Origin of the sequence: Streptomyces sp. WAC07094 (assembly GCF_036320405.1) — a bacterium.
In the GTDB taxonomy this organism is placed as follows: domain Bacteria; phylum Actinomycetota; class Actinomycetes; order Streptomycetales; family Streptomycetaceae; genus Streptomyces; species Streptomyces lannensis.
The window spans coordinates 6922422-6979645 of sequence record NZ_JAVMJZ010000001.1 but is presented as its reverse complement, the minus strand read 5'-3'; the positions used below and the strand labels follow the sequence as shown (position 1 = coordinate 6979645).

Genomic DNA, 57224 nt, shown 5'->3' with positions numbered 1-57224 from the left:
GATGGACATGAACAGGTTGTTGAAGACCTCGAGAAGAACGGGATCCGCCCGAGTGCCGAGATCGGAACTCTCCGTGATCGCCACACGTTCCATGACGAGATGCCCGTCGTCGGTCGCCGCGGCCCGCCAGCCTTCGTCGACGACGGTCGTCGCACTCGGCTCGGTGATGATCGCGGGGCCCGTGACGGTCTCGCCGGGGGGCAGGTGCTCCCGGCGGTGCAGAGGCACGTCGCGCCGGACACCGCCCGTATGGAGACGGACGGTCTCGGGCGCGGCGGTACCGCCTTCGTACGGGGCGAGGGCGGAGAGATCGGGGGGATCGGTGATGCCGGTGGCTTCCACGGAGAGGGCTTCGACGACGACCGGCCGGTCGAGCGTGAAGGAGTACGTGGCGCGATGGCGTTCTTCGAAGGCGTGCCGCATCGTGCCGGGGTCGGTCAGCTCGACCGTGAGCGTGGTGTCCGTCCCGTCGTAGCGCAGCTGGGCCCGGCGGACGACCCGGATGCGCTCCTCGGGGACGTCCTCGGCCAGGAGTTCGGCTCGGACGGCGCTCTCCAGGTCGCCGGCGGTCTTGAGGATCCCCGGCATCGAGGGGGCCTCCAGGGGCGCCTCGACGGACTGTTCGCGCATGGCCGTGGTGTCGGCGAGGCCGATGCCGAGAGCGGAGAGCACCCCGGCCATCGGCGGGACGAGCACGGTGCGGATGCCCAGGGAGTCCGCCACCCTGCACGCGTGCTGGCCGCCCGCTCCGCCGAAGGTGGTGAGCGCGTAGCGGGTGATGTCGTGGCCCTTCTGGACCGAGATCCGCTTCACCGCGTTGGCGATGTTGGCGACGGCGATCTGCAGGTACCCCTCGGCGACCTGTTCGGGCGTGCGGTCGTCGCCGGTCCGCTCGCGGATCTTCCGCGCCAGTGCGGCGAAGCGTTCGCGGACGATCCCCTCGTCCAGGGGCTGATCGCCGTCCGGGCCGAACACCCGGGGGAAGTGCGCGGCTTGGATACGGCCGAGCATGACGTTGGCGTCGGTCACCGTGAGCGGACCGCCGCCGCGGTAGCAGACCGGCCCCGGGTCCGCGCCCGCCGAGTCCGGCCCCACACGGTAGCGGGAGCCGTCGAAGTGCAGGATCGAGCCGCCGCCGGCGGCCACGGTGTGGATGTCCAGCATCGGCGCGCGCAGCCGTACGCCCGCGATCTGCGTGGTGAAGACCCGTTCGTACTCGCCCGCGAAGTGCGAGACGTCCGTGGAGGTGCCGCCCATGTCGAAGCCGATGACCCGGTCGAAGCCGGCGAGCTGCGACATACGCGCCATGCCCACGATCCCGCCCGCGGGACCGGAGAGGATCGCGTCCTTCCCGCGGAACTGCCCCGCCTCCGCGAGCCCGCCGTTGGACTGCATGAACATCAGCCGCACGCCCTCGAGTTCGTCGGCGACGTGTTGGACATAGCGGCGCAGGACGGGCGAGAGGTAGGCGTCGACGACGGCGGTGTCACCGCGCGGGACCAGCTTCATCAGGGGGCTGACCTCGCTGGAGAGCGAGATCTGCGGGTAGCCGATACGGTCGGCCAGCTCCCCGACGGCCTGCTCGTGGGCGGGATGCAGATGACTGTGCATGCAGACCACGGCCAGGGCGCGGATCCCGTCGTCGTAGGCCTCCTGGAGCGGTCCCGAGAGGGCGTCGAGGTCCGGGACGCGCAGGACGGTGCCGTCGGCCGCGATCCGCTCGTCGACCTCGACGACCCGGTCGTACAGCAGCTCGGGCAGTTCGATGGCGCGCGCGAAGATGTGCGGACGGTTCTGGTAGCCGATCCGCAGGGCGTCCCCGTAGCCCCGGGTGATGACGAGGAGGGTGCGTTCGCCCGTGCGTTCCAGAAGCGCGTTGGTGGCCACGGTGGTGCCCATGCGCACGGCGTCGACGGGCCCGTCGTCCTGGAGGAGTTCGCGTACGCCCGCCACGGCCGCGTCGGCGTACCGGTGGGGATTGTCCGACAGGAGCTTGTGGGTGAGCAGGCGGCCGTCGGGGCGCCGCGCGACGACGTCGGTGAAGGTACCGCCGCGGTCGACCCAGAACTGCCAGCCCGTGGTCACGTCCGTCTCTCCGATCCCACTGCCCGGAACCGTCGCCGCAGAGTGATCGGCACACCGCGGTCGGTCCTCGACGACCCGTCAGATCATAACGGGCCGGGCATCCACCGCAGGCCCCACACGACGCGAGCGGCCGTCGCCCCTCCCGTACGAATGCCTCCGCGCGCTCACCCGGAGCGCGCGGAAGCCGGGGTCACAGAGCCCGCAGACCGCTGATCACATCACGCAGGATGCTCTCGTCGACCAGTTCGGCGGGGGGCACGGGGCGCGTCACATGCACCAGGCCCTCGTCCGCCAGATCACCCACGAGGACCCGCACCACACCGACGGGAAGATTCAGTTCGGCGGCGATCTCGGCGACGGACTGGGGCGCGTCACGGCAGAATTCCACGATGTCCACGTGCTCGGGGGACAGCGCGGGATCCGCCTCGGGATCGTCCACATGCGGCTCCGTGACGACCACCGCGATCAGGTCGAGGCGGTGCTGGGCCGCATGGCTGGTGCGGCCGCGCGTCATGGCGTACGGACGGACCACCGGCCCGGCCTCGTCGTCGAACCAGCGACTGCTTCCCTGATCGTCTCCGCTCATGCCATCTCACTACCCGCCCGAGGGCAGATCGGTGCGCCGCGCGGAGCCCAGATGTACGCCGACTCGCTTGACGAGGAGTGTCATCTCGTACGCGACCTGGCCGATGTCGGAGTCGGCGTCCGACAGGACGGCGAGGCAGCTGCCGTCGCCGGCCGCCGTCACGAAGAGGAACGCGTCGTCGAGTTCGACGATGGTCTGCCGGACACCGCCTGCGTCGAAGTTGCGGCCGACACCCTTGGCGAGGCTGTGGATTCCCGAGGCGACAGCGGCCAGGTGCTCGCTGTCATCCCGGCTCAGCTCCTTGGAGACCCCTGTGGGCAGGCCGTCGCTCGAGAGCACGAGCGCCTTGCGGATGCTGGCGACACGCTCCACCAGGTCGTCGAGGAGCCAGTTCAGCTCTCCCGACGCCTTTTTGGCGGCGTTGGGCCCTGCGGCCTTCGGTGCGGTCATCGACCGTCTCCCTTTGTCGTTCCTCGTGCTGAGCCGTCCAGGGCGTCGTCGCCCGCGGCGTTCTCCTCGCGGCCACGCTGCCAGCCCCGCTGCAGCGAGGCGAAACGGCTGCGGACCTCATCGGCGTCGCGCTCGACGGGACCCGCTCCGCTCGCGGTGCGGGACGCGTCTGCCGAGGCGCGCCGGTCGGGGCCCTCCTTCAACTGCGGGGCCAGACTGGCCTGCCGGACACGGCGGGGCAGCGCGACCGGACCCGGAGGAGCCGCTTCCGTCTCGGCCTCCTGGTGCGCGGCCGCCTCCCGCGGGCCGGCCTCCTGCCGGGTGCGGCGGCGCTGGGGCAGGCCCGGGCTCCCCGAGCGATCACCGTGCGGGCGCCTGCTTCCTTCCGAAGGCTCCCGCACGTCCGAAGGACGCCCGGACTCCTGAGATCCCTCCGGCTCGTGGTCCGAGGGCCCGCTGTCCTTGCCGGTCCTTGCGCGCCGCGGGCCCTGCTCCGTCACCGGGCGGCCGTGCGAGCTGACGAGCTTGGGGGTTCCGCGCCGGGGAAGCGGTACCGGCGCGCCCGGCCGGTCCGCCTCGTCGGAGCGGGCCGGTTCGCGCCGGGTGTCGTGGGCCTGCTGGTGCTGTTCGCCCGGGGCCTGGGCGAGAGAGCGGCGGGAGCGGAAAAGGCCGCCGTCCCGGTCGTCCAGGCCGTCCGGGAAGTCGTCGAGTTCGTCCAGGTCGACGGGCGCCTCCAGCTCCACCGGGCCGTCCAGGATCGATCCCGGAAGGCCGGGGAGCTTGACCGGCACCGGGGAGAGCACCGGGGCACCGTCCTCCGCGGCCCCGGCCTCCTTCTCGGGCAGCGGCCGGTCGAGCCGGAAGCCGATTCCGTTGGTGTCGGGGATGTCCTCGGTCAGCAGGGTGTCGGGGATGAAGACGACGGCCGTGGTGCCGCCGTAGGGGGACGGCTGGAGGGAGACACGGACGTTCTGCCGCTGGGCGAGCCGGCTCACCACGAACAGGCCGAGCCGGTCGGTGTCGGAGAGTTCGAACTCGGGGGTCTCCGCGAGCCGGAGGTTGGCGTCCAGGAGCACTTCGGCCGTCATACCGAGGCCGCGGTCGTGGATCTCCAGGGTGAACCCGTTGGCGACCCGTTCACCGAGCACCTGGACGGCGGTGTGGGGCGGCGAGAACACGGTGGCGTTCTCCAGGAGTTCGGCCACCAGGTGGGTGAGGTCGGCGACCGCGGGACCGGTGACGGCGAAGCGGGGCAGCCGGCGCACCTCGATGCGCTCGTAGTCCTCGACCTCGGCGACGGCGGCACGCACGACGTCCATGAGCTGGATCGGCTTGCGCCACTGCCGGGAGGGGGCGGCTCCGGAGAGGATGACCAGACCCTCGGCGTGACGGCGCATACGCGTGGTCAGATGGTCGAGGCGGAACAGGTCGGCGAGTTCCTCGGTGTCGTCGGTCCTGCGCTCCATGGTGTCGAGCAGGGTGAGCTGCTTGTGCAGCAGCACCTGACTGCGACGGGCGAGGTTGACGAAGACCTCCGAGACGCCGGCCCGCAGTTCGGCCTGTTTCACGGCGGCCTCGACGGCGGCACGCTGCAGGGTGTTGAGTGCCTGGCCGACCTCGCCGATCTCGTTCCTGTCGTACTCCAGCCGCGGGGCCTCGGTCTCCACGTCCACCTGTTCGCCCGCGGACAGGCGGCGCATCACGCTGGGCAGCCGCACCCCGGACGCCTCGTGCGCCTCCAGGCGCAGCCGGCGCAGATCACGGATGAGGCCACGGCCGATGCGCACGGACAGGAACAGCGAGACCAGCACGGCGAGAAGCCCGAGGACGCCCGCGACCGCCGCCTTGGCGATGACCCTCATGGCGAGCGGGTCGACGCGGTCCTGGTAGCGGTCCCCGGCCTGCCGGCTCATCGTGTCGAGCCGGCCGAGGACCTGGCCCGCGGCCTCGTCCCAGCTCTTGGCGGTCACCCCGTGCGGGGCGCCGGAGGTGCCGTTGGCCACCGCCTGTTCGGCCACGCGCAGTGACGCGGTGTCGGCGTTCTTCCAGTAGCGCTGGAAGCGTCCGCTCTCCGACGCGGGCAGCAGCGACAGGCTGACGTCGTACATCACGGCGCGCTGGGCGACGAGGTCGGAGACCTCATGGATCTCCTCGCGGGTGACCCGGCCGGCGACGAGCGCGGACCCCAGGAGGGCGTCCTCGCGGGAGAGCAGCTCACGGGCCCGGGAGACATCGACGAGGGCACGGCCCTGCTTGTCCATCGTCACGTTGTCGAGGGACTGCAGATTGGCCAGGAGGGTGAAACACGGGTCGACGAGGCGGTTGTAGAGATCGAGGGCCTGGGAACGCTTGACCGTGCCGTCCTCGACGCTGCGGCGCAGCGACGCGATGCCGTCCAGGGCCTCCATGATCGAGGTGAGGCGCTCCGAGGAGCCCGCGTCCATGTCCTCGCGCAGGCCCATGCTCTTGCTGTTGCGCCGGAGTTCGGCCACCACCTTGTCCGTGGCCGAACGGCTGCGGCGCAGCGCGGTGAGGGCGTCCGAGGCGCGCGGGTCGGCGAGGTAGACGAGGGTCTGACGGCGCTCCTGCTGCAGGACGCGGACCGTGTCCTCGGTGGGGTAGCCGACCTTTTCGACGACGTTCGAGACGTCGAACAACGCCTGGGCCTCACGCCCCGTGAGCGCTGTGGCGAACGCCCAGATGGCGGTGAGTGACAGCAGCGGCACGAGAAGCAGCGCCACGATCTTCCGGCGGATGGACTTCCCGCGAAAGCGCATGGCCTCCCCCAGCTCGACCCCCAGGCCCGGGGGTACACGTGTACGTCAACAAACGGCGCGAGCCTACTACCGACACACCCGTATCTCGAAGGCCGGGCGGAGCGCACAACGCCCCCGGCACCTACGCGGCATGGGCAGTTGTCCCGTCATTACGGGAGATTGCCTCCCCGAAACGGGACGGCACAGTCCGGATCGGGGCGGGAACCCGGGGCCCTTGGCCGGATTCTTTCGCCCGCGGGGAATCTTCGCCGATCACCGATCGTCTCCACCTACGGGAAACGGGGGCGGTTTCGACCGCAGGCGCCGCATGCCGCACTCAGGTGGCGTAAAGCTGCGCAAGCCGGGCAACCAGTGGGGGGCCGGAGTCGTCTGACACTCCGGCGGAGGTCTGCGGGCGGTGGGGAGTGACGAGTTGATGGGCACGGCGGAGCGATGTGAGACACCGGGAACGGGCGCCGGGGCGTCCACGGCGGCGCGGGGGGCGGCTCAGGTACCGGATCACGGCATTCCGGCGGATGCGGACCCCGGCATATCGCAGGGGCGCGAGCCGGACGGCGGACGGGGCACCGCCATGGACGAGGAAGCGCGGTACGAAACCGGGTATCGCCGCCCCCTGTGGGTCGAGGAGCCCGCGCGCCGGCGTCGGCTGCCGGACCCCGTGCGCACCTCGGCGGTGCGGGCGGTGCTGATCATCTCGGTGACACTGATCGAGGCGGTGATCGCCTTCCTGTGCACGATGGCCGGCTCCTGGCTGGCCTTCCCCATGGTCCTCAGCAGCGTGGCCGGCACGGTGGTGGCGACCTGGGGCGTGCTCGACGTCTGGATCACGCGCCAGGTCTGGAACCAGCGCCATGGTGTGGTGTCGGCGCCCAGCAGCACGGCCCGTGCCATGCGCCGCGAACGCCGGGCGACCCGGCGTCAGGCGCGGACCGCGGAGCAGCGACAGGAGCGCATACGTCGGCAGGGCGGCACCGGGCGGCAGTTGTCGCATCCGTGACGGCGTGGGGGCGGCGCCCGCGACACGCGGTGCCGCGCCCCACGCCCCTTCCTACGGGACGTCCACGGCCGGTCGCTTGAACATCCGGGTCGCCGTGATCTCGCTGTGCACCGCCTCGTCGGCACTGGGCTGCTGCGGCAGCCCGGGCCGAAGATGCTCCTCCACCCGGATGTACTTCAGTCCGGCCCGCAGGTCTGCGTCATTGCGCAGCCGGATGACCAGCGGGAACTCGGCGAGTGCTGTCGTGTCGAACAGCCCGGTGGTGTAGAGGAGCTGGACGCCGAGCGCGTCCGAGACGGCGCGCTGGAGCTCCAGCAGATAGGTCGCGTTGGCGCGTCCGATGGGGTTGTCCAGGAACAGCGTGCCCGCGTGGCGGTGCCTGTCGCGGCCACGGTCGTTGCTGCGCAGTGCCGCCATGGTGCAGTACAGCGCGATGGCCGCGGTGAGCAGCTGTCCGCCCGAGAACACGTCGCCCATCTGCCCGACGGGGACACGTTCGGCACGCAGCACGGCGTCCGGCTTGAGGATCTCGACGGCGACTCCCCTCGGCTGGAGGGCCGCGCCGACCCCCCGCAGGAGCAGCGACATGCCGTCCCGCCTGAGGTCGGAGTTCTTCCTGACGGCCGCGCGGGTCGCCTCGTCGATGACTTCGCCGAGCCGTTCGGTGAGCGTCGCCTGGTCGGGCTCCTCGAAGCGGATGCGCAGGAACTCCTGCCCGGACCACTCGCCGAGTCCCTCGGGCAGCCGGGAGAGCCGCTGCGCCGAGCGGAGTGTGGCGAGCGCCGACTCCACGAGTCCCCGCAGCCGGTCCACGATCGAGTCGCGGTTGCGCTCCAGTTGGGCCAGCTCGTCGGTGAGCACACGCAGCCGGGGTGCGAAGGCGTCGGCCCACCGCTGTGCGTGCTCCGGCAGCGCCGACGCGGGCAGTTCCCGGATCTGCTGCCGGGCCGGGGTGCGGACCTGCTCGTAGCGGGTGGAGTTGGCATGCCGGACGAGCACGTCGGAGGCTTCGCGCACGGCCGACTCCGCCGAGGACAGGTCGGTGGCGCAACCGCGCAGCGACCGGCGGGACTCGGCGGCGGACCGGCGGGCCTCCTCGAGGCTGCCCGGGTAGGGCTCCGGCTCCTCCTGCTCCTCCTCGGCGGCGTGCTCCCGCAGCAGATCGCGGAGCATCGCCGCGATCTCGTCGAAGCCGCCCGCGGCGTCCTCGGCCGCGCGGTGGGCGTCCAGCAGTTCGGCATGGGCCTCGCGGGCCCCGCCGAGTGCCTCCACGCGGGAGGCGAGTTCCGATGTGGCCGTGCGCAGCAGGGACTGTGCGTGCTCGGTGTCCCGCGGGGCCATCTCCTCAGGCAGCTCGGTATGGGCCTCGCCGTTCTCGGGAGCGTGCCGCTCGGCCTCGCCGCGCAGCCGGCCGAGCTGCTCGCTCGCCGTCGACATCCGCGTCTCCAGCAGCTGCACCAGCTCCTCGGCGCGCGCGGCGGCGGCCTGCCGGGACGGGCCGTCCGAGCCGTCCGGAGACTGGAGGAGCTGTTCCGCGCGCGAACGGACCTTGTTGCTGAGCCGGTCCAGTTCGGCGAGTGCGGCGGAGTCGTCGCTCTCGGCGCGCGCCTGTTCGGCCCGCAGGTCGGCACCGACGCCGACCTTTTCGTACACCTGGGAGGCGGCGCGGTAGGCCTCGCGGAGCGCGGGCAGGGACGCCTTCGGCGCCTCGGAGTCGTCCGCCGGTACGTCGTCGGGGGCGCCCGCGATCTCCGCGCGCTCGGCCCGCAGTGCACGCGCGGTGCGGCGGGCGTCGTCGGCGGCGCGCTGGGCGGCCCTGCGGTCCTCGTCGGCGGCCCGGGCGCGCTCCAGGCGGGACTGGGCACGAGCCTCCGATTCGACGGCCTCGTCGGCCAGTTCCCGCAGCGCTGCCTGCCACCCCGCCCGCTCCCGCAGCCGGAAGGCGAGGCCGGCCAGCGCATCGGCGGCGCGCCGCGCCCGCTGCGCGGACTCCTGGCGCTCCTCGCGCACCTGGGCGGCCTCGGCCGCCACCTCGTCGGCCTCGGCACGGACGGTGCGCGCCTCGGTCAGCTCGGCCTCGGCCTCCTCGGCGAAGGCTCGCGTGTCCCGGGCGGCCGCGGCGAGTTCGGTCAGGCGACCCGCGGGGCAGCCGGTGCGCCAGGACGCCAGTCTGGCGGTCAGCTCGCGGTCCTTGCCGAGCCGGGCCGCGAGGGCCCGGATCTCCTCGTCCCGCTCGGTGGCCCGGGCACGCAGCGCCTGCCGCTCCTCGTCGGCCGCGTGCTCGTCGTGCATGGCCGGATTCGGCGGCACGAGGAAGACTCCGCCGTCGCCCCCGCCCTCGTCGAGGGCGGGGGTCGGGGCGAGCAGCGCGGCCGCGGTGCCGACGGCGACGGCGGAACGCGGCAGCAGAGCCGCGTCGCTCAGCGCGTCACGGGCCCGGGCGTGGGTGTCCGGGTCGGTGATGATCACTCCGTCGACCAGTTCTGGACGGGCGGCAAGCACGCGCGCGTGGTCGGCGGGGTCGACCGCCTGCGCGAGGTAGCGCCAGCCCGGGAGCGCCGGGATGCCGTGTTCGCCGAGGAACTCGACGGTCGCCAGCACGTCCGGGCCCGGAGGCAACAGCCCGCCGTCACCGAGGGCACCGAGGATGCGCGCGTCGTCCGCCGCGGCGGTGCGCAGCTCGAAGAGCTGACGCTCGGCGGAGGTGACGGTGTCGTCGAGCAGCTCGCTCAGTTCGTCGGCGAAGCGGTCCAGTTCCTCGGCGGTGAGGGACCCGCCCTCCGCGGCGCTGTCCTCCGCGCCCGTCTCCTCGTCGCGGCGCGGCCGGGGGACCCGGGCCCCGCCGGTGCCGGACAGGCTCAGCAGTTCCGACAGCCGCTCCTCCGCCGCCAGCGCCCGGGCGGTGCTCTGCTCGGCCTCGTACGCCCGCTCGGCGGCCGTGGCCGCGTCGGCGGACCGGGCGGCCGTCAGTTCCGCACGCGATTCCGCGGACGCCGCCTCACGGGCGTGCTCGGACGCCCTGCGGGACGCCTCACGCGCGGTGTCCCAGGCGGCGACCGCCGCCTTCTCCGCGTCGCTCGCGGCGAGCGCGGCGCGTGCCGGGTCGGCGTCGGGGGCGCTGTCGTCCAGCCAGCCCGCGCGCACGGCCTCGGCGGTCTCCTGCTCGACCTCGGCGAGCCGCTGGCGCAGATGTCCCACCTCGCTGCGCGCACGCTGTGCCTCCGTGGCCGCGGCGGTCGCGTCCCGGTGCGCCGACTCGCCGGCCGCCTGGAGGGCGGCGGAGCGCTCTTCCTCCTCGTCGGCGAGGGTCCCGGCGCTCTCGGCGGCGGCGTGCAGTGCCCGGACGAGGTCCACTGCGGCCCTGGCGCGCGCGGCGAGCGCCGGCGCCGCGTCCCGCTCGGCCTCGCGGATGGCGGCCGCCACCCGCGCCGAACGGTCGGCGGCTGCACGGTGGCGCAGCACGGCCTCGGCGGCCTGCCAGGCGGAGTACAACTGGCGCGCGTCGGCCAGCTCGCGCTTCTGGGCGGCTGCGGCCTTCTCCGCACCCGCCAGGGCCGACGAGGCATGCCGGTAGGCGAGTTCGGCAGCGATGAGCGCACTGCGCTCGCGGGCGCCCTCGGCATGCGTGACCGCGTAGGCGGCGGCGGTGACGCGCTGGGCCAGATCGGTGGCCCGCATCCGCTCACGCACCCCGCGTGCCGACAGCCGCCGGGCCAGGGTGCGGGTGCGCCGCTCGGCGCCCGCGTGGATGTCCCGCGCCCGCGAGCGTGTCCCGGCCGCGTCGACGATGCGCCCGAGCAGATCCACCGACCCGGCGGTGAAGTCGCGCTCGGCCATCAGCTCGGCGCGCCGTCCCAGCTTGTTGCCGAAACCGCCGACCAGATCGGCGAGCCCGTCGGTGTCACGGGTGTCGGTCACGGCCCGCAGCAGCAGGTCCGTGAAGTCGGAGTCCTTCTTGACCGCGAAGAGACCGGCGGCCTCACCCTCGTCGGCGTTCATCTCCCGCTGGTAGCGGAAGAGTTCGGGGTCGAGGCCGAGGTCCGTCAGATGCTCGTTCCAGCGGTCGTGGATCTCCTCCCAGTGCACTTCGAGGTGCGGATACGCCTTGCCCGCCTCCGTCAGGGCGTCCCGGAAGCCCTTCATCGTGCGGCGCCGTCCCGCCGCCCCGGAAGCACCCTCGGCCGGCGGTCTCACGGCGGTGGACTCGGCGACCGGCAGATTGTCGAGGCTGAGCCCGGGGCCGGGCCTGAAGGAGTACCAGGCCTCCGCGAACTTCCGCGGGTCGCTGGAGACCTGGCGCCCCCGCCATTCGCTCACCTTGCCGACCACCACGCACTCGCCGGTCAGTGTGTGCTGCCATTCCAGCGCCACATGCCCGCAGTCGTCGGCGAGCAGGAACTTGCGCAGCACACCGGAGCTGGCCCCGCCGAGGGTGTTGCGGTGGCCCGGCAGCATCACGGAGAAGATCAGCTTGAGCAGGACGGACTTGCCGCCGCCGTTCTCCAGGAAGAGCACACCGGCGGGCGCCGGACGGCGCGGCGGCCCCACGGGCTCCTCTTCGAAGAACTCCGCCTGGGTGGGCGCGGGGTCGGGCACCGGATCGCCCACGCCCCGCAGGTCCAGCACGGTGTCGGCATAGCGCGCACCGGCCGGTCCGATGGAGTAGAGGCGGACCCGGGACAGCTCGTACATGGCGGGGGACTCTCGTCGTCGGTCTTGCTCAGTCTGCGGAAATACGGAGGGCCGAAGGCCGCGGGGCCTCAGGCTCTGCCCGAGTGGAACGGCAGCCCGGCGTCGGCCACCAGCTCCAGGTCGTCGGTGTCCTCGGCGGGCAGCAGGGTGCCCGTCCCGTCGGTCACCGGGACGACGCCCAGTTCGAGGAGTTCGGCCATGGCGGCGCTGCCCGCCATGTCGCGCACCTGGAGCTGGTAGCGGGCCGTCGTGCGGTAGGTGCCGCCGTGGTCGTCGCCCGTGCGCTGGAGGAATCCGGAGTCGGTGAGGAACGCGACGGCCTTGCCTACGATGCCCGTGGTGGAGCCGGCGAGCCGGCGCGCGTCCTTGGTGGCCCCTGTCGCGCTGCGTCTGGCCCAGATCCGCCAGGCCGCCTCCAGTCCCGGCGCGTCCGTCGCCGGGTCCGTGTTCTCGCCCTGTTCCTCGGCCCGCTCCTCGAGCCGGCGGCAGGCCTGACGCACAAAGGCGTCGACGCCGTTGACCGTGACGCGCCCGATGTAGCCGTCGTCGGCCAGGTCCTCGGGGCGCGGGAACGCGAGCGCGGCGACGGCGAGATGGGCGAGGCCGTGCAGAAAGCGGTCGCCCGAGTCGGCGGAGGTGCGCCGCGCGTAGTCGCCCATGCGGACGGCGAAGACGGAGTCCTCGGCGGCGGTCACCGCCATGCCGGCGCGCGGGGACACCTCCAGGACGACCAGCCCGAGCCCGCCGGCCACGGCGTCGGCGAGCCGGGCGAAGCGGGGGTCCTCGCGGTAGCGGCGCAGCAGCTCCGTGTACTCCTGGTCGCGGGCGGGCTGGAGCTTCGGCTGCAGCCCGAAGGCGACGAGCCGCGCCGCGTCGGCGGCGTCGGCGGGGGTGACGGGGGCACTCACTGGCGCGGCGGCGGCCTCCGGCTCACTCCACTCGGCGTGCTCGGTCACGGTCGGGACTCCTCATGGTGCTGGTACTGATCGCTGGTCATGCCGCTTCCGTCCGGTCCGCCGCCATGCCCGCCGCATCGAGCAGTGCCGTGCCGACGATCAGGTCGGCACCGCCGAACTCCGGATCGTCCAGCTCCGTGCCGTCGTCCACGGCGAACAGCAGCTTCTGCTCGCCCTGCCGGTAGGCCGTGCCGACCGGCGGGCTGGCCGCGTGCACGGTCAGCAGGGCCACCAGGTAGGGCAGTTCGGGGTCCTGCCGGCGTGCCTGTGCCAGCAGTCCGGACAGCCGCCTGGGCGCGTCCGCCGGCAGGTCGAGCAGCTCCAGCGCGGCGGCCAGTTGCTCCTCGCTGAACCGGCTGTCGTCCGGGGTGGCGATCAGATCCGGCTCGGGCATCTCGGCGCCGAGGTGCTCGCGCTCCACGGGCGGCGTCAGGAGCAGGTCGACGAGGTCACCGACCCGCACGGAGGCCGGGGTGCGCAGACCCGTGCCGTGGCCGAAGAAGGCGTCCGTGACGCGGATCGCCTGCTCCAGCGGAAGCGGCAGCAGAGGTGCGAGGAGATGCCCGTACAGGTCCGTCCCGGAGGTCGCCATGGGGGCGGCGAAGGCCTGCCGGTCCTGCTCGGCGCGGAACAGCGGGCCCGCTTCCAGAAGCCGCGACTGCAGTTGGGTGTGCCTGCGGATGCAGTCCTTGACGATGTCGACGAGCTCGGCGGCACGCCGCTTGTGCTCGGGGTCCTCGGACTCGTCGCGGGCCCTGCGGATGTTGGTGAGGATCGCGTTCTCGTGGCGGTAGCGGTCGGCGACGTGGTCGAGGGCCTCGGCGATCATGTCGGGGACCGTGTTCAGCCAGTCCACCGCCCGGACGTTGCGCCGGGTCGCCTCCAGGGTCCTGCGCAGCGACTCCGAGTACTGCACGGTGCGGTAGCGGGCCTGCTCGGCGGCGAGCTGGGCGTCGGCGAGGCGCCCGCGGCTGATCAGCACGTCGAGCTTGACCTCGGCGGCGATCTGGGCGCTCGTGACGTCCGTGTCCAGGGCGCCGACGAGGACGTTGACCGCCTCGTCCGTCGTCCTCAGATAGACGCCCCCGCCGTAGCCCGGGACCTCCTCGATCAGCTTGAAGTCGTAGTCGCGGCGGACGTACTCGCCGTCGGCCGTGAACGTGCCGTACACGGCGCGGAAGCCCCGGTCGACGCTGCCGACGTTGACCAGGTTCTCCAGGACCCAGCGGGCGACGCGCTCGTGCTCCGCGACCGGGCGCCGAGGGGCCTGGGCGGCGATGCGCGGGATGAGCCGGGCCACTATCTGGTCGTGGTCCGCTCCCGTGTCGAAGTCCATGTTCAGTGTGACCAGGTCGATGGCGGACAGGGCGACCTCCGCCATCCCGTACACCGAGTACTCGCCCGCGAGGTTCGCCTTGCGTGCGTCGAGGTCGTGCAGCGGCGCGGTGCAGGCGAGCGCGCGCAGCCGCCGCGCCAGCCCCTCGTCGGCGGCCGGGCCCGGTGCGGGGCGCGGCCCCGCGCTGAGCTGGGGCGGAACACGGTCCGTCGATGCAGGCGAAGTCACGGTGCACAGATTAGGTCCTCGGTCTGACAACGTCCCAAACAGCACGGGGGGACCGCGGGGTTTGCTTCGTCGTGCCGATGTGCCGGACCTGCTACTCGTCGCCGACCCGCCGCCGGTAGTCCTCGACGATCCGCTCCAGCGAGTCGTGGAGGTAGACCTCGAGGAGCTCCTCCGCCCCGATCCGGTCGCCGCCCTGCAGTGCCCGGAGGATCTGCTGGTTGCGCACGAGGTAGGGCTCGTGCAGCCGCCGGGGGTCGTCCACGACGTGGAAGGCGAGCCGCAGTTCGGCGAAGACGCTGCGCATCAGCTCGTCGGTGCGCTCACTGCCCGCGAGCGCCACCAGCTCGCGATGGAAGTGGATGTTGGCCGTGCCCAGCCCTTTCCAGTCGGTCTCCCCCACGGCCCGCTGCCCCTCCGCGACGGCCTCGGCAAGGGCGTCCAGGGCGTACGGCGGCTCGCCCAGACCCCGGACCACGGCGCACTCGACGAGCAGCCGGGTGCGGTAGATGTCCTCGACGTCCTCGACGGTCAGCACCCGGACGAAGACCCCTCGGTTCAACTCGTGGACGAGCAGTCTCTCGTGCGTGAGCAGCCGGAACGCCTCGCGCAGCGTGTTGCGGGAGACGCCCAGCGCACCCCCGATGCCGTCCTCCGACAGCCGCGTGCCGGGTGGGAAGTACCCCTCGGCGATCCGGCTCCTGAGGATGTCCGAGACCCGCTCGGCGGTGCTGGTACGCCCCAGGAGGGCGCGGTCGTCGGCCAGTCCCGTCAGCTGCTCTGCCATGCCCGGAATTCAATCGCAGATACAAGGACGAAACAACATGGGTATTGAAGGATCGTTGAACGATCCCCTACGGTACTGAGGACGGTACCACCCGGCCCCACACCTCGGGCCGCACCTTTCGCGCTAAATGTCCCATCGCTGGCCGCAGTTCCCCGCACGGCGCTCTCCGACCCGCACGGCACGGCTCATCCCGCAAGCACCCTCCGTCCCTCACTGCGAGGTGCCCATGAGCACGACCCCTCCTTCCCGGCCCCTGACCGCCGACGCCCACTCCGACGCGACCGAACTCATCGCCGACGACGGTGCGTTGGCCTGGCTGCGCGCCCTCGGACCGCGCGGCCGGCGCGCCTTCGCCGGAGCCTTCGGCGGCTACGCCCTGGACTCCTACGACTACTTCACACTGCCGCTGAGCATGGTCGCGCTGGCGGCGTACTTCGGCCTGGACAGCGGCCAGACAGGACTGTTCACCACCGTCACACTGGTCGTCTCGGCGGTGGGCGGCGCCATCGCGGGCGTCGTGGCCGACCGCATCGGCCGGGTGAAGGCCCTGATCATCACCGTGGTGACGTACGCCGTCTTCACGGTCGCCTGCGGCTTCGCACCCACCTACGAGACGCTGCTGGTCTTCCGTGCCCTGCAGGGGCTCGGCTTCGGCGGCGAGTGGGCGGTCGGGGCGATCCTGGTCGCCGAGTACGCGAGCGCCCGGCACCGCGGCCGTACCCTCGGCGCGATCCAGAGTTCCTGGGCCGTCGGCTGGGCACTGGCCGCCGTCGTCTACACGCTGGTCTTCTCCTTCGTGGGCGACGACCTCGCCTGGCGCGTGATGTTCTGGACGGGAGCGCTTCCCGCGCTGCTGGTGATCTGGATGCGCCGCCGGGTGCACGACGCCCCGGAGGCGACGGCCCGGCGTGAACGCAGCGAGCAGCGGGGGTCTTTCGCGGCGATCTTCAAGCCCGGCTCGGACGGGGCGCCGGGTCTGCTGCGCACGACGGTCTTCGCGGGCCTGCTGTCCACCGGCGTCCAGGGCGGCTACTACACGCTGGCGACCTGGGTGCCCACCTACCTCAAGACCGAACGCGGCCTGTCCGTCGTCGGCACCGGCTCCTATCTGGCCTTCCTCATCTCCGGAGCCTTCCTCGGCTACCTCACCGGCGGCCACCTCACCGACCGCCTGGGCCGCCGGCGCAACATCTGGCTGTTCGCACTGCTCTCGGCGCTCTGCATCCTGGCGTACGCGAACATCCCAAGCGGCGCCAACACCCTTCTGCTGGTGCTCGGTTTCCCGCTCGGGTTCTGCATGTCGGCGATCTTCAGCGGCTTCGGGTCCTATCTGAGCGAGCTGTACCCGACGGCCGTACGCGGCACGGGGCAGGGCTTCACCTACAACACCGGGCGCGCGGTGGGCGCCGTCTTCCCCACCCTGGTGGGCTTCCTCGCCGACAGCTGGGGCGTCGGCGGGGCGCTGGTCTTCGGCGCGATCGGTTACGGTCTCGCGGCGGTGGCGCTGCTGGGCCTGCCCGAGACGCGCGGGAAGGAACTGACGTGAACCGAGCGGACGACCGCCCCCTCACGCGTGTCGACGACCACGCGCACATGTGGCGCCCCGAGGACGCCCGGGCCCGCTTCCGCGGCGGGCTGAGCGGCCCCACGGCCGGGTGCGCCGCGGGCCACACGCAGGCCAACCTGGTGTCGGTCCCGGCCGACTGGGCCTATGACACGCTGCTGTTCTGCCAGCGCAACCCCAAGCCCTGCCCGGTCCTCGACGTCACGGACGCCGGGTCCTTCACCACGGTCCTCGCGGACGGCGCCGATCTGCGCACCGATCTGCCGCGCTACCGGGTGTGGCAGGACGGCGAACTCGTGGACGAACCGACGGACGTCCTCGCGCACTGGCGCGAGGACCTGGTGTCCTTCCTCATCGGGTGCAGCTTCACCTTCGAGTGGGCGCTCGTCGAGGCCGGCGTCCCCATCCGCCACCTCGAACAGGGCCGCAACGTGCCGATGTACGTGACGGGACGTCAGTGCCGGCCGGCGGGGCGCCTGCACGGCCCCATGGTGGTGTCCATGCGCCCGGTGCCGCCGCAGCACCTCGGAGCCGCGATCCGGGAGAGCGGACTGCTCCCGGCGGTGCACGGAAGCCCCGTGCACTGCGGCGATCCCTCGGCCCTCGGGATCGAGGACCTCTCCCGGCCCGACTTCGGCGACCCGGTGGACGCCGAACCGGACGACATCCCGGTGTTCTGGGCCTGCGGAGTGACCCCGCAGGCCGCGGTGACGGCCTCGCGCCCGCCGTTCGCCATCACCCACGCACCGGGGCAGATGTTCATCACCGACGCCCGTGACGAGCAGTACCGCGTCGGCTGACGCCGCCCGACCAGGAGGGACCATGATCGATCTCAACGCCGACCTCGGCGAGGGCTTCGGCCGCTGGCAGCTCACCGACGACGAGCGACTGCTGTCCGTCGTCACCAGCGCCAACGTGGCCTGCGGTTTCCACGCCGGGGACGCGGCCACCATGCGGCGGGTGTGCGCACTGGCGGCGGAACGGGGAGTGCGGATCGGCGCCCAGGTCTCCTACCGCGACCTGGCCGGATTCGGACGGCGCTCGATGGATGTGCCGTCCGCGGAACTGGCGGCCGAAGTGGCCTACCAGATCGGTGCGCTGGAGGTCTTCGCGCGTGCCGCGGGCTCGCGGGTGTCGTATGTGAAGCCGCACGGCGCGCTCTACAACCGGGTAGTCCACGACGAGCGGCAGGCCGAGGCGGTCGTCGAGGGCGTGCTGCTCGCCGACGCCGCGCTGCCCGTGCTCGGGCTGCCGGGCTCACGGCTGCTGGAGGTGGCCGAGAAGGCCGGACTCCCGGCCGTCACCGAGGCGTTCGCGGATCGCGCGTACACCGAGGAGGGAACGCTCGTGCCGCGCGGCGAGAACGGCGCGGTGGTCACCGACCCGGACGTCGTGGTGGAACGCTCGGTGGGACTCGCCCGCTCCGGGGTCGTCAACGCGCACTCCGGGCGCGAGATCCCCGTACGGGCACGTTCGCTCTGTCTGCACGGCGACACGCCCGGCGCCGTCGACCTGGCCCGCCGGGTACGGGCCGCACTTCAGGCCGCCGGCGTCCGTGTGGAGGCCTTCGCATGAGGGCGATGCCCGTCGGCGACGACGCCCTGCTCCTGGAGGTCCCCTCGGGGCAGGATGCCGAGGCGCTGCACGCCGAGCTGCAACGCCGCAGGTCGGCCGGGGAACTGACGGTACGCGAGATCGTTCCCGCGGCCCGCACCGTCCTGCTCGACGGGGTGGAGGCGCCCTCCCGGCTCGCGGCGCGGCTCGCCGGCTGGGAGATTCCGCCGGTCCCCGGGCGGGTGCAGGAACCGGTGGAGATCCCCGTCCGGTACGACGGTCCGGATCTCCCGGACGTCGCCGCCCTGTGGGGCGTGTCCCGGGACGAGGCGGCACGGATCCACGCCGCGTCCCGGTTCAGGGTGGCCTTCTGCGGGTTCGCTCCCGGCTTCGGCTATCTGACGGGTCTGCCGGACCGCTTTCACGTTCCGCGCCGCGCCACCCCTCGCACGTCCGTGCCGGCCGGCGCCGTGGCACTGGCCGGTCCGTACACGGGGGTGTACCCGCGCCCGTCGCCCGGCGGCTGGCAGCTCATCGGCACGACCGACGCCGTCCTGTGGGACCACGCGCGCGTGCCGGCCGCGCTGCTCGCGCCCGGCGCCGTGGTCCGTTTCGTCCCGGTGGGCGCCGGATGACGGACCGTGCACTCTCGGTCGTGCGCGCCGGGGCGCTGACCACCGTGCAGGACCGGGGGCGGCCCGGCCACGCCCACCTCGGCGTGCCGCGTTCGGGAGCGCTCGACGCGCCCGCCGCGGCGCTCGTCAACCGGCTGGTCGGCAATCCCCCGGAGGCGGCCGTGCTGGAGACCACGCTCGACGGCTGCACCGTGCGGCCGCGTTCGGCGGTCACGGTGGCGGTCGGCGGCGCGCCCTGCCCGGTCACCGTGGACGGGCGTCCCGCACCCTGGGGAGCGCCGGTGCGTGTCATGGGCGGTGCTCTGCTCGACATCGGACGCGCGCGGTCCGGAGTGCGCAGCTATCTCGCCGTCTCGGGCGGTGTGACCGTGGAACCGGTGCTGGGCAGCCGCTCCACGGACCTGCTCTCCGGCCTCGGCCCGCCGCCGCTCGCGGACGGCGCCGTACTGCCCCTGGGGAGACCCGCCGGCGTCCTTCCGTACGTGGACGCCGCTCCGCAGCCGGGTCCGCCGGACGAGTTGGTGCTGCGGGTGACGCTGGGGCCGCGCGAGGACTGGTTCACGGCGGACGCGGTCCGTACGTTCCTCACCCGCGCGTACCGTGTGTCCTCGGCGAGCAACCGGGTGGGCCTGCGTACCGAAGGTCCCCCGCTGGAGCGCGCCCGGCCGGGCGAACTCCCCAGTGAGGGAATGGTGCTGGGAGCGGTCCAGGTGCCGCCCGACGGCAGCCCGGTCGTCTTCCTCGCCGATCATCCGACGACCGGGGGGTACCCGGTCATCGCGGTCGTCCGTCCGGCCGGCCTCGCGGCCGCCGCCCAGGCGACTCCGGGCACCCCCGTGCGTTTCACCGCCGTCAGCCGTCGTTAGGCGCCACGGTTCACGCCACGTCCGGCTGTTCGGCCACCGACAGCGCGGCCAGCGCGGACGCCACCGCGTGCGAGGCGCTCAGGTCCAGCCGGGCGCTGGTCCCCCGCGCCTTGTGGCGCACCTCGGCTGCGGCGAGGGTGAGCAGTTGCGGCAGCAGATCGGTGCATCGCCTCGCCACCCAGCCCGTTCCGGCGGTGGCGAGCCACCACAGGCTGGCCGAGCGGGTGGGCGGAGCGAACTCGGGTTCTGCGGCGGGCGCGATACCCGTCGCGACACCCTCCTCGGCGAGCAGCGCGTGGAAGCGCAGGGCGAGTTGCCGGTGCCCGCGCTCCCCCGGGTGCAGCCGGTCAGCGCTCCACATGGACCGGTCGTGGATCCAGTCCCCGCCCTCGGCGTGCAGATGCACCGCCCCGTGCCGCTCGGAGAGGGCGTGCACGACCGTGTTCACGGCCCGCTGCCGCCGCGCCAGCGGGCGCGCCAGCGCGCCGGGCAGGCGGAGCATCGACCCCGGGTCCGGCAGACAGGCGGTGAGCAGCACCGCGCCCTGGGCCCTGAAGGCCGCGTAGACCTTGTCGAGCCGGGCGGCGACGGCGTGGATGTCGAAGGTGTAGCGCAGCGTGTCGTTGACGCCGATGACGACGGAGACGACATCCGGGCGCAGGTCGAGCGCGTCCGGGGTCTGCCGTTCGAGAACGTCCCGGGTCTGCGCGCCGCTGAAGGAGAGGTTGGTGAACTCGGCCGGGGCGTGGGCGGGCGCGAGCCCGCCGGCGAGGAGCGCGGCCCACCCCCGCCAGGAGTCCCCGACGGGGTCGCCCACGCCTTCCGTCAGTGAATCGCCGAGTGCGACGAACCGCAGGGGTCTCATGCGACACCCTCCCGGGCGTCGTCCCGGAAACGGTCGTCGAAGGCCGTCGGTCGCACGACGGACGGCTGCACGTCGTGGGCCGCGAGGAACGCGTCGACCGCGGTCTTCCACCCGAAGCACTCGGCACGCGCGCGTGCCGCCTCCCGGCGCTCGCACTCGGGCCGCTCCGTGAGCATGTCTATCGCGTCGGCGAACGCCTCGCCGGTGTTGACCGCGGTGGCGCCGGCCGAGCCGATGACCTCGGGCAGCGCCGAGAGGGAGCTGGCCACCACGGGGGTTCCGCAGGCCATCGCCTCCAGGGCGGCGAGCCCGAACGTCTCCGCCGGCCCGGGGGCCAGGCACACATCGGCCGAGGCCTGCAGGGCGCCGAGCAGCTCCCGGTCGCCCACATGGCCGAGGAAGGTGACCGGCAGCCGCCGCTCGGCCGCCCGCTGCTCGAGCCGGGCCCGCAGCGGGCCGTCGCCGGCGATCACCAGGACCGCACGCCGCCCTCGCCGCAGCAGCGACTCCAGGGCGTCCAGGGCCGTGCCGGGCCTCTTCTCCACGGAGAGGCGGGAGCACATCACGAGCAGCGTCTCGTCCTCGCGCGCGTACCGGTCGCGCAGCCCGGCGTCCAGCAGCGAGGGGTGCCGCTGCTCCAGGTCGACGCCCAGCGGCGCCCGTACGACGTTGCGGGCCCCGATCCGCACGAACTCGCGTTCGGCGAACTCGGTGGTGCACACCACGCGTGCGTAGGTGTGTGCCGTACGGATGTTGAGCGCGTCGGCGGCGCGCCGCGAGAGGTTCTCCGACAGGCCCCAGGTGCGCAGGACGCCGTCGGCGGTCTCGTGGGAGACCATCACGGCGGGAATCCGGGCGCGCCGCGCCCACTTGCCGGTCCAGCGCAGCGTCGTGCGGTCGGAGACCTCCAGGCGGTCGGGGTCGAGTCGCTCCAGGAGGGCGGCGACCCGCCGCTTGTCCGTGAGGACGCGGTAGCCGCCGGTACCGGGCAGGACGGGCCCGGGCAGGGTGATGACCCTGCCCTGCTCGGTCTCCCGGTCGCTGTGGCGCTCCCCTGGCACGATCAGCACCGGGTCGTGGCCCGCTTCCTTGAACCCCTTGCCGAGCTCGCGCAGGGCCGTGCGCAGACCGCCGGAGGAGGGCGCCACGAAGTTGGCGAGCCGCACGATCCGCAGTCCGCCGCCGACGCGCTCGGTGGCGAAGCTCATGCCGCCACCGCCGTCCTGCGCGCCGCGAGCACGTCCGCGTAGTGCCCGATGAGCTGATCGCCGACGGCGGCCCAGGTGCGGCCCTCGACGAGGGCCCGTGCGGCGGTCCCGTACTCGTGCCGCAGCGCACGGTCCGAGGCCAGCGTCTGCACCGCGTCGCGGAAGGCGGCCGTGTCACCGGGCGGGACGAGCAGTCCGGTCTGGCCGTGGGCCACCAGGTCGAGCGGTCCGCCGGCGGCGGGCGCGACGACCGGCACACCGCTGGCCATGGCCTCCTGCACGGTCTGGCAGAAGGTCTCGAACGGGCCCGTGTGCACGAAGACGTCCAGCGAGGCGAAGATCCGGGCGAGCTCGTCTCCGGTACGGCGCCCGAGGAAGGCGGCCCCGGGCAGGGCGCTCCGGAGGGTGGGCTCGCTCGGCCCGTCACCCACGACCACGACCCGGACGCCCTCGAGTCCGCAGGCGCCGGCGAGCAGCTCAACGTGCTTCTCGGGGGCCAGCCGGCCGACATAGCCGACGATCAGCTCACCGTTGGGGGCGAGTTCCCGGCGCATCGCCTCGTCGCGCAGGTCGGGGCGGAAGCGGACGGTGTCGACACCTCGCTGCCACAGCTGGACCCGCGGCACGCCGTGCGCCTCCAGGTCGCGCTGTGCCGCGCTGGACGGCGCGAGCGTGCGGTCGGCGGCGGCGTGCACGGAGCGGATGCGCCGCCAGGCCGCGGCCTCGCCCGCGCTGATGTAGGTGCGGGCGTATCCGGCCAGGTCGGTCTGGTAGATGGCGACGGCCGGGATGCGGAGGCGGGCGGCGGCCGCCATGCCCCGGACGCCGAGGATGAAGGGGCTTGCCAGGTGCACGATGTCGGCGCGGTGCTCGGTGATGGCCGCGGCGACGCGTCGGCTGGGGAGAGCGACGCGCACCTGGGGGTAGCCCGGGAGCGGAATGGAGGGGACACGGACGACGGGGCAGGGCGCCTGGGCGTCCGGCCCGTTCCCGGCGGCGGTGGCCGGGGCGACGACGAGGGGAACGTGACCGCGATCGACGAGGTGCCGGGCGGTCTGGAGCGCGCAGTGGGCCACGCCGTTCACATCGGGGGGAAAGGATTCGGTCACGATGACGACACGCATACCCGTGTTCTCGCCCTGCCGGACGTGGCCTCGTCAACGTCGATCTTTCCGGACGGGGAACGTCCTGTGAGCGTTGGGCTGCGCCGCCGGGCAGGTCAGCCCTCGTCCATACGTTCCTGACTCATGAGTCACCGAACGTTCATACGGTTGGCATGTCCGGGCCGATCCGGCTGCGTACGGCTGTCTGGACTTCGGCCTCCTCGGCCGGATCCGCGGCGAGCCTGCGGAGCCGCTCGACGACGCGTGTGTCACCGGTCTCGGCGTGCCGTGCGGCGACCTCGCGGGTGGACTCCTCGCAGTCCCAGAGGCACTCGACGGCGAACCCGGCGGCGAAGGAGGGATCCGTGGCGGCCAGGGCGCGGGCGGCGCGGCCGCGGAGATGGGACGACGCGGTCTCGCGGTAGACATGGCGCAGTACCGGCGCGGCAGAGGCGATTCCCAGCCGTCCGGCGCCGTCGACGAGGGTCCACAGGGTCGGCGCGTCGGGGCCCTCGCCCCGGACCCCCTCGCGCAGCGCGGCGAGCACCAGGTCGCTGTCCTGTGCGCCGCCACGGCAGGCGAGCATGCGCCCGGCGGCCGCGCCCAGGGCGTCCGGCCGGCGTGCCCAGCCGCGCGCCCGGTCGACGGCGGCCATACTGCGCATCCGTTCGAAGGCGTCCACGGCCGCGTCGACGACGAGGGCGGACCCGGAGGCCACGGCGGCCTCGATCAGGTCGAGGGCCTCGGTGTCGTTGCCGTCGGCGAGGTAGCGCAGTGCGGTACACCTGGCCCCGTCCTCGCCGAAACGGGCGGCCTCGACGATCTCCGGCCGGTCCTCGGGACCGGCGACGGCGGTGAGGCAGCGGGCGGCGGGCACATGGAGCACGGCACCGCGTTCGATCCCCTGCTGGGCCCAGTCGAAGACCGCCTGCACGCTCCAGCCCGGCCGGGGGCCCTGCGACCGCATCTGCCGCTGCCAGCGGTCGAAACAGCCCGCCTCCTGCGCGGCACGCACACGCGTGGCGACGGAGGGGCGCGAGTCGTCGGCCCACAGCCGCCAGGGCCGTGGCTCGAAGGCGTCCCGGACGGCGACCGCGAGTTCCGCCTCACCCTCGGCATCGGCCGGGAAACGGGCCAGGACGGGAGCGGCGAGGGCCCGCAGCCCCGCGTCGTCGTCGCGCAGCGCGAGTTCGTCCAGGGCCCAGGCCCAGTTGGAGCCCGAGGCCGCGTACCTGCGCAGCAGTTCCAGCGCATCACGCCTGCCGTACGACGCGAGGTGCCCGAGGACCGCGAGGGTGAGTCCCGTGCGGCACTCGTCGGTGTCGAGGACGTCCTCGGCGCTGAAGAGGTGTGCCTCGATGTCGTCCAGCTCGCCGTGCAGATCGAGGTAGAGCCGGGCGTAGTAGAGGGAGCGGTTCTCCACCTGCCAGTCGTGGCGGGGATCACGCAGCACGCAGTGGTTGAGAGCCGCGAGCGCTTCGGCTCGCGGTGCGGTGAGCGCGTGCAACGTACCGTCGCCGCGGCCCCTCTGGAGGAGGCCGAGCAGGGTACCGCTGGGCGCTATGACCGGTTCGAACATGGGAAACAGCCTCACATCAAGCGTCGACGCAACCGGGGGACACGCACTACCTGGTCGCGTGACAACACGTCGGGGCGCCCGCCGTCGTTTGCTTGTTGTAGACCATCTTCCTCTGCCTCTCGTCGGTGGCCCATGCGGACCGCATCACGGTCCGCGCGGTGCGGCAACACCTGCCCAGCCATCGCGTCCGTGAATCACGACGTCATGATGACCCGGCGTCTCGCGCTGCCGCGACCTTATTTCGGGCGGCCCCGTACCGCCTCCCCCGTTTTCGTTGTATTTGCTGGTCAGAGCATACGGATCAGGGCTCGCCGAACAGTTCGAGCAAGTCGCTCCTGCCGAACATCCGGGCGGTGTCGACGGCCGACGGCGTGCCCGCGGAGGGGTCGGCGCCACCGTCCAGCAGGACCCTGATGACCTCAGGCTCGCCCTTGAAGACCGCTCCGGCGAGCGGGGTCTGGCCCCGGTCGTTGACCCGGTCGGCCTCGGCGCCGCGCTCCAGCAGGGCCCGGACGGCGTCCGCGTGTCCGTGGTAGGCGGCGAGCATCACGAGCGAGTCACCGCGGTCGTTGGTGAGGTTGGCCGGAACGCCCGCGTCTACGTACGCCACGAGCGCCTCGGTCTCGCCTCGGCGCGCAAGATCGAAGATCTTGGTCGCCAGCTCCACGACCTCGGGGTCGGGGACGTCACTCATCGGACGGACCGCCTCTCACTACGACTGCTGGGGACTGCGGGAGCGCAGGACGGCGAGCCGGGCGGCCGCACGCGCCTCGTACGGCGGCGAGCGGTGACGCCGTACGGGTGAATCGCCAGCGTACTGGCTTCGGCGGCACATGGCGGGCGCCTCACCCGGCAAAGATCACGACAGTGCCCGGTGAGCGCAACGGACCGGCCCGAAGTGCGCAGGACAGCGCCGCCATCCGGGGGAAATCAATGCAATTTCACCCACTTGCAGCTTTTATCCTATGGATACATTCTGTGAGCCTGGAAGGACTCATGGTGACTGTCCCCGTGAACCAGGAGAGAGCAATGATCCTCAACATCTCTGGCGTTGTACTGCTCGGCAGCGTCGTCTTCCTGTTCTGCCGCAACCACGGCCTGAAGGGTTCCCACGCCACGGTCTGCGGGCTCTTCGGCTTCTACCTCTCGAGCACCGCCGTGGCCCCGAGCATCAAGGCCGGGGGCGCGAGCCTCGCGAGCCTGCTGGGCGGGCTCAATTTCTGACCCCGCCCACCTTCCGCACGCACCCCAGGAGCAACACGTGGCCCGGCGCCCCCTCCCCCGCATTCTCACCAACGGCAGCGCGCAGATCGCCCGCGGCCGGGAGCTGGCCCGAACGGCCGCAGGCGGCGCCACCGATGTCCTCCACCCGCTGATCACCATCTCGCGCGGTCTGCGCCGGCTGGCCCTGGCCGGACGGCGCAAGTGGACGGAGACACCGAAGGACCGGCGGGGACCGCTCCTCTTCCTGGCCGCATCGGTGATCCTGGTCGTGGCCCTGATGCCCTACGGGCCCCTGCTGGCCGGCATCGCCCTCATGGCGGCGGCGGGATGGCAGGGCCGCGAGCGCAGATCGGCGCAGCCGAAAGGCCCGAGCGACGCCCAGGCCCAGCGTCTGCAGTCGCTCTACGAGGCGCTCGTTCCGTACTTCTCGGTGGCCGAGGACCCGGCTCCGATGTACGCGCCCGGCGGGGACTGGACCCGGACGCTGTCCTCGTTCGAGTTCGACGGGACCGGCCGCATCTCGCACCTCCTCATCCGCTACCCCGCCTACTTCACGGACGGCGAGGCCGAAGCGCGTGCACGGATCGAGCAGCTCGTGCACGCGAAGTCGGGGCGCGGCCGCGAGTACCACTTCCAGTGGGACGAGGAGGCCAACGAACTGACCGTGACCGTGCTGCCGCCCCTGCCCACCGACATCGCCGCGCAGCGCTTCGTGACCGCGCCCGGCGAGACGGTGCTCGGGTTCACCGACCCCACCGGTGTCCAGCGCACGCTCCCCCTCACCCAGGGCGAGGAGCAGCGCGATGTACCCCCGGTGGTGTGGCGCACGGGACCCCGCTCCACCGAGCCGCATCTGCTCATCGCCGGCGGGCCCGGCAGCGGTACGACGACGCTGGTGCGCTCGATCGCCCTCCAGGCACTGCAGTACGGGGACGTGCTGATCGTCGAGGGCGCCGGCACCGGCGAGTACGCGTGCCTGACGGGCCGGGACGGTGTGCTCGCCGTCGAGTCCGGCCTCGCCGGGGCGGTGGCGAGCCTGGAGTGGGCGACCCACGAGACGGAACGGCGCCTGATCGCGGCGAACCGGACCCGGCAGGCCGGACACCCGCCGCCCGACGACGTCAAGCGCCCGCTGTGGATCCTGCTGGACCGGTCGAGCGTGCTGGGGCACCTCGCCTCGGCGGACGGGGGCAGGGATCCGCTCGCGCTGCTCCAGGTGCCCCTGCGGCACGGCCGCGCCGCGAATGTCACGGTCGTGGTCGCCGAGCAGTTGGACGGCCTCGACGGTCTGTCCGACGCCGTACTCCGGCACACCCGCGCCCGTGTGGTGCTCGGCTGCGCCACCTCCGGCGAACTCGAGGCGGTGCTGGGCGTGCCGCCGCACACCACGCCCACCAGGGACGTTCCACCGGGCCGCGGCTACGCCCGCCTGGGCGCCGGCCCGGTCCACCGCCTCCAGGTGCCGGCCACCCCGGACCCGTACGACGACGCCACCAGCGAACGCCACCGGCAGGCGGTCCTCGGGCTGCTGCCCCGGCGGAACAGCCCGGCGGTGGAAGCGGTTCCCGCGGAGGGCTGAACCGGCGCCGGGGCCGGGCCTCCCCCGCGTCCGCGCTCGGCAGCGCCTGCGTACGCCCGGGTGCGGCTCAGGCGACGAAGGTGCGCGGCGCCTCGGCCGGTCCCGACACCCCCGTCTCCACCAGGTGTGCCGCGGCCGCGAGGCGCACCGCCGCCTCCTCCGCCACGGCACCGCCCACCGTGAACGGCAGCCGTACATATCCCTCGAACGCGCCGTCCACGCCGAAGCGCGGCCCCGACGGCACCCTGACGCCGACCCGTTCACCGGCCTCGGCGAGACGGGATCCCGACAGACCGCCGGTGCGCACCCACAGGGTCAGACCGCCCCGCGGCACCGAGAACTCCCAGGAGGGCAACTGCGTACGTACCGCGGCGACCAGGGCGTCCCGGTTCTCCCGGGCCTGCTTGCGCCGCAGTTCCACCGCCTGCTCCCAGCCGCCCGTGCTGAGCAGCCAGTTCACGGCCAGTTGCTCCAGCACCGGTGTGCCCAGGTCGGCATAGGCGCGGGCCGCGACCAGGCTGCGGATCACATCGGGGGCGGCACGCACCCAGCCGATGCGCATGCCCGCCCAGAAGGCCTTGCTCGCCGAGCCCACGGTGATCACGGAGGAGCCCGCCGGGTCGAAGGCGCTCACCGGACGCGGCATCTCCAGATCGTCCTCCAGGTACAGCTCGCTCATCGTCTCGTCGACGACCAGGACCGTCCCGGCGGAGCGGGCCGCCTCCACCAGGCGGCGGCGCTGGTCCTCGTCGGCCAGCGCGCCCGTCGGGTTGTGGAAGTCCGCGACGACGTAGGCGAGCCGGGGCGCGGCCTCGCGCAGGACCTGGCGCCAGCGGTCCAGGTCCCAGCCGCGGAGACCTTCGCTCATCGCAACGGGGACCAGGCGGGCGCCCGCCTCCCGCATCAGCTGGAGGATGTTGGCGTACGACGGCGACTCGACGGCGATGCGCTCGCCTCGGCCGGCGAAGAGGTGGCAGATCGCGTCCATGGCGCCCATGGCGCCCGTGGTCACCATGATCTGCTCCGGCATGGTCGGGATGCCGCGCCGGGTGTAGCGCTCGGCGATCATGGCGCGCAGCGCGGGCAGACCGGCCGGGTAGTCGCCGTGGGTGTGCGCGTACGGGGGCAGCTCCTCCAAGGCCCCCTGCACCGCGCGGGTGAGCCACGGCTCGGGTGCGGGCAGGGCCGCGCAGCCGAGATCGATCATCGAGCCCAGTGCCTCGGGCGGCAGTGGTTCGAGCCCCCGCGCCGGAAGCGGGTTGCCGGCGGGCACGGCGGTCCAGCTGCCGGCCCCGCGGCGGGACTCCAGGAATCCCTCGGTCCGCATCGCCTCGTACGCGGCCGCGACCGTCGTACGGCTCACGGACAGGGCGAGCGCCAGTTCCCGCTCGGCGGGCAGCCGGGCGGCGACGGGCACGCGGCCCTCCAGCACCAGGAGCCGGATGCCGTCGGCGAGCGCGCGATAGGCGGGCGGGCGACGGGTGCCGGGGCCCGCGGGACGGTCCTGCTGGGAGTTGAGCAGTCGGGCGAGCTGCGCCGCACCCACCGCCGAGGTCCACTGCGCCATGACTTCCAGTCCACCTTCCCTGAATTGGCCATGGTTGGCTTGTCTTTCCAAGCCACAGAGTGTCATGCATCAGGCCACTGCCACCACAGGGGGGTTCGTTTTGTTCACTGGCATGTCCACGAAGATCCGGCTCGGGCGGCGGCTGGTCCAGTTGTACGCGGGCCTCGCGCTCTACGGCGCGAGTTCCGCCCTTCTCCTCGAGGCGGGCCTCGGCCTCGAACCGTGGAACGTCCTGCACCAGGGACTGTCGAAGCTGACGGGGCTCAGCATGGGCGTGGTGCTCACGATCGTGGGCGCCGCCGTCCTGCTGCTGTGGATCCCCCTGCGCCAGCGCCCGGGTCTCGGCACCGTCTCCAACGTCCTCGTGATCGGCTTCGCCATGGACGCCACCCTGGCCGTGCTCCCCGACGTGCGCGCCCTGGCCGTACGGGTTCCCCTTCTTCTGGCGGGCGTGGTGCTCAACGGCGCGGCGACCGGCCTCTACATCGCGGCGGACTTCGGACCGGGTCCGCGCGACGGCCTGATGACCGGTCTGCACCGGCGCACCGGCCGCTCGATCCGGCTGATCCGCACGGCCGTCGAGGTCGCCGTCGTCGTGACCGGGTTCGCCCTCGGGGGCACCGTCGGCGTCGGGACCGTGCTGTACGCGCTGACCATCGGCCCGCTCGCCCAGCTCTTCCTGCGCGTGTTCGCCGTCCCCGCGGCATCGGCGCGCAGCACGGTCGTTGCCACCGGGCAACCGGAGGGAGCGATACTGCAGCGGTGACGACCCTGATACGCCACCCCTATCTCGACCACCCCGGCCCCATCCCCTTCGCCCACCGGGGCGGGGCCGCGGACGGTCTGGAGAACACCCTGGCCCAGTTCCGGCGCGCCGTGGCGGCGGGCTACCGCTACATCGAGACGGATGTCCACGCCACCGCCGACGGGAAGCTGGTGGCGTTCCACGACACGACGCTCGACCGGGTGACGGACGGGGCCGGACGGATCGCGGACCTGCCCTGGGAGGACGTGCGGCAGGCGCGCGTCGCGGGCAGCGAGCCGGTGCCCCTCTTCGAGGACCTGCTCGAGGAGTTCCCCGGGGTGCGCTGGAACGTCGACATCAAGGCGGAGCCCGCCCTGCGCCCCCTGCTGGACCTGATCGAGCGCACCGACAGCTGGGACCGGATCTGCGTCGGCTCGTTCTCGGAGTCCCGCGTCGTGCGCGCCCAGCGCCTGGCGGGTCCGCGCCTTGCGACGTCGTACGGCACCCGGGGCGTGCTGGGTCTGCGGCTGCGCTCCTGGGGCATACCGGCGGGGCTGCGCCGCTCGGCGATAGCCGCCCAGGTCCCCGAGTCCCAGTCGGGCATCCCCGTGGTCGACCGCCGCTTCGTGCGCGCCGCTCATGCGCGAGGGCTCCAGGTGCACGTGTGGACGATCAACGAACCCGATCGTATGCACCGGCTCCTGGACCTGGGAGTGGATGGCATCATGACCGATCACATCGGCACGCTGCGCAAGGTCCTCGAGGACCGGGGCACCTGGGTCTGAACGCCCCGCGCACGATCACGTTCCACGGGGAAGCGAGGGCACGGGTGGGCACCGACACCCTGCGGGCAGTGGCGGCGGACGACCCCGCCGAGCGGCGGCGCGAACAGCGCGGCTGGTACTTCTACGACTGGGCGTGCTCCGTCTACTCGACGAGCGTGCTGACCGTGTTCCTCGGCCCCTATCTCACCTCGGTGGCCAAATCGGCGGCGGACGCGGACGGTTACGTCCACCCGCTCGGCGTACCGGTCCGCGCGGGATCCTTCTTCGCCTACTCGGTCTCCGCCTCCGTCGTCGTCGCGATCCTCGTCATGCCGCTCGCCGGGGCGGCCGCCGACCGCAGCGGACGCAAGAAGCCGCTGCTCGGCCTCTGCGCGTACCTGGGTGCCGCGGCCACCACGGGGATGTTCTTCCTGGACGGGCAGCGCTATCTGCTCGGCGGCCTCCTGCTGATCGTCGCGAACGCTTCGGTGGCCGTCTCGATGGTGGTCTACAACTCCTATCTCCCGCAGATCGCACCGCCCGAGGAGCGCGACGCGGTCTCCTCACGCGGCTGGGCCTTCGGCTACGCGGCCGGTTCTCTGGTCCTGGTCGCGAACCTGGTCCTGTTCACGGCCCACGACTCCTTCGGCGTGTCGGAGTCCACCGCGGTCCGCATCTGCCTGGCCTCGGCGGGCATCTGGTGGGGCGCATTCACTCTGGTACCGCTGCGGCGGCTGCGGGACCGCCGTACGACGTCCTCGGCGCCCGCGGTGCACGGCTGGCGGCAACTGGCGGCGACGGTCCGCGACATGCGCGGCAAGCCGCTCACCCTCGCCTTCCTGCTGGCGTACCTCATCTACAACGACGGCATCCAGACCGTCATCTCCCAGGCGTCCGTGTACGGCTCCGAGGAACTGGGCCTCGGACAGTCGACCCTGATCGCCGCCGTGCTGCTGGTGCAGGTGCTGGCGGTGGGCGGCGCCCTGGGGATGGGACGGCTGGCCCGCAAGTACGGGGCCAAGCGCACCATCCTCGGCTCGCTCGTCGCCTGGACCGTGACGCTCGGCGCCGGCTACTTTCTGCCCGCCGGCGCACCCGTCTGGTTCTTCGTCCTGGCGGCCTGCATCGGAATGGTCCTCGGCGGCAGCCAGGCCCTGTCGCGCTCGCTCTTCTCCCATCTGGTGCCGCCCGGCAAGGAGGCCGAGTACTTCTCGGCCTACGAGATGAGCGACCGAGGCATGAGCTGGCTCGGACCGCTGCTGTTCGGACTCACCTACCAGCTGACCGGAAGCTATCGGGACGCGATCATCTCGCTGGTGGCGTTCTTCCTCATCGGATTCGTCCTGCTGGCCCGGGTCCCGGTGCGGCAGGCGGTGCGCGACGCGGGAAATCCGGTACCCGAGAGGATTTAGCACCTGACGGCAAAGGGCGGTAGTGTACGCGTTTGGCCTGCAAGGCGTACCGTTACTGCGCGTCAAAGGAGACGAGCCGCTGGGTGACATCTGCCAGCAGATGTGACAAACCGGGCGCTGGTGGGTACAACAAGGGGCGGCTACGACGGCGACGCATGACCCGGAACGGGAATCTTTACCGCCGACCGGACGTTGACCGGATGACGACGACAGCGACACCTGTCCTGTGGGCGACAAGCCCGGGAGGCACGATTCATGAGTGAGCGAGCTCTTCGCGGCACGCGCCTCGTGGTGACCAGCTACGAGACGGACCGCGGCATCGACCTGGCCCCGCGCCAGGCCGTGGAGTACGCATGCGAGAAGGGGCACCGCTTCGAGATGCCCTTCTCGGTCGAGGCGGAGATCCCGCCGGAGTGGGAGTGCAAGGTCTGTGGGGCCCCGGCACTCCTTGTGGACGGTGACGGCCCGGAAGAGAAGAAGGCCAAGCCGGCGCGTACGCACTGGGACATGCTGATGGAGCGACGCACCCGCGAGGAGCTAGAAGAGGTCCTCGAGGAGCGCCTGGCCGTTCTCCGCTCCGGCGCGATGAACATCGCCGTCCATCCGCGGGACAGCCGCAAGTCCGCGTAGTCCCGGCAGAGCCTGGCGGGATACGAGACAACGCATGCGATGCGCCAGTGGGCGCCGCACGTCCCATCGACGTGCGGCGCCCACTGGCGCATCGCGGGTGCGTACTGCTGCCTCAGCGGTTCAGCGGCGGACGCGGCTCCCGGGGCGCCGATGACGGCTCGTCCCTGATGACCTCACCCTGAACGACCTTTCCGTCGGGACGGTGAATACGAGCCTGCTGGAAGGCGTCACCGAAACTGCCGGGCGTCGCCTCGCGCAGCCTGCGGTCGATGGTCCGTTCCGCCATACGGCTCACCGCCTTCTGGACCGGCGGAACAAGAAGCAGCAGCCCCAGCACGTCGGAGATCAGGCCCGGCAGCATCAGCAGCAGACCGCCGAGCATCATCAGACCGTTGCCGCCGCCGCCCTTCGGCTCCTCGCCCGACTGCCGGGCCTGGAGCGTCTCACCGAGGTTGCGGAACGCGCGGCGTCCGGCCCGCTTGATCACGACGGCCCCGAGCACGAAGCCGGCCACCAGCAGCAGGAACACCGTGAACCCGCCGGCCGCTCCCGCCACCAGCGTGAGCAGCCAGATCTCCAGCACCATCCACGCGGCGACACCCAGCGGCAGGAATGTGCGCAGCCGGGAACGCCGTGGCCGGGAGGCGGAGTGAGGGGAAGCGGGGGCACCAGTCGTCATGGTTCCAGTGTGCCCAAAGCAGGCTCAATGCGGGATAAGGGGGGTGACCAGCGGCGTTCGCCCGACGACCGGGCCGGCTTTCCCGGACGGGGACGACGGATGCCGCACCGGATCGACGTACGGCCCGCAGGGGGGGCCGCACCGCGGGCTAGGTGGGCTTGCCGCGGCCGCTCAGCTTGGCGACGCGGTCGCCCACGCCCCACGCCGTGACCCGCCACAGCGCCTCGACGAGGATGTCGCGGCTCATCTTGGAGTCGCCGAGCTCGCGCTCGACGAAGGTGATCGGCACCTCGACGACGTGGTATCCCGCCTTGACGGCGCGCCGGGCCAGGTCGACCTGGAAGCAGTACCCCTGCGAGGCCACCTCGTCCAGTCCGAGCCCCTGAAGGGTCTCTCGGCGGAAGGCGCGGTAACCACCGGTGATGTCACGCAGCGGCAGATCCAGCGCGAGACGCGAATAGAGGCTGCCCCCGCGGGAGATGAACTCCCGGCTCTTGGGCCAGTTCACCACCCGGCCGCCCGGCACCCAGCGGGAGCCCAGCACGAGGTCCGCCCCCTTGAGCGCGGTCAGCAGGCGCGGCAGCTCCTCCGGCTGGTGGGAGCCGTCGGCGTCCATCTCGATCAGTACGCCGTAGCCGTGCTCCATGCCCCAGCGGAAGCCGGCCAGGTACGCGGCGCCCAGGCCTTCCTTGCCCTTGCGGTGCAGCACCTGGACATGGTCGTCCTCGGCGGCCAGCTCGTCCGCGAGCTTGCCCGTACCGTCGGGGCTGTTGTCGTCGGCCACGAGGACATGCGCCTCAGGCACGGCCGACCGCACCCGGCCGACGATCGCCTTGATGTTCTCCGCCTCGTTGTAGGTCGGAATGATCACCAGGGCGGTGCCGAGCGGGCCGAACTGCCTCCCCTGGGCTCCTGCCGCGAGGGTCCCGTCGCCGTCGTTCACTGCTGCCCCTTCATGTCCGTTCGCAGAGCACCACCATAGTGGCCCCGGCCTGGGCCGACGGGACAGCTTGCACCCATGGGGGTGTCGATTGCACAAGAGTCGGGTAAGAGCGGCCGCCGCGTCGTGCGGGTGCCGAGCGTGGCACGATCTCGCGGAAATCCATGCGTCGCGGGCACGGCCCCGGTGTGCGCCCCCGCAAAGCCGCGCCACGGATCGGGGCCCGGCGCCCTTCGGGCCGACCTGGCACCCGCTGGCTGCGGGTCGACCGAAAGCCGTTGTCTACTGAACGCCCGGGCCCCACCCGGATCACACCATGCCGACCGACCGGAACGTTGCCCTCGCCGTGGCGCGGGCGCTGAGCCTGGCTCCCAGTGGTGGTGCGCCGGTGCGGCACACCATCCCTGACCCAGCGGCGCTCCGGCGACTGCGCGGAGGTTCTCCGGTCGGACGTCCGGTGGTGGACCCGGCCGAACCTACCGGCCCCCTGCGCCTCGCTGTCAACAGCCGTTTGACCTGCGGCTATTTCAGCAAAGACCTGGTCAGGGCAGAGGATGCCCAGGTCGCGCCGCAGAACCGCGGCGCCTGATCGGCACCGCGCCACCCCGGGAGATCACTCGCCCGGGCGCACGAACACCGTCCGGCCGCCCACCACCGTGCGCAGGCACACCGGGAGTTCGGTGCCCGGGGTCAGATCGGGCAGGCCAGGGGTGCCGGAGCGGGGGTCCGTGGACCAGCGGGCGACCCGGTCGTCGGGGGCCTGGACGATCAGCTCGTCCGTGCGCCACACGGCGTAGTCCGCCGGGGCGCCGGGAACAAGCACCCCGGCGTCGTCCCGTCCGACGGCCCGCCAGCCGCCGCGGGTGTGCGCGGTGAACGCGGCGCGTACGGAGACCCGGTGTCCGGGCGTGCGGTGGAAGGCGGCGGCGCGCACCGTGCCCCAAGGGTCCAGCGGGGTGACCGGGCTGTCGGAGCCGAAGGCGAGCGGGACACCGGCGCGCAGCAGTGCCGCGAAGGGATTCAGGGTGCGGGCCCGCTCGGTACCGAGCCGCTGGGCGTACATGCCGTCGTCGCCGCCCCACAGCGCGTCGAAGGCCGGCTGGACTGAGGCGGTCAGGCCGAGTTCGGCGAACGCGGCGACGGTCTCGGGGGTGAGCATCTCGGCGTGCTCGACCCGGTGGCGGGCGGCCCGGACTCGGGTGAGCCCCACCTTCTCCGCCGCGGCGCGCACGCCCTCGACCACGGCGACGACGGCTGCGTCACCGATGGCGTGGAAGCCCGCCTGGAGCCCGGCCTCGGTGCACGCGACGACGTGGGCGGCGACGGCCCCGGCGTCCAGGTACGCGATGCCCGTGTGGGCGGCGTCCGTGTAGGGCGCGTGCAGGCACGCGGTGTGCGAGCCGATGGAGCCGTCGACGAACAGGTCTCCGGCCGCGCCCACGGCACCCAGCCGCCGGGCCTTGTCCACGTCCTGTTCGGCCCAGTAGCCGACCACCCGGGGCCCGGGCTCCTGCGCGGCGAGCCGCAGCAGCCCGGCGAAGTCGTCCTCGGAGGAGATCTCCGGTCCGGCGCACTCGTGGACCGAACCGATACCGAGGGAGGCGGCGTGCGCGAGCGCGGCCCGCTGCGCCGCGGTGCGCTGGTCCGGGGTGACCGCCGCGTAGGCGGCGGCGCGCACGGCGTGGTGGGCGTCCCGGGTGAGCGGTTCCCCGTCGGCGAAACCCGCCTTGTCACGGACGCCCGGCGCCAGATCCAGCAGGGCCGTGGTGACGACGGCCGAATGGACGTCGATCCGGGTGAGATAGAGGGGACGGCCACCGGTCGCCTCGTCGAGTTCGTCCCGGCGGGGTGCCCGGCGCTCGGGCCAGCGGGCCGCGTCCCAGCCGTGGCCGAGGAGGACGCGGTCGTCCGGCCGGGCCGCGGCGAAGTCACGGACGAGGGCGAGGGCGGCCTGCAGGGAGGGCGCGCCGGACAGATCGAGCCCGGTCAGCGCGAGACCCGTGGCGGTGGTGTGCACATGCGCGTCCGTGAACGCCGGGGTGACGAGCGCGCCGTCGAGGTCGACGACCTCGTCCACGCCTGCCGCGAAGGCGTCGGCGGCCCCTTCGGAGCCGACCCAGGCGACCTGCCCGCGCTCGACGACCATGGCGGTCGCGAAGGGGTCGGCGGGGCTGTGGACTTCTCCTCGGCGCAGCAGGACGGTCTGCTGCGGGGCGGTGCGCTCGTTCATGGGAACAGTCTCGCGCCTCGCCACCGCCGCCCCGCAGGCAGGTGGGTCAGACGCGGGGCGGCCGCGCCTCGTACGGGGTGGACAGCACGACCGTGGTGCGCGTGGACACGCCCGCGAGGGACCTGAGGCGCGCCAGCAGTTCCTCGAGCTCGTGGGGCGTGGACACACGGACCTTGAGGATGTAGTTCTCGTCGCCGGCGACGCTGTGGCAGGCCTCGATCTCGGGGACGCCGGCGAGACGCTCGGCGATGTCGTCGGGGGCGCTGGGGTCGAACGGTTTCACCGAGATGAAGGCGGTCATGGGCAACCCGATCGCCTCCGGGTCGACGACCGCGGCATACCCGCGGATGACACCCCGCTGCTCCAGCCGGCGCACCCGCTGGTGCACGGCCGAGGTGGACAGGCCCGTGGCCTTGCCCAGGTCCGTGTAGCTCATCCGCCCGTCCTTGACGAGCAGCTGCACGATCTGTCGGTCCAGCTCCTCCATGGCGCTAGAACCTACAGTGCACCCGATCCCGCGGGCACCTCAGCGGTGCAGGTCATGGCCGGTTCGTGATGTTGCCGGGGCAGGCAGCCGGGTATGTCCCGAGGGCTTCGCTCCCCGGGTCCGGCATCCTCCGGCGGCATGTGACGAACGCCACAGTGCCCGAACAGGCTTCGTGATGTCTTCGTGATTACCGCCGTGACCGGACGGGAAGTGCTTGCTGTGGTCGAGGCCACAGCGCCGTACCGACCCAGTCCGAGGGGGAGAATCCCATGCACAGTCTGAAGCGCCCTGGTCGTACCGCGTCCAAGCGGCAGCAGTCGGTCGTCGAGCCCGAGCCGGAGGGTGTCGAACCCGGCGACGACGAGTTCGACGCGTACGACACCTTCGAGATGTACCGGGTCTTCTGCCCGGACTGCGCGCAGCCCATCGCGCTTCTGGCGGACGAGGAGTTCCTCCCCGAGCACGCGCTGTGCGCCTCGCCCTGGAACCCGTTCGGTCTGACGGTCTGCCGCGGCACGGGCCGCGCGGCGTCCGACGCCCGCCCCGCGGACGAGTCCACGACGCCCCAGGAGCAGGACACCGCGCTGCTGCTGACCCTCCCCCAGGGCCTTGACTGGCGCACGCAGCCGTTCTCCCACGTCGGCGGCCCGGGCTCGCGCCCGATGCGGACGCCCGTGCTGCGGGGCCAGGCCGCCTGACCCGCCCGCGCCACCCGTGCGCGGCCGCCCGGGATCGCTCGACCTACCCTGCACGACGTCACTCACGGCGTGATGCAGGACCGGGCCGCCCGGTTCGCGGGCTCCCCGCGTGCGCGGTACGGCGCCCGGCGACCGCCGGGCGCGCCGCCGGCAGGGAGATCGCACGGCACGCCGGCGCGATCGCGCCTCCGCCCCCCGTACGGGACACCCGGGAACTCACGCTCGATTCCCCGGCCGGTGACCTGTGCACGGGGGCCGGCGTTTGCCTTGTATGACTCCGACGTATTCGGCGGCCGGGCGTCTGCGACGGGTGTTCGTTCCGGCACCCGTGGGAGCGCCTCCGCCACCGCAGCCCCCGGACCCGCCCATCTACCGTGCGCTGATGCGGACCTGGGCCGACGGGGGGCGGACGCTCCCGGGGCACCACGACCCGGAGTGGGTGCGGCTCGCGACGCCCCCCGGCGGCCTCGGTCGCCCTGCGGCGGGACAGGAGTCGTTCAGTGCGACTCGGGACCAGCGAGGTGACGGGCGATGACCATCCGCTGGATCTGATTCGTGCCCTCGACGATCTGCAGCGCCTTGGCCTCGCGCATGTACCGCTCGGCCGGGAAGTCGGCCGTGTAGCCGTACCCGCCGAGCACCTGGACGGCGTCGGTGGTGACCTTCATCGCGGTGTCGGTGCAGTGCAGCTTGGCCATGGCGGCCTGCTTGGCGAAGGGGCGGCCCGCGTCGCGCAGCCGCGCGGCCGCCAGATACAGCGCCCGACCGGCCTCGATCTGCGTCGCCATGTCGGCGAGCATGAAGCGCAGCCCCTCGAAGTCCGAGATCGGACGACCGAACTGACGCCGCCCCGAGGCGTACGCGAGTGCCTCGTCGAGGGCCGACTGGGCCAGTCCGATGGCGCAGGCGGCGATGCCGAGCCGCCCGGAGTCGAGCGCGGCCAGGGCGATCGCGAAGCCCTGCCCCTCCTCTCCGATGCGGCGGGCGTCGGGTACCCGCACGCCGTCGAAGTGGACCTGTGCCGTGGGTGAGCCCTTCATGCCCATCTTGCGCTCGGGCAGCGCACCGCTCAGGCCCGCGGCGTCGCCGGGCACCAGGAAGGCGGTGATCCCCCGGGGGCCCTCCTCCCCTGTACGCGCCATCACGGTGTAGAAATCGGCGATCCCGCCATGGGTGATCCACGACTTCGTGCCCGTGATCCGCCAGTCACCCCCCTGCTCGTCCCGGACGGCTCTGGTGCGCAGGGACGCCGCGTCCGATCCGGACGTGGCCTCGGAGAGGCAGTAGGCGCCGAGCAGACCGCCGCCGAGCATGGCGGGCAGGTGCTCGACCTGCTGCTTGGTGCCGAAGTGGGCGACGGCATGACAGGACAGGGTGTGGACACTGACCCCGAGGCCGACCGTGAGGCGGGCCGCGGCGAGCTCCTCGAGCACCTGGAGGTACACCTCGTACGGCTGGTCACCGCCGCCGTACTCGGAGTCGTAGGGCAGGCCGAGCAGCCCGGATTCGGAGAGCAGCCGGAACACCTCGCGCGGGAAGCGTCCCGCGTCCTCCTCCTCGGCCGCCTTCGGGGCGATCTCGTGCTGCGCGATGTCGCGGACGAGCGAGATCAGTTCCCGGGCCTCGTCCGTGGGCAATGGGCGATCCACCGGCTGCGGGGCGCGGTCGGGCATGGCGACGCTCTCCTCCCTGTCGGGCGCTTCGGCGGGAGGTGCGCCTTGGGTGTGGCGACTCCGCCGGGTCTCACTGGGCCTCGCCGATGCTCGCCGCTCCGGGTCTCGGCAGCTGCTGACCAGCGGCTGTGGCGCTGTGAGTATGCCCGATCGGAGGCACGGAGTCACCAGTTAACGACCGCTTACTCAAGGAAACGTCCCGAATCCCGAATTGGTCCGAACCATTGACCAACTGGTCTAGTCCTCCTAGGGTTCGGTCCACCGCTTCACCGCGTTCATGCCAATCGGCACGCGTTCAGTCAGCGCGCGTTCCCCTCTCCCCCACGAGGAGACACGATGCTCACACCCCACCGCTCGCGCGTCCGCTTCCGGGCGCTCGTGTCCGCCGCCTGCTGCGCCGTCCTCGGCGCCGGACTGCTCGTCGGCGCGGGCACCGCGACCGCCACCACAAAAGGACCGGCGCGGACGGCCGCGGCCGGCTCCAAGGTCGTCGGCTACTTCACCGAATGGGGCACGTACGACCGCAAGTACTTCGTCAAGAACATCGAGACCTCCGGCTCCGCCGCGAAGCTCACCCACATCAACTACGCCTTCGGCAACGTCACGGGTGGCAAGTGCGCCATGGGTGACTCCTACGCCGCCACCGACCGCGCCTACACCGCGGCCGAGTCCGTGGACGGCGTCGCCGACACCTGGGACCAGCCGCTGCGCGGCAACTTCAACCAGCTGCTGAAGCTGAAGAAGAAGCACCCGAACCTCAAGGTCCTGTGGTCGTTCGGCGGCTGGACGTGGTCGAGCGGTTTCGGCGAGGCGGCCAAGAACCCGGCCGCGTTCGCGCAGTCCTGCTACGACCTGGTCAAGAACTCCAAGTGGGCGGGCGTCTTCGACGGCATCGACATCGACTGGGAGTACCCGAACGCCTGCGGCAACACCTGTGACAGCAGCGGCCGGGAGGCGTTCAAGAATCTGATGGCGGCGCTGCGGTCGAAGTTCGGCTCAGGTGCGCCGGTCACCGCGGCCATCACGGCCGACGCCACGAGCGGCGGGAAGATCGACGCGGCGAACTACGCGGGAGCGGCCCAGTACGTCGACTGGTACAACCCGATGACCTACGACTACTTCGGCGCCTGGGACGCCGCCGGCCCGACCGCCCCCCACTCGCCGCTGAACTCCTACGCGGGAATCCCGAAGGCGAACTACTACACCTCGGCAACCATCACGAAGCTCACCGGGCTCGGCATCCCGGCCTCGAAACTGCTGCTCGGCATCGGCTTCTACGGCCGCGGCTGGACCGGGGTCACCCAGGCCGCACCGGGCGGCACCGCCACGGGCCCGGCGGCGGGCACCTACGAGCAGGGGATCGACGACTACAAGGTGCTCAAGACCAAGTGCCCCGCGACCGGCACCGTCGCCGGCACCGCCTACGCCAAGTGCGGCAGCAACTGGTGGAGTTACGACACCCCCTCGACCATCGCGACCAAGATGGCGTACAAGAACCAGCAGGGCCTCGGGGGCAGCTTCCTCTGGGAGCTGAGCGGTGACACCGCGAACGGAGAGCTGATCAAGGCGATCAACTGACCGGTTGAACACCGGGGGCGGGGGCCGCTGCGGCTGCCGCCCCACGGTGCGGTCAGCCGTCGCGGCGGGCCGGTGGCGGCGCCGTGTACCGCGGTTCGAGCTCCTCGATGGCGCGCAGGGTGCCGCCGAGCGTCTTCACCAGCAGTTCGCGCATGGAGTCCCGGGTCAGCCCCGGGCGGGCGATCCAGTCCAGCGTCGCGCCCTCCACACTGCACACCCAGGCGAAGAGCCCCATGCGTGCCAGCGGTGAGATGTCGCGCCGGCCGTACGCCCCCTCGGCGATGGTGGCGACGATCGCCTCGCGCACCCCGTCCCGGATGGCGTGCACCTGGGTGTCGAACCCGACGCCGCCGCTGACGATGGTGCGATAGGCGGCCTGATGGTGCTCGGCGTAGCGCAGATAGCGGTCGATGGTGCGATGCACACGATCCACCGCCGGGAGTTCCAGACCGGCGGCCGCGGAGGTGACGAGTTCGGCCACCGAATCCTCGACAATGGCGAGGTAATAGCCGCGCTTCGATTTGAAGTAGTAGTAAATCAGCCCTTTGGCCACATGGGCATGGCGTGCGATGTCGTCCATCGACAGTGCGTCGTACGACGTGTCGGCGAACAACTTGCGCCCGATGGAGATGAGTTCGGCGCGGCGCGCCAGCGAACGATCGGTGGCGCGTGCCTGCGGGCCTACGCCACCTCGCTGTTGACTGATATTCAATTTCGGCCAAGCCTCCGAATGCCAGCGGGACATCCGCAGTATTGCAGAACGACCCCACCGGTACGTTCGGCTGCGATCGATCGGATGAGGCGCTGTTCCGGAATTGCCGGCCGGTCCGGAAAACCCCGGACCGCCCGCGTCACATCAGGCCGAGCTGCGTGACGAGCATCGCGAGGACCGCAACGAGGACCCAGCCCAGGACATGCTCGACGATCTTCGGTCCGTCGTCCTTCGGGCCGCCCGTGCGGGCGCGGAGTCGGGCGGTGGTGGCTGAGATGGCGGTCATGGCAGCTCGCTGGTGTAGGACTGTGCGATGGACTCCCCCCACCGATGTGTCCACCTTGCCACCGCTGTGCACCGACATGGCGGAGAGCTTGGTCACACACCAGGGCCCCCGGTCTCTCCCGGGGGCCCTGGTTGTTCATGGCCGGGATCCGCACGGTGTCAGTGGACGCCCACCGCCGCGAGCGCGAGGCGCTGGTGCGCGGTGGGACGGGCGGGGAAGTACAGGTAGCAGACGCCACCCGTACCGGACACGACGCTGCCGGAGGCGTTGTACCGCTTGGTCCGCAGCCAGATCGTCTCCCATTCGGCCCGCTTGTAGACCCGGCGCACCGCCTCGTCGCTCGGCGAGGCCGGATCGTTGGCGATCACGTCGCCGTCGGCGGTGAAGCCGATCACGGTCATCAGATGACCCGAGGTCCCGTAGCCCGCCCCGGTCAGCTCCTCCTTCAGGAACGACTGCGACGTTATGGCCGGGATGCCCGCCGCGATCAGCGTCTCCAGGTCCTTCAGGGAGGACAGCCGGGTGACCACGCCCTGGAGGTCCTCGAACGTCGCCGCGTAGGCGGCGTTGAAGGGCCAGTTCCCGCAGCCCTGGTACTGGTAGTCGTAGGTGAAACGGGCGGCATGGCAGACCTGCGGGTCGGCGTACGACGGGTCGACCCAGGACAACTGCTCGGGGGTGGGCTTCCGGCCCCAGTACTCGATGATCATCTGCGAGGAGGTGGGGCTGCACCAGGCCTCGCCGCCGTTGTCGTACTCCGGGTACTGGCCCTTGTGGATCTCCTGCGAGTAGCGCGGGACGAGCAGTTCCTTGGCAAGCCCGGGCTTCGAGGCCGGGACCGTGAAGCGGTCGGGGATCGCCGAGCCCATGGCGCCGATCCGCCACACCGTGGGGGTGAGCCGGGTGTCCGGCGTGCGGTAGAGCGTCAGGCGCAGCTGGTACGCCGCCAGGCGCAATCCCGACGCGGCGTCGGAGATGGCGAAGGTGTCGGTCCAGATGTCGCTCTTGCCGTCCGTCTGGTCGTCGACGGACGTCCGCCGGATGTCCTGGTCGCCGGCGGCCCAGCGGCCCATCACGTACCAGGGCGTGTCCGTGCCGTCGGAGTAGGTGCCCTTGAGCTCCACCTGGAGCCAGGTGCCGGCCGGGGTGTGCGCGTTCCACGAGGCGATGGCCTCGGTGGACGGGACCGACAGGACGTGCACCGGCGAGGTCCAGGTGGCGTACTCCCAGGTTGCGGTCCTCCCCGTGTGCGGGTCGGTGTAGTCGGTGCGGCCCGCGGGCGTGGAGATGACCACGCCCGGCCGCGGCCCTGCGACGGCACGGACCCCTCGCGCGGAGCCGGTCCGCCACTGCGCGTACGAGGTCCAGGCACGGTTGTCCACGAGGCTCGGGGTGGCTTTCGTCGGCCCGCCGTCGGGCTCTGCGGCTGCGGCCGCGGGGCCCGCACCGGCGGTCGCGGCGGCCGCGGCGACCGCCGCGGCGAGGATGGTTCTGCGGGACGGCTCTGAAGCTCTCGTCATCGGTGGGTGACCCCCAGTTGTCCGGAAGCAGCGGTTCAGACGCACGATGTGGGCCAACTATGGCCGCCGTCCGGGGACTTCTGCCAGCACTTCGGCGAGGGACGCGCCCACCAATATTGGCGTGGACCACTGGCATGACCTGGGATGCCGTGATTCCGACCCGCATGATCGCCACGACTCCGTACGGCGCCCGACCGGGTGACGTGTCGCGGGGCGAACGGGCGAACGGGTCCTGTGCGCCGGATCCACGGCACATTCGGACGAGGTCCATCGCCGCCACCTCGGCCGGCCGTCCGTAGCTCACCGGCACCCGGAGGCGGCGCCGCGCGGTGGCGAACCACCGGAACGTGGCCACGACCAGTACGACGGCCAGGGCGATCGGTGCGTAGTTGAAGGTGCCGACGGTGATCGGCGACGCCTGGGGTCGGCACCGAGCCTGAGCCGCAGGAAGATCGGCACGGTGTGGGCAAGGAGAGCCCCACGACATTGACGCCGACGATCGCGGTGAAGGTCCAGCAGGTGCCGAGCAGACCGAGCATGCCTCCGCAGAGGCCGCTGGTGAAGCCGGTGTTGTTCAGAAGTGCGGTTTCCCGGCGGAGAAATACGGCGCCCCGCTCGTCGGACAGGCGGATGCCACTTCCCCCATTGCGGCACCGATGAAAAGCACCATGCCGGAGACGCCGATCCACCCGAGGACGACAACAAGCGGGCCCCGTGCCCATACCGAATCCGAACGAGGAGAAAATTCAGGAGAGGATGTTGATGACGGTGAAGGACATGGCGAAATTGTCGACGGCCCGGAACCTCCCGGTGAGTTTCCGTGGATATCCGATGGCGTGCAATGTCGCGTCGTCGTCGATCGCGACGGGATCCCGACCTGCGTGCCGCCCGATAGGAGGCCCTGACATCCGTTCCGGCACAACCGGACCTCTCCGTGTGGGGGATGGAATCGGGCCTGAAGGGGTCAGACCGCCCCCGGCACGGGCGGTCCGCAGACGCGGCGGGCGCGCGAGAGCCGTTCCTCGGGATCACCGAAGACGCTCCGAGGCTTGCGTGAGGCGCAGCCCCATGGCGGTGAGGACGGCGCATGCCTCGAACGCGTGCTGGGCCATGACCAGGGCGCGCGCGAGATACGCCGGGTCGGGCACCGGCGTGAACCGGTGACCGGCCACCTCGGACAGCCACTTCCGCTACGGGGCGATCGCGGTGGAGCGCCACCGGGGCTCCTCCGGACGCGGTCGGCCGGCGGTTGCGGGGCCGACAGCCCTCGACGAGGGCGACGAGGGGCAGCAACCGCACCGGTGAGGTGCCGGCGCCCGTCGGGCCGGGAAGGCGGCGACGTCCCAGGCCGCGTTCACCGAACCGCGCATGACGGCGACACGCGCCCACATCAGCGTGGCCTCGGGACCGGACTCCTCGGCGAGCCGGCGTCGGGTCAGTTCGGAGCCCGCGGCCTCGGGGGGCGAGCACCAGACAGCGGTGGGCGGGCGTCTCGACGAGCACGGCGTCGGCGTTCGGATGGCGGCCGGCCCGCACGTCCACGCATACGCTCGGCGGCTCATGGTCGTCGGCCGCCGGATGCCACACATACCGCCCCTCGAACAACCCCGCGGCCATACTCCCGTGTCCGTCCCGCTACGACTTGCCGCCGCCGTACACCAGGCACCCCATTCAGCGATGGCCTCATCCGGAATGGCGATTCCCGAATAGTCGGTTGAACGCGTTCTTTGGTCTGCCGGAGACAAAAAAGAACACGCCATTGATTGATGCGACGACAGTTTAATGCGGCACTATTTCCCGAACCGCATCCGCGTCCGGACCGCCCTCCGGAGCGTGCGGCCATGCGCCGCGCGTAGAATGTTCCATCGAGATATGCCCGCGCTCCTCGCTCCAGGGAATCGCCATTCACCGCCTCGCATCGCGCCTGCATCGGCTGCCCCCGTCCTGCGGTCCCGTGCGGCTCGTCGGCATCGACGGACATGCGGGATCCGGAAAGTCCACGTTCGCCGGGGAGTTGGCGGCGGCACTCGACGGCGCACCCGTACTGCACCTCGACGACGTCGCCACGCACGAGGAGCTGTTCGCCTGGACGGAGCGACTGCTGCGCGACGTGATCGAACCGCTCGGCCGCGGGGAGACGGCGCACTACCGCCCCTACGACTGGGGCGCTCGGCGGTTCGGCCCGACGCGGACCCTGCCGCCCGCTCCGGTGGTCCTGATCGAGGGAGTCGGTGCCGGCCGCCGGGCCCTGCGCCCCCGGCTGGCGCGGTTGCTGTGGATGGAACTGCCCCACGAGGAGGCCTGGGCCCGGGGACGGGCGCGGGACGGCGCCGAGCAGAAGGCGTTCTGGACGGAATGGGTCGAGGCGGAGCGGCAGCACTTCGCGCGGGACCCGTCGCGCCCCTTCGCCGACCTCCTGGTGCGGCAGGGAGATAAGGGATACAAGGTACTTCCGGGACCCCAGAGAGGGCATGGTACGGACCAGTCCCTCACCCACAGTGATGGACCATCGGCAGTGCGCTGACCCCGTGAAGACCCTTGTGGGAGAACTTCCTTGAGTGCTTCGGGGCGGCTTGACCCGGGAGCCGTACAGGACTTACGTTCTCAATGTGCGGCTTTCACAGCCGCCCGCAAGACGCGAGGCCCCCGGTTGTTCCCCCGTGATCGGGGGCTTCGTTCTGCCCTGGAGGCGTTGCCTCGGGCGCCGGGAGCCGTGATTCGCTCACCCTCGGTCACCGCGCGGTGTGCGCCCCGTCTGCTCCCACCTCATCGAACGGCTCGTGCGGCACCCTTCGGTACGCCGCTCCCCCGCAGGTACGATGCCTCTCGGTGCCACCGTCGGACAGTGCGCAAGTTGCAACTCCGGTCCGCGGCACAGCGGTTCGAGCAATGCGGCCGACGGGCACAGGCCCGGCGGTGAACCAACGGGGGCACGGTTTGTGGGGGACTTGATGGACTTCGGCTCGCGGGGCCCCGAGGCGCCGGCCGACCTCGCCTGGCTGCGAGGTGTCGACGCCTACACCATGGGCGCCTATCCACAGGCGGAGGAGGAGTTCCGCGCTGCGGTCCGCATGGATCCCGGGATGGCCGACGGCTGGCTCGGACTGCACGCGCTCCGCGTCGACACGACGACCGCGCTGCTGCGCATGTTCCGGCATCGCGACCGATTCGGGGAGCAGCGCTCACGCCACCGGCGCACGCTCAACTCCTGGTACTGGCTGGGCTGGTGGGTGCAACCGGTGCTGGAGAACCCGCGCGACCTGCTGCTCGCGCACGCCTCGCACTGGCTGGACGGCCGCCATGTGCCCGAACTGGACCGGGCCCTCGCCGGGCTGCCGCCCGTGGACGCCGACCCGCAGGTCCGATTCCTGCACGCCTGCCGGGCCTACCTGGTCAAGGACTGGGAGCAGTTGGTCCGGCACACCGATCCACTGATCGACGACCCCATGCTCGGCATCGAGGCCGGTCTGTTCGGGGGGATGGCCCGGGTGCGCCTCGAGATGTTCGGGCAGGCCGAGCCGCTGCTCTCCGCCTCCCTGATGCGCTGCCGCAGCGAGCAGCCGCAGCGCAAGGAGCTGCGCTACTGGCTGGCCCGCGCACACGAGGGCACGGGACGTTCCGCCGCCGCCCTGCCCCTGTACCGGGCGGTGCACCGGGTGGACCCGGCCTTCATGGACACCTCCGCGCGGCTCGCGGCGATCGCGGAGGGCGACGGCTACGACGAGTCGACCGACCTGACCGCGCTTGCGTTCAGCGCCGGGGGCGATGTGCTGGAGGGGCCGGACGGCCTCGATCCGCTGTTCGGCGCCGAGGGCCGGGACGTGAAGCTCTCGGACCCCGAACCGCCGACCGGCGGCCTGCCGGCCCAGGGCGACCTGGTGCGCGAGAAGGCCGGCATGCCCTCGCCGCCGCTGCCGGCCGGACCGACGGATCCGGCCCTGCTCGAGGAGGCACTCGCCGAGCTGGAGCGCATGGTGGGCCTCGAGCCGGTGAAGCGGCAGGTCAAGGCGCTGTCCGCGCAACTGAACATGGCCCGGTTGCGGGCCGGCCAGGGATTGCCCGTGCAGCCGCCCAAACGGCACTTCGTCTTCTCCGGTCCCTCGGGTACGGGCAAGACGACGGTGGCGCGGATCCTCGGCCGGGTCTTCTACGCCCTCGGCCTGCTCGGCGGCGACCATCTGGTGGAGGCACAACGTGCCGACCTGGTCGGCGAGTACCTGGGCCAGACCGCGGTGAAGGCGAACGAACTGATCGACTCGGCGATCGGCGGAGTGCTGTTCGTCGACGAGGCGTACTCCCTGTCCAACTCGGGCTACGGCAAGGGCGACGCATACGGGGACGAGGCGCTGCAGGTGCTCCTGAAGCGCGCCGAGGACAACCGCGACCACCTGGTGGTGATCCTCGCCGGCTACCCCGAGGGCATGGACCGTCTGCTCGCCGCCAACCCCGGTCTGTCCTCCCGCTTCACCACCCGGGTCGACTTCCCCTCGTACCGCCCGCTGGAACTCACCGCGATCGGCGAGGTCCTCGCCGCGGAGAACGGCGACATGTGGGACGAGGAGGCACTGGACGAGCTCCGCTCGATCGCCGGTCACGTCGTGGACCAGGGCTGGATCGACGAACTCGGCAACGGCCGGTTCCTGCGGACGCTGTACGAGAAGAGCTGCGCGTACCGGGATCTGCGACTGAGCGGGTACCCCGGGATCCCGTCCCGGGACGATCTGTCGACGCTGCGGCTGCCCGATCTCATGCAGGCGTACGGAGAGGTCCTGTCGGGCCGCGGTCCCCAGGATCCACCGGGGTTGTGAGGAGCGCCGCAGGACCGCGCGGACACGGCGACCGCGGGACGGGGTGGTGCCCCGCGGAAGTGCGCGGGGACACGTCACCCGCGCCCCGGTCGGGGCGCGGGTGAACCGCGATCAGCTCGCCACCGCCTCCCACTGCTCAGGTTCGGCCATCCGCGGCTGCGGCGGAGCCTCGCGATGCGCGGGGTCCCTGACCTCGCCCACCAGCAGCTCCAGGACGTCCTCCAGGGCGACCAGGCCCAGCACCCGGCCGGAGCCGTCGGCCACCTGGGCCAGGTGCGTGGCGGCCCGGCGCATCACCGTGAGGGCGTCGTCCAGGGGCAGCTCCGCCGCGAGCGTGGTCATCGGGCGCCAGAGCTGCTGGGGTACCGCCCGCTCGGACTCCTCCAGATCGAGGACGTCCTTCACGTGCAGATAGCCCATGACGGCGCCGTTGGCCGCGACCACGGGGAAGCGCGAGTAGCCCGTGCGCGCGGTCAGGGCCACCACCTCGCCGGGGGTGACCGTGGGCTCCACGGTCACCAGGGACGCCGGGTCCAGGAGCACGTCCGTCACCGGGCGCGAGCCCAGCTCCAGCGCGTCCTCCAGCCGTTCCTGCTCCTCGGGATCGAGCAGTCCCGCCTGGCCCGAGTCCTCGACCAGTTGGTTGAGCTGCTCACTGGTGAAGACCGCCTCGACCTCGTCCTTCGCGTCCACCCGGAACAGCTTGAGGATCAGCTTGGCGCAGGCGCTCAGCGCGACCGTCACCGGACGGCACAGCCGCGCGAAGGCCACAAGCCCCGGACTCAGCCACAGCGCGGCCTTCTCCGGTGCCGCCATCGCCAGGTTCTTCGGCACCATCTCGCCGATCACCAGGTGGAAGAAGACGACGGCCCCGAGTGCGACCACATAGCCGAGCGGATGCACCATCCCGTCGGGAATGTGCACCGCTTCGAACACAGGCTCGAGCAGATGTGCCACCGTCGGTTCGGCTACGGCGCCCAGTGTCAGCGAGCACAGGGTGATGCCGAACTGGGCGGCGGCCATCATCTGCGGCAGCCGCTCGAGCCCGTACAGCACCTGCCGGGCCCGTGCGGTCCCGAGCGGCTCGATCTGGCTGCGCCGCACCGAGACGAGCGCGAACTCGGCGCCCACGAAGAACCCGTTCGCCAGCACCAGCAGTGCGGCGAACACGAGTTGCAGCACGCTCATCGCACCGCCTCCGCGACCGGCACGGGACTGTCAGCGAGCTTCACGAGCCTGACCCGCTCCGCGCGGTAGTGCCCCACCTGGCGCACCGTGAGCCGCCAGCCCGGCAGCTCGGCCCGGTCACCGGGGGCGGGGATCCGGCCGAGCAGATCGGCGACCAGTCCGGCCACCGTCTCGTACGGACCCTCCGGTACGTCGAGGCCTATGCGCTGCAGGATGTCGACCCGGCAGCTTCCGTCGGCGTCCCAGGCGGGGCGCCCGTCCTCCGACGGCGCGACGGCGAGTTCGGGCAGGTCGAGCCCGTCGTGCTCGTCACGCACCTCGCCGACGAGCTCCTCGACGATGTCCTCGAGGGTGACCACGCCCGCCGTGCCGCCGTACTCGTCGACGACGACGGCGATGGGCTGCTCGCTGCGCAGCCGCTCGAGGAGGGGCTGCACGGGCAGCGTCTCCGGAACGAGCAGGGGCGCTTGGGCGATCCGGGTGACGAGCGTACGCAGCCGCTCGTGCGAGGGCACCGCGAGGGCGTCCTTCAGATGCACCATGCCGACGATCTCGTCGATCTTCTCCCGGTAGACGGGGAAGCGGGACAGACCGGTGGCACGGGTGAGATTGACCACGTCCTCCGCGGTGGCGGACGACTGCAGCGCACTCACCTTCACCCGGGGGGTCATCACATGCTGCGCGGTCAGCTCGCCCAGGGACAGCGTCCGTACGAACAGATCCGCGGTGTCCTGTTCCAGGGCACCGGCCTGAGCCGAGTGCCGGGCCAGGGAGACGAGCTCGTCGGGGGTGCGGGCGGAGGCCAGCTCCTCGGCGGGCTCGACGCCCAGGGCGCGTACCAGCCGGTTGGCGACCGCGTTGAGGGCCGCGATCACCGGCCGGAACAGCCGCGAGAAGTGGTGCTGCGGGCCGGCCACGAAACGGGCGACCTGGAGCGGCCGGGACACGGCCCAGTTCTTGGGCACGAGTTCGCCGATGACCATCTGCACGGCCGAGGCCAGCAGCATGCCCACCACCACGGCGACGCCGGAGACGGCGCCCTCGGGGATGCCGAGCATGGTGAACGGGCCGCGCAGCAGTTCCGCCAGCGCGGGCTCGGCCAGCATGCCGACCACGAGTGAGGTGATGGTGATGCCGAGCTGGGTGCCGGAGAGCTGGAAGGACAGCTCCCTGAGCGACTCGACGACCGTGCGGGCCCTTCGGTCGCCCTCGGCCGCGGCCTTCTCGGCGTCGGGCCGCTCGACCGTCACGAGACCGAACTCGGCCGCGACGAAGAATCCGTTGGCCAGGATCAGCACAAACGCCGCTCCTAGGAGCAGCAAGGGGATGCTCATGATGCCGCCGCCTCCGCGTTCACGCGGACACGGTCCGCGCTATGTCGGCAGGGGGCGGCGCAGGTACTACAGGACGATCCGTCCATCGCCGGAGGGAGTCACTCCTCGGGTAGCAGGAACCCCTGAGCACCGGGCGGAGCCTCAGGGGCGGAGGCGCCTCGGGGCGCCTCTGTCACCAGATTAGTCAAGACTCCGGCCGGTGCGGCAGGGCGGACGGCCCGAGTCAGCTGTGATGTCGTCCGGGATCGTCTGCGGAACGGGCCTCGGCGAGCGCGCGGAGCGTACGCGCGTCCGCGATCGCGCGCTCCTTGGCGATGCCCGGCTGGATGCCGAGGGCGGGCAGGCTGGTGCCGTCGCTCAGGTTGAGGAACACCCAGGGGTCGCCCGGACGCAGGTTGACCTGCACGATCTCGGCCCAGTGCAGATGGCGGCTGCTGGCGATGTTGACGACGGTGACGCCGGACTCGTCCGCTACGACCTTGGGCCGGGCGAGCAGGAGCAGAACCCCGAACAGGAGGACCGCCGTCAGGATGAAACTGAGGCGTTCCCCGGGGCTGAGCTGCTCCAGGAGCATGGCGACCGCGGTGATGACCACGAAGATCGCCACGCCTGCGCTCAGCAGCACGGCCCGGGTGTGCCCCGGCCGGAAGGTCACGGGAAGGGTGGGCAGGTCCGGCATCGTCGTACGGTTCCTCAGAGGCGGCAGGCGTGGATGGCCGTGGTCAGGATGGCACGGGCCCCGATGGCGTAGAGATCGTCCATGATCCGCTGCGCCTCCTTGGACGGGACCATGGCCCGCACGGCGACCCAGCCCTCGTTGTGCAGCGGCGAGACGGTCGGCGACTCCAGGCCCGGGGTGAGCGCGACGGCCTTCTCGAGCTGCTCGACGCGGCAGTCGTAGTCCATCATCACGTACGTCCGCGCCACCAGGACGCCCTGCAGACGGCGCAGGAACTGCTGGACCTTCGGCTCCTCGACGTCGGCGCCGGTCCGGCGGACGACGATCGCCTCGGACTTCATGATCGGCTCGCCGATGACCTCGAGACCCGCGTTGCGCAGCGAGGTGCCGGTCTCGACCACGTCCGCGATGACCTCGGCGACGCCGAGCTCGATGGCGGTCTCGACGGCGCCGTCCAGGTGGACGACGGAGGCGTCGACGCCCTTGTCGGCGAGGTGCTTGGCGACGATCCCCTCGTAGGAGGTGGCGACCGTCCTGCCCGCGAGGTCCTCTACGCCGCCGGCCGTGCCGGGCTTGGTGGCGAAGCGGAAGGTGGAGCGGGCGAAGCCGAGCGGCAGGATCTCCTCGGCGTTGGCGCCCGAGTCGATGAGCAGGTCGCGGCCGGTGATGCCGATGTCGAGCCGGCCGGAGGAGACGTAGATCGCGATGTCGCGGGGGCGGAGGTAGAAGAACTCCACCTCGTTCTCCGGGTCGACGATCCGGAGCTCCTTCGACTCCCTGCGCTGCTGGTAGCCGGCCTCATGCAGCATGTCCGCCGCAGGGCCGGACAGGGAACCCTTGTTCGGGACGGCGATGCGCAGCATGAGGTCGGCTTCCTTCGTTCGTGCGTGGGGTGTGCAGATGTTCGGTATACGGCTCAGAGGTGGGCGTACACGTCGTCCAGGGAGATCCCACGGGCCACCATCATCACCTGGACGTGGTACAGCAGCTGGGAGATCTCCTCGGCGGCCGCCTCCTTGCCCTCGTACTCGGCGGCCATCCAGACCTCGGCGGCCTCCTCGACGACCTTCTTGCCGATGGCATGGACGCCCTTGCCGACCAGTTCGGCGGTGCGGGAGCTGGCGGGATCGCCGTGGGCGGCCTTGTGCTGGAGCTCGGTGAAGAGCTCCTCGAACGTCTTCTTGGACATGGTGGTCCTCACCCTACGCGCTCCGGACCGTGTCTCAGTGCCAGGGTTCGGATACCGAGCGCAGCGTGGCGGCCGTCGCCACCGCCGCCGTCACGGCCTCGTGCCCCTTGTCCTCGTTGGAGCCCTCCAGGCCCGCACGGTCCAGCGCCTGTTCCTCGGTGTCACAGGTGAGAACACCGAAGCCGACGGGGACACCGGCCTCGATGGAGACCTGGGTCAGGCCCTGGGTGACCCCCTGGCACACATAGTCGAAGTGGGGGGTGCCACCGCGGATCACCACCCCGAGGGCCACGATCGCGTCGTAGCCGCGGCCGGCGAGCACCTTGGCGGCCACCGGGAGCTCGAAGCTGCCCGGCACCCGCAACAGGGTCGGCTCGTCGATCCCCAACTCGTGCAGGGCGCGCAGTGCGCCGTCCACCAGTCCGTCCATCACCTTGTCGTGCCACTGTGCCGCGATGACGGCGACCCGCAGATCGCTCGCATTGCGTACGGACAGTACCGGTGCACCCTTGCCGCTCACGTCTCTCCTCAGTGCTCTCTTACTGGTTGCCGCAGGCGGACACGGCGTTCGTGTCCAGCCAGGGCAGGTCGTGCCCCATCCGGTCCCGCTTGGTGCGCAGGTAGCGGATGTTGTACTCGCCCGCCTGCACGGGCATCGGCTCACGCCGGGTGACCCCGAGGCCGTGCCGGAGCAGGGCCTCGGTCTTGTCGGGGTTGTTCGTCATCAGGCGCACGCTGCGCACGCCGAGGTCGGCCAGGATCCTGGCGCCGGCGGCGTAGTCGCGGGCGTCCGCGGGAAGGCCCAGCTCGAGGTTGGCGTCCAGGGTGTCGCGACCGCGCTCCTGGAGTTCGTACGCGCGCAGCTTGGACATCAGCCCGATGCCGCGGCCTTCGTGACCGCGCAGATAGACCACCACTCCCCTGCCTTCCGCCTGGATGCGCTCCAGGGAGGCCTCCAGCTGGGGGCCGCAGTCGCAGCGTAGAGAGTGGAACACGTCTCCGGTGAGGCATTCGGAGTGCACGCGGACCAGGACGTCCTCGCCGTCGCCGATCTCGCCGCGGACGAGGGCGATGTGCTCCACGCCGTCCGCGGGCGACCGGTAGCCGTAGGCGGTGAACTCGCCGAAGCGGGTGGGCAGGTGAACCTCGGCCTCACGGCGGACGGCGGGCTCGGACGGGGCCGCGTCCTGTGCCCCGGGGTCCTCCGCCCCGAGAGGGACCGAGAGTTTGGGCGAGCGCCGGTAGGCGACCAGGTCCTCGATGGAGACGATCGTCAGCCCGTGCTTGCGGGCGAACGGGACGAGCTCCGGCAGCCGCAGCATGTGGCCGTCCTCGCCGGCGATCTCCACGATCGCACCGGCGGGCCGCAGCCCCGCGAGCCGGGCGAGGTCGACGGCGGCCTCGGTGTGGCCGTTGCGGACGAGCACACCGCCGGGCCTGGCCCGCAGCGGGAAGATGTGGCCCGGACGGACGAAGTCGCCGGGTCCCGCCTCTCCGCCGGCGAGCAGGCGCAGCGTGGTGGCCCGGTCGGACGCGGAGATGCCGGTGGTCACCCCGTGGGCACCGCCGGCGTCGACGGACACGGTGAACGCGGTGCGCATCGACTCGGTGTTGTTGTCGACCATCTGCGGGAGCTCGAGGCGGTCGAGTTCCTCGCCCTCCATGGGCGCGCAGATCAGACCGCGGCACTCGCTCATCATGAAGGCGACGATCTCGGGCGTTACCTTCTCCGCGGCGATGACCAGGTCACCCTCGTTCTCCCGGTCCTCGTCGTCGACGACCACGACCGGCCGGCCGGCCGCGATGTCGGCGATGGCCTGCTCGATCGGATCGAGCGCGAAGTCCTCGACGTTGTCCGTGCTGTACAGGATCGGCGCGGTGCTCATGCCGCGGCTCCTTCCAGGAGGGGCTGCCCCGACCTGCGGGAGCGCAGCCACCAGTCGCGCAGGCCCCACAGGACGAGCGCGCCGTAGATGACGTAGACGAAACCGGAGAATGCGAAGCCGTTGGCGAAGTTGAGCGGGACACCGACGGCGTCCACGAGCAGCCAGGCGAGCCAGAACTCGACCATGCCGCGCGCCTGGGCGTACATGGCGACGATCGTGCCGACGAAGATGTAGGCGTCCGGCCACGGGTCCCACGACAACGACGGGTACGCGGTGAACAGGCCGGCCACCGCGAGCGTGCCGACGGCGGCGGCGCCGACCAGGATCCCACGCTCGCGCCAGGTGGCGAACCGCACCGCGATGTGGCCGTCGTCCGCCTGCCCCCTGCCGCGGTTCCACCGCCACCAGCCGTAGACGGCGACGACCATGACGACGACCTGCTTTCCGGCGCTGCCGGAGAGGTGGGCCGTCGCGAAGGCGGCGAAGAGGACGAGACCGGACAGGAACTGCACCGGCCAACTCCACAGGGAGCGGCGCCAGCCGAAGGCGAGGCCGATCAGACCGATGACGTTGCCGATCATGTCCGACCACTTGATGTGCTGGCCGAAGAGCGTGAACGCCTCCGAGTTGAGCCAGTTCACTCGGAGGCCCCCTGCCCGGCCAGCAGGCGCTCCACGTACTTGGCGATGACGTCGACCTCGAGGTTGACCGGATCGCCGGGCTGCTTGATGCCGAGCGTGGTCAGGGCGAGGGTCGTCGGGATGAGGCTGACGGTGAAGCGGTCGGCGCCGACCTCCACGACGGTGAGGCTGATGCCGTCCACGGTGATGGAGCCCTTCTCGACCACATAGCGGGCGAGCTCCGCCGGGAGCGAGACGGTGACGAGCTCCCAGTTCTCGGAGGGCTTGCGCTCGAGGACCGTGCCGGTGCCGTCGACGTGTCCCTGCACGATGTGCCCGCCCAGCCGTGCACCGACGGCGGTGGGGCGTTCGAGGTTCACGCGGGAGCCGACCGCGAGGGCGCCGAGGCTGGAGCGGTCGAGGGTCTCCGCCATGACGTCGGCGGTGAACTCGTCGCCCTCGTGGTCCACCACGGTGAGACAGACGCCGTTGACCGCGATGGAGTCACCGTGCTGCGCACCTTCGGTGACGACGGGCCCACGGAGACGGAAGCGGGAGGAGTCGCCGAGATTCTCGACGGCGGTGACCTCACCCAGCTCTTCGACGATTCCGGTGAACACTTCCCGGGTCCTCCTGCCACGTTCGGGCACGGACTCCGGGGACTGTCGAGGACGACAGCGGACCGCGGTCGGGATCACCGGGACGACGCCGCACGGAGTTCGCCCCTCAGGGCGACCCGAATACGGCGGCGCGCACGAATGCCCGCCCGCCGCGCACTGCCTCCCATCCGGACTTTAACCGTCGGTCCAGGAATTCCACCTGGTCAACCGGCCGCTGGAAGCGACCGGGTCGCGGACTATAACCGCCGGTTCGGACTTTCACCGACCCCGGAGTGCGCTGCTTCTGGTACAGCAAACAGTGTGCCACGCCGGGTCGAGCGCCAAGCGGGTGAACCGCTGTGTGGTGGCTCACAGGTTCACATATCGGACTTCCCGGCCCGCCGTGCGGCGCCCGAACCCATCACCCGGCGGGACAACGCCTGGTGAGACGAGGGCAGTTGGCAATTGGTCCATACCTATTGACCGGTCTGGTCCGGTCCTCCTAGGGTCGGCGATCCCGGCGCTGTGCGCCGTCCACGAGCGGTCCGGCGGCGGTGACGGAGGCCCTTGCCCCGCCGCCGGGCCTCATCCATGGTCCCGACGCCGGGGCCGTGGCCCTCGCGGGCACGGCCCCCGACAGGTTGCGCGGACGGGCCGGGCCCCGGTGCGTCGCCCGGCGGCGCGGCCGCGTCCGCGCCGTGTCACTTTCCGCGCAGCCCGAGCGGTCATGACCGGAGACGGACGTTCCGCAGGGGAACGCCGCCCGTCCGAAGGGACTGAGGAGATTGACCACGATCCTGGTGACCGGAGCGACCGGAACGCTCGGCCGGCTCGTCACCGACCGACTGCGGGACGCCGGACACGAGGTGCGCGCCCTGTCCCGGCACGCACCGCAGTACGCCGTCGATCTGATCCGGGGCGGCACCGGCCTGGACTCGGCGGTCTGCGGCGTGGACACGATCGTGCACTGCGCGACCTCGCCGCGCGGCGGTGACGAGAAGGCGGCCCGCAATCTGATCGCGGCCGCGCGCCGGGCGGGCGTGGCCCATCTGATCTACATCTCGATCGTCGGCGTCGACCGTGTGCCGCTCGGCTACTACCGGACGAAGCGGGCCGTGGAGCGGCTGACCGAGGAGTCGGGGCTCGGCTGGACCGTGCTGCGCGCGACGCAGTTCCACGACCTGCCCGTGCAACTGTTCGCCGTTCTGTCCAAGTTGCCGGTCGTGCTGCTCCCGGCGGGCGTCGCGGATCAGCCCGTCGCGGCCGCGGAGGTCGCGGACCGGCTGGCCGAACTGGCGCAGGGCGCACCCGCGGGCAGGGTCGCGGACATGGGTGGCCCCGAGGTGCGGACGTTCGCGTCACTGGCCCGGTCGTATCTGAAGGCGACGGGCCGGCGGCGAGCGGTGGTGAACGTGCCGCTGGCGGGCAGGACCTACCGCGCATTCCGCGCGGGCGGCCATCTCACCCCCGAACGGGCGGTGGGGATGGCGACGTTCGAGCAGCACCTCGCGCAGCGGTTCGAAGGCGCCGGACGCGGCTGACCGCACGGAGGCGCCCGCTATCTCTCCGGGGGCGCGAAGAGTTCGTCCTGTGCGCCGTCCCGCGCGGTCAGCAGCGCACCGCGCAGTACGGCGCCCCCTCCGAGGACGCCTGCGCGCACCTCGGTGACCAGTGGTGACATGCGTGCGAGCCGCGCCTCGACAAGGCCGGCGAGCACGGCCCCGCCCGCCTGTCCGACCTCGCCGCCGAGCACCACGCACCCGGGATCGAGGATGGCGGCGAGGGAGGCGGCGCCGATCGCGAGCCGGTCGGCGAGGGCGTCGAGGAAGCGCCCCGCCTGCTCGGGTCCCGCCTCCGACGTCGGCGGCGCGGCGGCGGCTCCGGCCGTCGCCGCGCCCCGGGCGACCGCCTCCACGGCCCGCCGCACGAGCA

General features: G+C 72.0%; 50 protein-coding genes, 1 pseudogene and 1 riboswitch (2 of these 52 cut by a window edge). Of the genes and pseudogenes, 17 read left to right on the top strand and 34 right to left on the bottom strand.

Going from position 1 to position 57224, the window contains the following annotated elements; genetic code table 11:
• The 4 genes from RCR19_RS31035 to RCR19_RS31020 all read right to left on the bottom strand — a co-directional run.
• Window positions 1-2085, bottom strand: the 5' portion of a protein-coding gene (locus RCR19_RS31035) for a hydantoinase B/oxoprolinase family protein (protein WP_331268117.1). 1533 nt of this gene lie to the left of the window's left edge; only the first 2085 of its 3618 coding nucleotides appear in the window; it begins with the start codon at window positions 2083-2085; the stop codon falls past the left edge of the window.
• A gap of 190 nt (window positions 2086-2275) precedes the next feature.
• A complete protein-coding gene (locus RCR19_RS31030; RefSeq protein ID WP_331268116.1) occupies window positions 2276-2671 on the bottom strand; it encodes a DUF742 domain-containing protein in 396 nt (131 codons plus the stop codon).
• A 9-nt stretch (window positions 2672-2680) separates the two neighbouring features.
• Window positions 2681-3121, bottom strand: coding sequence for a roadblock/LC7 domain-containing protein (locus RCR19_RS31025; protein ID WP_331268115.1), 441 nt, complete (start codon window positions 3119-3121; stop codon window positions 2681-2683).
• Window positions 3118-5898, bottom strand: a complete 2781-nt coding sequence (locus RCR19_RS31020; protein WP_331268114.1) for a nitrate- and nitrite sensing domain-containing protein — start codon at window positions 5896-5898, stop codon at window positions 3118-3120. Before RCR19_RS31020 ends, RCR19_RS31025 begins: the two co-directional genes overlap by 4 nt.
• Before the next feature lie 415 nt (window positions 5899-6313).
• Here RCR19_RS31020 and RCR19_RS31015 point away from each other — a divergent pair, with 415 nt between their 5' ends.
• Window positions 6314-6895, top strand: a complete 582-nt coding sequence (locus RCR19_RS31015) for a hypothetical protein (protein ID WP_331268113.1) — start codon at window positions 6314-6316, stop codon at window positions 6893-6895.
• 51 nt (window positions 6896-6946) lie between these two features.
• On the opposite strand, the gene RCR19_RS31010 is transcribed toward RCR19_RS31015, so the two are convergent.
• The 4 genes from RCR19_RS31010 to RCR19_RS30995 all read right to left on the bottom strand — a co-directional run bounded on the left by RCR19_RS31010 (window position 6947) and on the right by RCR19_RS30995 (window position 14891).
• Window positions 6947-11587, bottom strand: coding sequence for a hypothetical protein (locus RCR19_RS31010; RefSeq protein ID WP_331268112.1), 4641 nt, complete (start codon window positions 11585-11587; stop codon window positions 6947-6949).
• Between the two features lie 68 nt (window positions 11588-11655).
• Window positions 11656-12543, bottom strand: a complete 888-nt coding sequence (locus tag RCR19_RS31005; protein ID WP_331268111.1) for a hypothetical protein — start codon at window positions 12541-12543, stop codon at window positions 11656-11658.
• A 37-nt stretch (window positions 12544-12580) separates the two neighbouring features.
• A complete protein-coding gene (locus tag RCR19_RS31000) occupies window positions 12581-14107 on the bottom strand; it encodes a hypothetical protein (protein WP_331268110.1) in 1527 nt (508 codons plus the stop codon).
• Between the two features lie 91 nt (window positions 14108-14198).
• A complete protein-coding gene (locus RCR19_RS30995) occupies window positions 14199-14891 on the bottom strand; it encodes a GntR family transcriptional regulator (protein WP_331268109.1) in 693 nt (230 codons plus the stop codon).
• A gap of 226 nt (window positions 14892-15117) precedes the next feature.
• Here RCR19_RS30995 and RCR19_RS30990 point away from each other — a divergent pair, with 226 nt between their 5' ends.
• The 5 genes from RCR19_RS30990 to RCR19_RS30970 are packed head-to-tail and all read left to right on the top strand — an operon-like array spanning window position 15118 to window position 19510.
• Entirely contained in the window at window positions 15118-16437 is a 1320-nt protein-coding gene (locus RCR19_RS30990; protein WP_331268108.1) for an MFS transporter, read from the top strand.
• A complete protein-coding gene (locus RCR19_RS30985; protein WP_331268107.1) occupies window positions 16434-17255 on the top strand; it encodes a putative hydro-lyase in 822 nt (273 codons plus the stop codon). The genes RCR19_RS30990 and RCR19_RS30985 overlap by 4 nt, the downstream gene beginning before the upstream one ends.
• Before the next feature lie 22 nt (window positions 17256-17277).
• Window positions 17278-18030 carry a 5-oxoprolinase subunit PxpA gene (locus RCR19_RS30980; RefSeq protein ID WP_331268106.1) on the top strand — a complete coding sequence of 251 codons (753 nt, stop codon included), beginning with the start codon at window positions 17278-17280 and terminating at the stop codon, window positions 18028-18030.
• On the top strand, window positions 18027-18644 hold the full coding sequence (locus RCR19_RS30975) for an allophanate hydrolase subunit 1 (protein ID WP_331268105.1): 618 nt from the start codon (window positions 18027-18029) through the stop codon (window positions 18642-18644). The genes RCR19_RS30980 and RCR19_RS30975 overlap by 4 nt, the downstream gene beginning before the upstream one ends.
• Window positions 18641-19510, top strand: coding sequence for a biotin-dependent carboxyltransferase family protein (locus RCR19_RS30970; RefSeq protein ID WP_331268104.1), 870 nt, complete (start codon window positions 18641-18643; stop codon window positions 19508-19510). Before RCR19_RS30975 ends, RCR19_RS30970 begins: the two co-directional genes overlap by 4 nt.
• Window positions 19511-19520: 10 nt before the next feature.
• Here RCR19_RS30970 and RCR19_RS30965 read toward each other — a convergent pair whose 3' ends face one another.
• The 5 genes from RCR19_RS30965 to RCR19_RS30945 form a co-directional block, all read right to left on the bottom strand.
• Entirely contained in the window at window positions 19521-20375 is an 855-nt protein-coding gene (locus tag RCR19_RS30965) for an SGNH/GDSL hydrolase family protein (protein WP_220294864.1), read from the bottom strand.
• Window positions 20372-21583 carry a glycosyltransferase gene (locus tag RCR19_RS30960; RefSeq protein WP_331268103.1) on the bottom strand — a complete coding sequence of 404 codons (1212 nt, stop codon included), beginning with the start codon at window positions 21581-21583 and terminating at the stop codon, window positions 20372-20374. The genes RCR19_RS30965 and RCR19_RS30960 overlap by 4 nt, the downstream gene beginning before the upstream one ends.
• Entirely contained in the window at window positions 21580-22707 is a 1128-nt protein-coding gene (locus tag RCR19_RS30955; RefSeq protein WP_331268102.1) for a glycosyltransferase family 1 protein, read from the bottom strand. The genes RCR19_RS30960 and RCR19_RS30955 overlap by 4 nt, the downstream gene beginning before the upstream one ends.
• A gap of 139 nt (window positions 22708-22846) precedes the next feature.
• On the bottom strand, window positions 22847-24265 hold the full coding sequence (locus RCR19_RS30950) for a HEAT repeat domain-containing protein (protein WP_331268101.1): 1419 nt from the start codon (window positions 24263-24265) through the stop codon (window positions 22847-22849).
• A gap of 301 nt (window positions 24266-24566) precedes the next feature.
• A complete protein-coding gene (locus RCR19_RS30945) occupies window positions 24567-24959 on the bottom strand; it encodes an ankyrin repeat domain-containing protein (RefSeq protein WP_331268100.1) in 393 nt (130 codons plus the stop codon).
• Between the two features lie 335 nt (window positions 24960-25294).
• Between RCR19_RS30945 and RCR19_RS30940 the strand changes: the two genes are divergently transcribed.
• Together RCR19_RS30940 and RCR19_RS30935 are read left to right on the top strand one after the other, a co-directional pair.
• Window positions 25295-25489 (top strand): hypothetical protein, encoded by a 195-nt coding sequence (locus RCR19_RS30940; protein WP_059125484.1) that lies wholly within the window; start codon window positions 25295-25297, stop codon window positions 25487-25489.
• Between the two features lie 37 nt (window positions 25490-25526).
• Window positions 25527-27068 carry a hypothetical protein gene (locus RCR19_RS30935; protein WP_331268099.1) on the top strand — a complete coding sequence of 514 codons (1542 nt, stop codon included), beginning with the start codon at window positions 25527-25529 and terminating at the stop codon, window positions 27066-27068.
• A gap of 67 nt (window positions 27069-27135) precedes the next feature.
• On the opposite strand, the gene RCR19_RS30930 is transcribed toward RCR19_RS30935, so the two are convergent.
• Window positions 27136-28635, bottom strand: a complete 1500-nt coding sequence (locus RCR19_RS30930; protein ID WP_331268098.1) for a PLP-dependent aminotransferase family protein — start codon at window positions 28633-28635, stop codon at window positions 27136-27138.
• A gap of 112 nt (window positions 28636-28747) precedes the next feature.
• Between RCR19_RS30930 and RCR19_RS30925 the strand changes: the two genes are divergently transcribed.
• The 4 genes from RCR19_RS30925 (at window position 28748) to RCR19_RS30910 (ending at window position 32186) form a co-directional block, all read left to right on the top strand.
• Window positions 28748-29401 (top strand): hypothetical protein, encoded by a 654-nt coding sequence (locus tag RCR19_RS30925; RefSeq protein WP_331268097.1) that lies wholly within the window; start codon window positions 28748-28750, stop codon window positions 29399-29401.
• Window positions 29398-30165: a glycerophosphodiester phosphodiesterase gene (locus RCR19_RS30920; RefSeq protein ID WP_331268096.1), complete on the top strand. Its 768-nt coding sequence runs from the start codon at window positions 29398-29400 to the stop codon at window positions 30163-30165. The genes RCR19_RS30925 and RCR19_RS30920 overlap by 4 nt, the downstream gene beginning before the upstream one ends.
• Before the next feature lie 44 nt (window positions 30166-30209).
• Window positions 30210-31556: an MFS transporter gene (locus tag RCR19_RS30915; RefSeq protein WP_059125489.1), complete on the top strand. Its 1347-nt coding sequence runs from the start codon at window positions 30210-30212 to the stop codon at window positions 31554-31556.
• Between the two features lie 255 nt (window positions 31557-31811).
• On the top strand, window positions 31812-32186 hold the full coding sequence (locus tag RCR19_RS30910) for an RNA polymerase-binding protein RbpA (RefSeq protein WP_009187548.1): 375 nt from the start codon (window positions 31812-31814) through the stop codon (window positions 32184-32186).
• A gap of 112 nt (window positions 32187-32298) precedes the next feature.
• Here the strand turns inward: RCR19_RS30910 and fxsA are convergent, their stop codons facing one another.
• The 4 genes from fxsA to RCR19_RS30890 all read right to left on the bottom strand — a co-directional run bounded on the left by fxsA (window position 32299) and on the right by RCR19_RS30890 (window position 36522).
• Window positions 32299-32865, bottom strand: a complete 567-nt coding sequence (fxsA, locus tag RCR19_RS30905) for an FxsA family membrane protein (protein ID WP_331268095.1) — start codon at window positions 32863-32865, stop codon at window positions 32299-32301.
• 148 nt (window positions 32866-33013) lie between these two features.
• Window positions 33014-33808, bottom strand: a complete 795-nt coding sequence (locus RCR19_RS30900; protein WP_331268094.1) for a polyprenol monophosphomannose synthase — start codon at window positions 33806-33808, stop codon at window positions 33014-33016.
• A 610-nt stretch (window positions 33809-34418) separates the two neighbouring features.
• Window positions 34419-36035 (bottom strand): amidohydrolase, encoded by a 1617-nt coding sequence (locus RCR19_RS30895; protein ID WP_331268093.1) that lies wholly within the window; start codon window positions 36033-36035, stop codon window positions 34419-34421.
• A gap of 46 nt (window positions 36036-36081) precedes the next feature.
• Window positions 36082-36522 carry an Lrp/AsnC family transcriptional regulator gene (locus tag RCR19_RS30890; RefSeq protein ID WP_059125493.1) on the bottom strand — a complete coding sequence of 147 codons (441 nt, stop codon included), beginning with the start codon at window positions 36520-36522 and terminating at the stop codon, window positions 36082-36084.
• Between the two features lie 269 nt (window positions 36523-36791).
• On the opposite strand from RCR19_RS30890, the gene RCR19_RS30885 reads away from it, so the two are divergent.
• Entirely contained in the window at window positions 36792-37220 is a 429-nt protein-coding gene (locus tag RCR19_RS30885) for a hypothetical protein (protein WP_331268092.1), read from the top strand.
• A gap of 497 nt (window positions 37221-37717) precedes the next feature.
• On the opposite strand, the gene RCR19_RS30880 is transcribed toward RCR19_RS30885, so the two are convergent.
• Window positions 37718-38893, bottom strand: coding sequence for an acyl-CoA dehydrogenase family protein (locus RCR19_RS30880; RefSeq protein WP_331268091.1), 1176 nt, complete (start codon window positions 38891-38893; stop codon window positions 37718-37720).
• A gap of 336 nt (window positions 38894-39229) precedes the next feature.
• On the opposite strand from RCR19_RS30880, the gene RCR19_RS30875 reads away from it, so the two are divergent.
• Window positions 39230-40471, top strand: a complete 1242-nt coding sequence (locus RCR19_RS30875) for a glycoside hydrolase family 18 protein (RefSeq protein WP_331268090.1) — start codon at window positions 39230-39232, stop codon at window positions 40469-40471.
• Between the two features lie 52 nt (window positions 40472-40523).
• Here RCR19_RS30875 and RCR19_RS30870 read toward each other — a convergent pair whose 3' ends face one another.
• The 5 genes and pseudogenes from RCR19_RS30870 to RCR19_RS30850 form a co-directional block, all read right to left on the bottom strand.
• A complete protein-coding gene (locus RCR19_RS30870) occupies window positions 40524-41183 on the bottom strand; it encodes a TetR/AcrR family transcriptional regulator (RefSeq protein ID WP_331269600.1) in 660 nt (219 codons plus the stop codon).
• Window positions 41184-41322: 139 nt separating this feature from the next.
• Complete coding sequence (locus RCR19_RS30865) at window positions 41323-41469, bottom strand: SCO1431 family membrane protein (RefSeq protein WP_107116465.1); 147 nt, start codon at window positions 41467-41469, stop codon at window positions 41323-41325.
• A gap of 158 nt (window positions 41470-41627) precedes the next feature.
• Window positions 41628-42989, bottom strand: a complete 1362-nt coding sequence (locus RCR19_RS30860; RefSeq protein ID WP_331268089.1) for a peptidase C39 family protein — start codon at window positions 42987-42989, stop codon at window positions 41628-41630.
• Window positions 42990-43248: 259 nt separating this feature from the next.
• Window positions 43249-43822: pseudogene (locus RCR19_RS30855) on the bottom strand (hypothetical protein); the annotation flags it as partial.
• A 195-nt stretch (window positions 43823-44017) separates the two neighbouring features.
• Window positions 44018-44161, bottom strand: coding sequence for a hypothetical protein (locus tag RCR19_RS30850; RefSeq protein WP_331268088.1), 144 nt, complete (start codon window positions 44159-44161; stop codon window positions 44018-44020).
• A gap of 731 nt (window positions 44162-44892) precedes the next feature.
• Here RCR19_RS30850 and RCR19_RS30845 point away from each other — a divergent pair.
• Both RCR19_RS30845 and RCR19_RS30840 read left to right on the top strand, forming a co-directional pair.
• Window positions 44893-45513, top strand: a complete 621-nt coding sequence (locus RCR19_RS30845) for a hypothetical protein (protein ID WP_331269599.1) — start codon at window positions 44893-44895, stop codon at window positions 45511-45513.
• A gap of 427 nt (window positions 45514-45940) precedes the next feature.
• Window positions 45941-47797, top strand: coding sequence for an AAA family ATPase (locus RCR19_RS30840; RefSeq protein WP_331268087.1), 1857 nt, complete (start codon window positions 45941-45943; stop codon window positions 47795-47797).
• A gap of 111 nt (window positions 47798-47908) precedes the next feature.
• Here RCR19_RS30840 and RCR19_RS30835 read toward each other — a convergent pair whose 3' ends face one another.
• From RCR19_RS30835 to RCR19_RS30795, 9 genes are all read right to left on the bottom strand, one after another.
• Window positions 47909-48985, bottom strand: a complete 1077-nt coding sequence (locus RCR19_RS30835) for a hemolysin family protein (protein ID WP_331268086.1) — start codon at window positions 48983-48985, stop codon at window positions 47909-47911.
• Window positions 48982-50319: a hemolysin family protein gene (locus RCR19_RS30830; RefSeq protein WP_331268085.1), complete on the bottom strand. Its 1338-nt coding sequence runs from the start codon at window positions 50317-50319 to the stop codon at window positions 48982-48984. The genes RCR19_RS30835 and RCR19_RS30830 overlap by 4 nt, the downstream gene beginning before the upstream one ends.
• A 223-nt stretch (window positions 50320-50542) precedes the next feature.
• Window positions 50543-50998 (bottom strand): PH domain-containing protein, encoded by a 456-nt coding sequence (locus RCR19_RS30825; protein WP_059125502.1) that lies wholly within the window; start codon window positions 50996-50998, stop codon window positions 50543-50545.
• A 14-nt stretch (window positions 50999-51012) separates the two neighbouring features.
• Window positions 51013-51861: an ATP phosphoribosyltransferase gene (hisG, locus tag RCR19_RS30820; RefSeq protein WP_059125503.1), complete on the bottom strand. Its 849-nt coding sequence runs from the start codon at window positions 51859-51861 to the stop codon at window positions 51013-51015.
• Window positions 51862-51914: 53 nt separating this feature from the next.
• Window positions 51915-52187, bottom strand: a complete 273-nt coding sequence (locus tag RCR19_RS30815) for a phosphoribosyl-ATP diphosphatase (RefSeq protein WP_028423093.1) — start codon at window positions 52185-52187, stop codon at window positions 51915-51917.
• 34 nt (window positions 52188-52221) lie between these two features.
• On the bottom strand, window positions 52222-52707 hold the full coding sequence (gene ribH, locus RCR19_RS30810) for a 6,7-dimethyl-8-ribityllumazine synthase (protein ID WP_331268084.1): 486 nt from the start codon (window positions 52705-52707) through the stop codon (window positions 52222-52224).
• A 19-nt stretch (window positions 52708-52726) separates the two neighbouring features.
• A complete protein-coding gene (locus RCR19_RS30805; RefSeq protein ID WP_331268083.1) occupies window positions 52727-54073 on the bottom strand; it encodes a bifunctional 3,4-dihydroxy-2-butanone-4-phosphate synthase/GTP cyclohydrolase II in 1347 nt (448 codons plus the stop codon).
• On the bottom strand, window positions 54070-54714 hold the full coding sequence (locus RCR19_RS30800; protein WP_331268082.1) for a nicotinamide mononucleotide transporter family protein: 645 nt from the start codon (window positions 54712-54714) through the stop codon (window positions 54070-54072). Before RCR19_RS30800 ends, RCR19_RS30805 begins: the two co-directional genes overlap by 4 nt.
• Window positions 54711-55313, bottom strand: coding sequence for a riboflavin synthase (locus RCR19_RS30795; protein WP_331268081.1), 603 nt, complete (start codon window positions 55311-55313; stop codon window positions 54711-54713). Before RCR19_RS30795 ends, RCR19_RS30800 begins: the two co-directional genes overlap by 4 nt.
• A 149-nt stretch (window positions 55314-55462) precedes the next feature.
• Window positions 55463-55593, bottom strand: a riboswitch (FMN riboswitch).
• A gap of 484 nt (window positions 55594-56077) precedes the next feature.
• On the opposite strand from RCR19_RS30795, the gene RCR19_RS30790 reads away from it, so the two are divergent.
• Window positions 56078-56833, top strand: a complete 756-nt coding sequence (locus RCR19_RS30790; RefSeq protein ID WP_331268080.1) for an NAD(P)H-binding protein — start codon at window positions 56078-56080, stop codon at window positions 56831-56833.
• A gap of 17 nt (window positions 56834-56850) precedes the next feature.
• Here RCR19_RS30790 and RCR19_RS30785 read toward each other — a convergent pair whose 3' ends face one another.
• Window positions 56851-57224: the 3' end of an ROK family transcriptional regulator gene (locus RCR19_RS30785; RefSeq protein ID WP_331268079.1), read on the bottom strand. The gene runs 868 nt beyond the window's last position; the window shows 374 of its 1242 coding nt (coding positions 869-1242); the start codon falls outside the window, past its right edge — the gene reads right to left on this strand; it ends in the stop codon at window positions 56851-56853.

Coding starts and splice junctions, on each gene's coding strand:
- RCR19_RS31030 (WP_331268116.1), bottom strand. CDS start 2,671: ATGAGCGGAGACGATCAGGGAAGCAGTCGCTGGTTCGACGACGAGGCC.
- RCR19_RS31025 (WP_331268115.1), bottom strand. CDS start 3,121: ATGACCGCACCGAAGGCCGCAGGGCCCAACGCCGCCAAAAAGGCGTCG.
- RCR19_RS31020 (WP_331268114.1), bottom strand. CDS start 5,898: ATGCGCTTTCGCGGGAAGTCCATCCGCCGGAAGATCGTGGCGCTGCTT.
- RCR19_RS31015 (WP_331268113.1), top strand. CDS start 6,314: ATGGGCACGGCGGAGCGATGTGAGACACCGGGAACGGGCGCCGGGGCG.
- RCR19_RS31010 (WP_331268112.1), bottom strand. CDS start 11,587: ATGTACGAGCTGTCCCGGGTCCGCCTCTACTCCATCGGACCGGCCGGT.
- RCR19_RS30995 (WP_331268109.1), bottom strand. CDS start 14,891: ATGGCAGAGCAGCTGACGGGACTGGCCGACGACCGCGCCCTCCTGGGG.
- RCR19_RS30990 (WP_331268108.1), top strand. CDS start 15,118: ATGAGCACGACCCCTCCTTCCCGGCCCCTGACCGCCGACGCCCACTCC.
- RCR19_RS30980 (WP_331268106.1), top strand. CDS start 17,278: ATGATCGATCTCAACGCCGACCTCGGCGAGGGCTTCGGCCGCTGGCAG.
- RCR19_RS30975 (WP_331268105.1), top strand. CDS start 18,027: ATGAGGGCGATGCCCGTCGGCGACGACGCCCTGCTCCTGGAGGTCCCC.
- RCR19_RS30970 (WP_331268104.1), top strand. CDS start 18,641: ATGACGGACCGTGCACTCTCGGTCGTGCGCGCCGGGGCGCTGACCACC.
- RCR19_RS30965 (WP_220294864.1), bottom strand. CDS start 20,375: ATGAGACCCCTGCGGTTCGTCGCACTCGGCGATTCACTGACGGAAGGC.
- RCR19_RS30960 (WP_331268103.1), bottom strand. CDS start 21,583: ATGAGCTTCGCCACCGAGCGCGTCGGCGGCGGACTGCGGATCGTGCGG.
- RCR19_RS30955 (WP_331268102.1), bottom strand. CDS start 22,707: ATGCGTGTCGTCATCGTGACCGAATCCTTTCCCCCCGATGTGAACGGC.
- RCR19_RS30950 (WP_331268101.1), bottom strand. CDS start 24,265: ATGTTCGAACCGGTCATAGCGCCCAGCGGTACCCTGCTCGGCCTCCTC.
- RCR19_RS30945 (WP_331268100.1), bottom strand. CDS start 24,959: ATGAGTGACGTCCCCGACCCCGAGGTCGTGGAGCTGGCGACCAAGATC.
- RCR19_RS30940 (WP_059125484.1), top strand. CDS start 25,295: ATGATCCTCAACATCTCTGGCGTTGTACTGCTCGGCAGCGTCGTCTTC.
- RCR19_RS30930 (WP_331268098.1), bottom strand. CDS start 28,635: ATGGCGCAGTGGACCTCGGCGGTGGGTGCGGCGCAGCTCGCCCGACTG.
- RCR19_RS30925 (WP_331268097.1), top strand. CDS start 28,748: ATGTCCACGAAGATCCGGCTCGGGCGGCGGCTGGTCCAGTTGTACGCG.
- RCR19_RS30910 (WP_009187548.1), top strand. CDS start 31,812: ATGAGTGAGCGAGCTCTTCGCGGCACGCGCCTCGTGGTGACCAGCTAC.
- fxsA (WP_331268095.1), bottom strand. CDS start 32,865: ATGACGACTGGTGCCCCCGCTTCCCCTCACTCCGCCTCCCGGCCACGG.
- RCR19_RS30895 (WP_331268093.1), bottom strand. CDS start 36,035: ATGAACGAGCGCACCGCCCCGCAGCAGACCGTCCTGCTGCGCCGAGGA.
- RCR19_RS30890 (WP_059125493.1), bottom strand. CDS start 36,522: ATGGAGGAGCTGGACCGACAGATCGTGCAGCTGCTCGTCAAGGACGGG.
- RCR19_RS30885 (WP_331268092.1), top strand. CDS start 36,792: ATGCACAGTCTGAAGCGCCCTGGTCGTACCGCGTCCAAGCGGCAGCAG.
- RCR19_RS30880 (WP_331268091.1), bottom strand. CDS start 38,893: ATGCCCGACCGCGCCCCGCAGCCGGTGGATCGCCCATTGCCCACGGAC.
- RCR19_RS30875 (WP_331268090.1), top strand. CDS start 39,230: ATGCTCACACCCCACCGCTCGCGCGTCCGCTTCCGGGCGCTCGTGTCC.
- RCR19_RS30865 (WP_107116465.1), bottom strand. CDS start 41,469: ATGACCGCCATCTCAGCCACCACCGCCCGACTCCGCGCCCGCACGGGC.
- RCR19_RS30860 (WP_331268089.1), bottom strand. CDS start 42,989: ATGACGAGAGCTTCAGAGCCGTCCCGCAGAACCATCCTCGCCGCGGCG.
- RCR19_RS30840 (WP_331268087.1), top strand. CDS start 45,941: ATGGACTTCGGCTCGCGGGGCCCCGAGGCGCCGGCCGACCTCGCCTGG.
- RCR19_RS30835 (WP_331268086.1), bottom strand. CDS start 48,985: ATGAGCGTGCTGCAACTCGTGTTCGCCGCACTGCTGGTGCTGGCGAAC.
- RCR19_RS30830 (WP_331268085.1), bottom strand. CDS start 50,319: ATGAGCATCCCCTTGCTGCTCCTAGGAGCGGCGTTTGTGCTGATCCTG.
- RCR19_RS30825 (WP_059125502.1), bottom strand. CDS start 50,998: ATGCCGGACCTGCCCACCCTTCCCGTGACCTTCCGGCCGGGGCACACC.
- hisG (WP_059125503.1), bottom strand. CDS start 51,861: ATGCTGCGCATCGCCGTCCCGAACAAGGGTTCCCTGTCCGGCCCTGCG.
- RCR19_RS30815 (WP_028423093.1), bottom strand. CDS start 52,187: ATGTCCAAGAAGACGTTCGAGGAGCTCTTCACCGAGCTCCAGCACAAG.
- RCR19_RS30805 (WP_331268083.1), bottom strand. CDS start 54,073: ATGAGCACCGCGCCGATCCTGTACAGCACGGACAACGTCGAGGACTTC.